Annotated in this window: 41 protein-coding genes and 1 pseudogene (1 of these 42 running past the window's edge); 19 read left to right on the top strand and 23 right to left on the bottom strand. The window is 41.1% G+C overall.

What is annotated here, in order from left to right; all coding sequences use genetic code 11:
* Positions 1-2,292 carry the 5' portion of an NB-ARC domain-containing protein gene (locus HWQ44_RS29930; protein ID WP_292725578.1) on the bottom strand. 1,323 nt of this gene lie to the left of the window's left edge, so only the first 2,292 of its 3,615 coding nucleotides appear in the window; its start codon is at positions 2,290-2,292; its stop codon lies off the left edge, out of view.
* An 820-nt stretch (positions 2,293-3,112) separates the two neighbouring features.
* On the opposite strand from HWQ44_RS29930, the gene HWQ44_RS29925 reads away from it, so the two are divergent.
* Complete coding sequence (locus HWQ44_RS29925) at positions 3,113-5,659, top strand: hypothetical protein (protein ID WP_292725577.1); 2,547 nt, start codon at positions 3,113-3,115, stop codon at positions 5,657-5,659.
* Here the strand turns inward: HWQ44_RS29925 and HWQ44_RS29920 are convergent.
* Positions 5,627-5,755 (bottom strand): hypothetical protein, encoded by a 129-nt coding sequence (locus HWQ44_RS29920; RefSeq protein WP_292725576.1) that lies wholly within the window; start codon positions 5,753-5,755, stop codon positions 5,627-5,629. The two genes, HWQ44_RS29925 and HWQ44_RS29920, sit on opposite strands and share 33 nt — an antisense overlap.
* A gap of 31 nt (positions 5,756-5,786) precedes the next feature.
* Between HWQ44_RS29920 and HWQ44_RS29915 the strand changes: the two genes are divergently transcribed.
* Positions 5,787-8,027 (top strand): hypothetical protein, encoded by a 2,241-nt coding sequence (locus HWQ44_RS29915; protein ID WP_292725575.1) that lies wholly within the window; start codon positions 5,787-5,789, stop codon positions 8,025-8,027.
* 228 nt (positions 8,028-8,255) lie between these two features.
* On the opposite strand, the gene HWQ44_RS29910 is transcribed toward HWQ44_RS29915, so the two are convergent.
* The 4 genes from HWQ44_RS29910 to HWQ44_RS29895 form a co-directional block, all read right to left on the bottom strand.
* Positions 8,256-8,594: a hypothetical protein gene (locus HWQ44_RS29910; protein WP_292725574.1), complete on the bottom strand. Its 339-nt coding sequence runs from the start codon at positions 8,592-8,594 to the stop codon at positions 8,256-8,258.
* 172 nt (positions 8,595-8,766) lie between these two features.
* On the bottom strand, positions 8,767-10,125 hold the full coding sequence (locus HWQ44_RS29905; RefSeq protein ID WP_292725573.1) for a Rieske 2Fe-2S domain-containing protein: 1,359 nt from the start codon (positions 10,123-10,125) through the stop codon (positions 8,767-8,769).
* Between the two features lie 532 nt (positions 10,126-10,657).
* On the bottom strand, positions 10,658-11,023 hold the full coding sequence (locus HWQ44_RS29900; protein WP_292725572.1) for a Lin0512 family protein: 366 nt from the start codon (positions 11,021-11,023) through the stop codon (positions 10,658-10,660).
* Between the two features lie 189 nt (positions 11,024-11,212).
* A complete protein-coding gene (locus HWQ44_RS29895) occupies positions 11,213-11,581 on the bottom strand; it encodes a Crp/Fnr family transcriptional regulator (protein WP_292725571.1) in 369 nt (122 codons plus the stop codon).
* Positions 11,582-11,761: 180 nt separating this feature from the next.
* Here HWQ44_RS29895 and HWQ44_RS29890 point away from each other — a divergent pair, with 180 nt between their 5' ends.
* The 3 genes from HWQ44_RS29890 to HWQ44_RS29880 all read left to right on the top strand — a co-directional run bounded on the left by HWQ44_RS29890 (position 11,762) and on the right by HWQ44_RS29880 (position 16,891).
* On the top strand, positions 11,762-12,088 hold the full coding sequence (locus HWQ44_RS29890; protein ID WP_292725570.1) for a hypothetical protein: 327 nt from the start codon (positions 11,762-11,764) through the stop codon (positions 12,086-12,088).
* Positions 12,089-12,126: 38 nt separating this feature from the next.
* Positions 12,127-15,012, top strand: coding sequence for an isoleucine--tRNA ligase (gene ileS, locus HWQ44_RS29885; RefSeq protein WP_292725569.1), 2,886 nt, complete (start codon positions 12,127-12,129; stop codon positions 15,010-15,012).
* Between the two features lie 727 nt (positions 15,013-15,739).
* The gene (locus tag HWQ44_RS29880; protein ID WP_292725568.1) at positions 15,740-16,891 is read left to right on the top strand and encodes a histidine decarboxylase; all 1,152 of its coding nucleotides are present in this window, start codon (positions 15,740-15,742) and stop codon (positions 16,889-16,891) included.
* A gap of 73 nt (positions 16,892-16,964) precedes the next feature.
* Here the strand turns inward: HWQ44_RS29880 and HWQ44_RS29875 are convergent, their stop codons facing one another.
* On the bottom strand, positions 16,965-20,348 hold the full coding sequence (locus tag HWQ44_RS29875) for an amino acid permease (protein ID WP_292725567.1): 3,384 nt from the start codon (positions 20,346-20,348) through the stop codon (positions 16,965-16,967).
* Between the two features lie 326 nt (positions 20,349-20,674).
* Positions 20,675-21,559, bottom strand: coding sequence for a ParA family protein (locus tag HWQ44_RS29870; RefSeq protein ID WP_292725566.1), 885 nt, complete (start codon positions 21,557-21,559; stop codon positions 20,675-20,677).
* A gap of 526 nt (positions 21,560-22,085) precedes the next feature.
* Between HWQ44_RS29870 and HWQ44_RS29865 the strand changes: the two genes are divergently transcribed.
* From HWQ44_RS29865 to HWQ44_RS29855, 3 genes are all read left to right on the top strand, one after another.
* Positions 22,086-22,496, top strand: coding sequence for a 2TM domain-containing protein (locus HWQ44_RS29865; protein WP_292725565.1), 411 nt, complete (start codon positions 22,086-22,088; stop codon positions 22,494-22,496).
* A gap of 343 nt (positions 22,497-22,839) precedes the next feature.
* Positions 22,840-23,163 (top strand): phasin family protein, encoded by a 324-nt coding sequence (locus HWQ44_RS29860; RefSeq protein WP_292725564.1) that lies wholly within the window; start codon positions 22,840-22,842, stop codon positions 23,161-23,163.
* A gap of 78 nt (positions 23,164-23,241) precedes the next feature.
* The gene (locus HWQ44_RS29855) at positions 23,242-23,763 is read left to right on the top strand and encodes an FKBP-type peptidyl-prolyl cis-trans isomerase (protein WP_292725563.1); all 522 of its coding nucleotides are present in this window, start codon (positions 23,242-23,244) and stop codon (positions 23,761-23,763) included.
* Between the two features lie 96 nt (positions 23,764-23,859).
* On the opposite strand, the gene dnaB is transcribed toward HWQ44_RS29855, so the two are convergent.
* The 3 genes from dnaB to gloB all read right to left on the bottom strand — a co-directional run bounded on the left by dnaB (position 23,860) and on the right by gloB (position 28,399).
* Entirely contained in the window at positions 23,860-26,709 is a 2,850-nt protein-coding gene (gene dnaB, locus HWQ44_RS29850) for a replicative DNA helicase (protein ID WP_292725562.1), read from the bottom strand.
* A 148-nt stretch (positions 26,710-26,857) separates the two neighbouring features.
* Positions 26,858-27,316: a 50S ribosomal protein L9 gene (gene rplI, locus HWQ44_RS29845; RefSeq protein ID WP_094352304.1), complete on the bottom strand. Its 459-nt coding sequence runs from the start codon at positions 27,314-27,316 to the stop codon at positions 26,858-26,860.
* Between the two features lie 309 nt (positions 27,317-27,625).
* The gene (gene gloB, locus HWQ44_RS29840; protein WP_292725561.1) at positions 27,626-28,399 is read right to left on the bottom strand and encodes a hydroxyacylglutathione hydrolase; all 774 of its coding nucleotides are present in this window, start codon (positions 28,397-28,399) and stop codon (positions 27,626-27,628) included.
* Between the two features lie 406 nt (positions 28,400-28,805).
* Here gloB and HWQ44_RS29835 point away from each other — a divergent pair, with 406 nt between their 5' ends.
* The 8 genes from HWQ44_RS29835 to HWQ44_RS29800 all read left to right on the top strand — a co-directional run bounded on the left by HWQ44_RS29835 (position 28,806) and on the right by HWQ44_RS29800 (position 38,398).
* On the top strand, positions 28,806-29,648 hold the full coding sequence (locus HWQ44_RS29835; protein WP_292725560.1) for a putative nucleotide-diphospho-sugar transferase: 843 nt from the start codon (positions 28,806-28,808) through the stop codon (positions 29,646-29,648).
* A gap of 17 nt (positions 29,649-29,665) precedes the next feature.
* A complete protein-coding gene (locus tag HWQ44_RS29830; RefSeq protein WP_292725559.1) occupies positions 29,666-30,829 on the top strand; it encodes a glycosyltransferase family 4 protein in 1,164 nt (387 codons plus the stop codon).
* Between the two features lie 172 nt (positions 30,830-31,001).
* Positions 31,002-33,251 (top strand): ATP-binding cassette domain-containing protein, encoded by a 2,250-nt coding sequence (locus HWQ44_RS29825; protein ID WP_292725558.1) that lies wholly within the window; start codon positions 31,002-31,004, stop codon positions 33,249-33,251.
* Positions 33,252-33,255: 4 nt separating this feature from the next.
* Complete coding sequence (locus HWQ44_RS29820) at positions 33,256-34,467, top strand: glycosyltransferase (protein WP_292725557.1); 1,212 nt, start codon at positions 33,256-33,258, stop codon at positions 34,465-34,467.
* A gap of 42 nt (positions 34,468-34,509) precedes the next feature.
* Positions 34,510-35,469 carry a glycosyltransferase family 10 gene (locus HWQ44_RS29815; RefSeq protein WP_292725556.1) on the top strand — a complete coding sequence of 320 codons (960 nt, stop codon included), beginning with the start codon at positions 34,510-34,512 and terminating at the stop codon, positions 35,467-35,469.
* Between the two features lie 3 nt (positions 35,470-35,472).
* Positions 35,473-36,453: an Npun_R2821/Npun_R2822 family protein gene (locus HWQ44_RS29810; RefSeq protein ID WP_292725555.1), complete on the top strand. Its 981-nt coding sequence runs from the start codon at positions 35,473-35,475 to the stop codon at positions 36,451-36,453.
* Positions 36,454-36,456: 3 nt separating this feature from the next.
* Positions 36,457-37,347 (top strand): Npun_R2821/Npun_R2822 family protein, encoded by an 891-nt coding sequence (locus HWQ44_RS29805; protein ID WP_292725554.1) that lies wholly within the window; start codon positions 36,457-36,459, stop codon positions 37,345-37,347.
* Between the two features lie 16 nt (positions 37,348-37,363).
* Positions 37,364-38,398, top strand: coding sequence for an Npun_R2821/Npun_R2822 family protein (locus HWQ44_RS29800; protein WP_292725553.1), 1,035 nt, complete (start codon positions 37,364-37,366; stop codon positions 38,396-38,398).
* Between the two features lie 311 nt (positions 38,399-38,709).
* Here the strand turns inward: HWQ44_RS29800 and HWQ44_RS29795 are convergent, their stop codons facing one another.
* The 4 genes from HWQ44_RS29795 to HWQ44_RS29780 all read right to left on the bottom strand — a co-directional run bounded on the left by HWQ44_RS29795 (position 38,710) and on the right by HWQ44_RS29780 (position 45,155).
* Positions 38,710-39,594 carry a hypothetical protein gene (locus tag HWQ44_RS29795; RefSeq protein WP_292725552.1) on the bottom strand — a complete coding sequence of 295 codons (885 nt, stop codon included), beginning with the start codon at positions 39,592-39,594 and terminating at the stop codon, positions 38,710-38,712.
* A 234-nt stretch (positions 39,595-39,828) separates the two neighbouring features.
* Positions 39,829-40,203: a hypothetical protein gene (locus tag HWQ44_RS29790; protein ID WP_292725551.1), complete on the bottom strand. Its 375-nt coding sequence runs from the start codon at positions 40,201-40,203 to the stop codon at positions 39,829-39,831.
* 29 nt (positions 40,204-40,232) lie between these two features.
* Complete coding sequence (locus HWQ44_RS29785) at positions 40,233-41,957, bottom strand: AarF/ABC1/UbiB kinase family protein (protein WP_292725550.1); 1,725 nt, start codon at positions 41,955-41,957, stop codon at positions 40,233-40,235.
* Between the two features lie 576 nt (positions 41,958-42,533).
* Positions 42,534-45,155 (bottom strand): M1 family metallopeptidase, encoded by a 2,622-nt coding sequence (locus HWQ44_RS29780; protein ID WP_292725549.1) that lies wholly within the window; start codon positions 45,153-45,155, stop codon positions 42,534-42,536.
* 550 nt (positions 45,156-45,705) lie between these two features.
* On the opposite strand from HWQ44_RS29780, the gene HWQ44_RS29775 reads away from it, so the two are divergent.
* On the top strand, positions 45,706-47,385 hold the full coding sequence (locus HWQ44_RS29775; RefSeq protein ID WP_292725548.1) for a DUF3352 domain-containing protein: 1,680 nt from the start codon (positions 45,706-45,708) through the stop codon (positions 47,383-47,385).
* A gap of 170 nt (positions 47,386-47,555) precedes the next feature.
* On the opposite strand, the gene mscL is transcribed toward HWQ44_RS29775, so the two are convergent.
* Positions 47,556-47,987 carry a large conductance mechanosensitive channel protein MscL gene (mscL, locus tag HWQ44_RS29770; protein WP_292725547.1) on the bottom strand — a complete coding sequence of 144 codons (432 nt, stop codon included), beginning with the start codon at positions 47,985-47,987 and terminating at the stop codon, positions 47,556-47,558.
* Positions 47,988-48,313: 326 nt separating this feature from the next.
* Between mscL and HWQ44_RS29765 the strand changes: the two genes are divergently transcribed.
* Both HWQ44_RS29765 and HWQ44_RS29760 read left to right on the top strand, forming a co-directional pair.
* Positions 48,314-49,237 (top strand): class I SAM-dependent methyltransferase, encoded by a 924-nt coding sequence (locus HWQ44_RS29765; protein WP_292725546.1) that lies wholly within the window; start codon positions 48,314-48,316, stop codon positions 49,235-49,237.
* Positions 49,230-50,198 (top strand): PrsW family intramembrane metalloprotease, encoded by a 969-nt coding sequence (locus tag HWQ44_RS29760; RefSeq protein WP_292725545.1) that lies wholly within the window; start codon positions 49,230-49,232, stop codon positions 50,196-50,198. The genes HWQ44_RS29765 and HWQ44_RS29760 overlap by 8 nt, the downstream gene beginning before the upstream one ends.
* A gap of 191 nt (positions 50,199-50,389) precedes the next feature.
* Here the strand turns inward: HWQ44_RS29760 and HWQ44_RS29755 are convergent, their stop codons facing one another.
* The 7 genes and pseudogenes from HWQ44_RS29755 to HWQ44_RS33710 all read right to left on the bottom strand — a co-directional run.
* The gene (locus tag HWQ44_RS29755; protein WP_292725544.1) at positions 50,390-51,262 is read right to left on the bottom strand and encodes a 6-carboxytetrahydropterin synthase; all 873 of its coding nucleotides are present in this window, start codon (positions 51,260-51,262) and stop codon (positions 50,390-50,392) included.
* 135 nt (positions 51,263-51,397) lie between these two features.
* Positions 51,398-52,099, bottom strand: coding sequence for a J domain-containing protein (locus HWQ44_RS29750; RefSeq protein WP_292725543.1), 702 nt, complete (start codon positions 52,097-52,099; stop codon positions 51,398-51,400).
* Between the two features lie 15 nt (positions 52,100-52,114).
* Entirely contained in the window at positions 52,115-53,077 is a 963-nt protein-coding gene (cysK, locus tag HWQ44_RS29745; protein ID WP_292725542.1) for a cysteine synthase A, read from the bottom strand.
* Between the two features lie 92 nt (positions 53,078-53,169).
* Positions 53,170-53,607 (bottom strand): Rrf2 family transcriptional regulator, encoded by a 438-nt coding sequence (locus tag HWQ44_RS29740; protein ID WP_292725541.1) that lies wholly within the window; start codon positions 53,605-53,607, stop codon positions 53,170-53,172.
* A 408-nt stretch (positions 53,608-54,015) separates the two neighbouring features.
* Positions 54,016-55,737, bottom strand: a complete 1,722-nt coding sequence (locus tag HWQ44_RS29735; protein ID WP_292725540.1) for an iron uptake porin — start codon at positions 55,735-55,737, stop codon at positions 54,016-54,018.
* A gap of 774 nt (positions 55,738-56,511) precedes the next feature.
* Complete coding sequence (locus tag HWQ44_RS29730) at positions 56,512-56,793, bottom strand: 4a-hydroxytetrahydrobiopterin dehydratase (RefSeq protein WP_292725539.1); 282 nt, start codon at positions 56,791-56,793, stop codon at positions 56,512-56,514.
* A 792-nt stretch (positions 56,794-57,585) separates the two neighbouring features.
* Positions 57,586-57,671 (bottom strand): annotated as a pseudogene (locus HWQ44_RS33710) (photosystem II protein D2); the annotation flags it as partial.

Here is a 57,671-nt window from a genome sequence, read left to right as displayed (position 1 = left end):
CCATAACTGGATAATATAGTCATCGCCCACACTCGCAAGAGTTGTTCCATCAGGACTAAAAGCAACAGCCTGTACAAAATTACTTTGTCCTGGGAAAGTTTGGAGTAACTCACCTGTAGGTACACTCCATAACCTGATAGTGCTGTCATTGGCACTACTAACTAGCATTTGACCGTCAGGACTAAAGGCGATTGAGTAAGGTTGGGTGCTGTGTCCTGTAAAAGTTCTTAAGAGTTGACCATTATAGACATCCCATAATTTAACAGTGTATTCATCACTAACGCTGGCAAGTGTTTGGCTATCTGGACTGAAGACTACATCAAATACCCAACTTGTATGTCCTTGAATTGTTTTCAGGCAAATGCCTGTGTTAGCATCCCATAGCTTTACACTTTGATCGTCGCTACCAGTAGCTATTATTTGACCATTGGGACTAAAAGCCAGTGAAATAATCCAAGGGGAATGTGCTTTCCATCTCGAAAGTGGTTTTCCGTCAACTACTTGCCATAATTGCACCTCACCCGCAGCGCCACCAGTAGCTAAAATTTTTCCATCTGGACTAAATGCCAGTGCCAAAATACTGTCAAAGGTTTCGGTAAAGACCGACTTTGATAAATCAGCGTTTTGGAAGTTAATCCGATTGAAATTAATATTTTTCAGATATGCCTGCCAAACAGTAAGGTTGGAAAAATCGGCATTTTTTAAATTTGCTGAGATATGGCAGAGTATATTTAAAAGATTTCCGCCAGCATACCCAGGTTGAATTGAGGGGTGATTTTGTAAATTCGGAATAAATTGATAAAGATAATTTTCTAGTTTCTTTTTATTTCCAAAATGCGCCACTAATTTATCAATTAATGGCTTTAATAACAAACAAAATTGTGAGTCTCGAACATAATCTTTAGCAGTAGCTTTAATTAGGGCATAAGAATTAAAAATCGAAATTATCCCTGTGGTAATTTCATTAAATACCACCGTAACTAATTTTTCTGTCATGTATTCCATGACAACAGGTTGTTGGGTAAAATTTACGTTATGGTTAATAAAATGATGACTAGTTTCAATTAGTGACCTTCTTTTTAAAGACTCTAGTGATTCAATGAGTTCTCGTGTCGAAATATGTGGTACGATGTCTTCTTGTAATTCAGCTAGAGAAACTGCTTCTCGATTAATTGCTAACCAGCACATAACCTGCTTTTCTAAAATAGATAAACGTTGACATTGCTGGTCTAAAAGTTCCCAAATATCGCCAAAAACAGCGGTATCACAGTCTAAAAATTGCCGCAACTTTCCAGCAAACAATTCTTGGGTTGTATTTGCAACTATCTTTAAAGCTAATGGATTACCGCTATAACGTGCGGTTAGTAATTGCTCCTGTTCTGGCGAAGCCGAAAAACCTTTATCTATAAAAATTTTGTGGATTTCTAATTCGCTTAAGCCTGTAACTTGTAGAGAACGAATGGGTAAATTTTCCCCTTCTTGCAATCCTAAACCTTTCGGTTTCTCGCGGCTAGTTAGTAATAAGCAGCTTTGATGGGATATTTCGGCAATACACCGAAATAGCTGTCCGTAACTTTCATATCCTTCTCGATAATTTCCAGCAGTTACACCACCAACAAGAATTGTTTCAACGTTATCCAAAATCAGCAAACACCGCGACGAACTTAAATATTTCATTAATAACGCTAGTTGTGCTTCATTGGTGTTGAGGAAATTTGTTTCCTGCTGATTAGATAAAAATTTAATTAGGTCTAATAATAAATTCTGTATAGGCGGTGCATTGCGTAGAGAACGCCAAAAAATATATTCAAATGCATCTTGGTTATTTTCTGCAACCTTAACTGCAAGTGCGGTTTTACCAATACCACCCATTCCTTGTAAGGTGATTAGACGAGTGCGATCGCCTACAATCCATTGGCTCAAGGTTTCTAATTCAGTGGTACGTCCATAAAAACGGGAAACGTCGATCGCTTCTCCCCAATCGATGCGATCGGTGAAGGGTTTGAGGTTTAATCTTGGGGAGATGTTTACGCCATTCTGCTGCTGTGTGGCTCGCTTCAGGACTCCGTGCAGATTATTCTTGGTAACTTTTTCATTTAAAGCTTGAGAGAGCGATCGCCATAGTTGCGAACCAACGTCTTTGATGTGTCCGTGATCGTATCTGACTTCTCGCGCCATTTCTAGGTAAGTTTTCCCTTCCCAGGCGTAGCGAAATACCATCTTTTGCACTTTTGTTAAGCTTCCTCGCTCCAATAATTGCTCAACGAGTGCGATCGCTTCTTCAACCGTCATTTATTTACGTAGTAATACAGGTTAACTACAATATTCCCACTATAAACTTGATGTTTTTCATAAAGTTTACCTAAATCTGCCAAAAAGAGCGATCGCTATAGTCTCGGTGATTTTGGCAAATAAGTCCGAAGCTGATTGCTAAAAATCAAAATTGCGATCGCACTACTACCATCAAGCGATCGTTTCACTGCTGACTAGTTTTTCAGTGTGTTGGCACACCATATTTCGATGGAGAAGCAAGCTAGACGTAGCAGATTCACCAGAAGGTATCGCTTTTTCAACCATCAATGTATTTACGTAGTAATACCAGGTTAACTAGGATATTCGCACCATAAACTTGATTTTTTCCAGAAGGTTTACGTAAATTTACCAAAAAATCCGACATTTTCCCGACCTTTTCTCACCATAAAATTTTATACAAGATTGTAGAGTATTGATGTGATTCAGTTGTAGTACTGGAATCTGCCCAATGATTAAACACAGGTAAAGTGTTTATCCCAATACTGAAAATTTTCGAGTGAGATAAATTTTTCATCTAGTTGAGCCATAGCAGTTGTGAGCGACGATGCTGATTCGTTCGCTGTCTTTTTCTGACTAATGGTTTGAAATTTGGATGCGATGCGATCGCACTTAAGTTATCGGGGTTTGGGAGGGGTGCGATCTGTAGATCAAGAAAGTACAGAAAAGTTGCGATCGCAGTTGTGTAGCTTGGAGCAATTTTGCAAAAAAGCTATAAGCAATACATTGTTAGCCCTTTTCTAGTAGATACCCTTCAAACGTAAAAGTCATCTAGATAAAATAATTAGGAGTAAGAGAAAACATGGCAACTCAAGCGACCGTAGTTACAGAGATTCTCAAAGAACTACAGCAATTAAGGGAACCGCTCGGCATTACCACAACAAAAACGACTGATGCAGCCGGGAACATCTTGTTTTCCATAAGTCTAGATCTCAACAACTTCTACAATAATTTCCTCGAAAAGAATCTTAGCTCAATTCAATCGGTGTTTAAGCAGTTAGATCCTGTTATCAAGCTTCTAACAACAGAAATTCCTATACTTTCTGACATCCCACAAGCTGTCAATGCGAAAATTGGTAATCTTTCTCTAGACCAAGACTCAGATCACAGTTCGATCAGTGTTCTCGATTTAATTGCATTCGCTGGAAAATATAGTGGAAACCCCGTTAACATTGGAGTAATTGATGACATTAGTAAAATTACCCAGTTCCTTAATCAAATCCATTCTGATGGGGACATCGATCTTGGCCAATTTAAAATAACTCCTCAGGGTGTATTTGATCCTCTGCCCCTTTCTAAGGATATTCCTAATCCTCATATTCCTGTTTCAGGACTCCCTAATACATTTAGTAGTCCTCTGCTTGACAATCCAAGAGACACTGTGTTTGCAATTTTGCAGAGTGATAAACCACTGGATTTATTCACCTATACACCACCTGAGCTAGAGCTAAATTCTGACCTACCTCCTATTGATGTTCCTATTGTTGGGCCATTAGGAATAACTGCTGATTTAGGTTTTAGCGTAGGCATTAAAACCGGATTTGGTTTTGATACATTCGCGCTAGAAAATGGCGGATCTTTTTCCGATGGCTTCTTCATTATTCCTGACACTCAAACTAGACTTTCTGGTGATATTACAGTCGGTCCTGCTATTACTATATCTGTTGCAACTATTGCTTCAACATTGACTGTTACGCCAGGGCTTACATTTAACCTTAACGATCCAAAAAAGGATGGTTTACGATTAAGTGAAATCAATGGTTTCGATCACATCTTTGAAAGGCCTGATTTAAGTATCGGTGCAAGTTTAGCAGGTGAGGTTAGGGTTTTAGGTGTTAATCTTACAGAAGATCTAAGATTTAACTTACCCAAACTTGAATTAGGGGAGTTTCCCCCACCAGAAGTTGACAAACTGATCGGGTATATTAAGCAAAGCTTATCCCTAAATGATGGATTGGTTGCGGCAATTCTGAATGAGGCCGGAGATTTAATAAGAGGAGTTGGAAAAGCAGTAAGGGAAACATTTAACAGTGCTGGCGATTTTATTAGAGAAGAGTTTAAAGATGGGGTACGTATTGCTAAAGAAATATTCAACAGTGCTGGTGATTTTACTCGAGAGCAATTTAATGATTTAGGGAGAACTACCCGACGGATCACAAAGCTTGCTGGTTCAGCAGCGCAAGAAGTTACTGATGAACTGTTTGATGCAGCGGGTAAAGTACTGTCTACCAATATCTTCCGCGCAGGGGAGTTCTTCGCAATCCGCAATGCAGAGGGGCTTTTTAATGCAGGGGGTGCTCTCATTAACGATGGTGGAGAGATTCTTAAGAGTGCGGCACAAGTTTTAAAAGAGAGAAAGGAACGACTCGCTCAAGGTGACCTTTCAGCTCTGAATCCCTTTGCCCTAACCGATGGAGGTACTCCTAGTCAACCATCAATTCCTAATAGGCCTAGTAGCCCCATTTTTCGCGATCCTCTTACTGGAGCCATATCGGTACAAACAGGTGCCGGAGCAGATGTGCTAGAGGGTACTGACGCAGGCGATGACATTCGGGCGGGGGCTGGGGACGATTTCGTTTCTGGAAACGGAGGTAGAGATTTTCTCTACGGCGAAGGCGGTAATGACGTTCTCAAAGGTGGTACAGGGAATGACACTCTCGAAGGCGGTACAGGGAATGACAAACTCTTCAGTGAAGACGGGAATGATCTCCTCAAAGGTGATGCTGGCGATGACGAACTAAGAGGTGGTGCTGGCATTGACCAACTCTACGGGGGTACAGACAATGACACTCTCAATGGCGATGCAGGGAATGACAAACTCTTCGGTGAAGCTGGGAATGACCTCCTCAAAGGTGATGCTGGCGATGACGAACTAAGAGGTGGCGATGATACTGACACTCTATACGGAGGTATAGACAATGACACTCTCAATGGCGATGAGGGGAATGACAAACTCTTCGGTGAAACTGGGAATGACCTCCTCAAAGGTGATGCTGGCGATGACGAACTAAGAGGTGGCGATGATACTGACACTCTATACGGAGGTATAGACAATGACACTCTCAATGGCGATGAGGGGAATGACAAACTCTTCGGCGAAGACGGGAATGACATCCTCAAAGGTGATGCTGGCAATGATGAGCTAGAAGGTGGTGACAACAGCGATCGCCTCTACGGAGGTATAGACAATGACCGTCTTTATGGCGGTGCAGGGAATGATAACCTCTTCGGTGAAAGCGGGAGTGACATTCTTAATGGTAATGCTGGCGATGACGAGCTAGTGGGCGGGGCTGAGGCTGATAGTCTATACGGCCTCCTATTTCACCTCTGCGACGCGTGTATCTGTTAGTCTGACAACGGGTACTGGTTGGGCTGGAGATGCCAAAGGCGATCGCCTCGAAGCCATCGAAAATCTAGAAGGTTCAGAATTTGAAGATTTACTCATCGGTGACGCTGGCAACAATATCATCAGCGGCTTGGGTGGCAATGACCTAATCTACGGTGAAGCAGGCAACGATTTGCTTGATGGCGGCACAGGAAGCGATCGCCTTTACGGTGGAGACGGTAACGACAACCTATATGGTCAAGCTGATGAAGACCTCCTCAAAGGTGAAGCTGGCAATGACAACCTGAATGGAGGAGACGGCAACGATCAACTCTACGGTCAAGACGGCAGCGACACCTTAAATGGCGATGCTGGTAATGACTATCTCGAAGGTGGCACAGGCGATGACCAACTTTATGGCAGCGATGGCAACGACCAACTTTATGGTCAGGAAGGCGATGACTACCTCCAAGGTGGCACAGGCGATGACCTCCTTGATGGTGGCATCGGCGAGGACTACCTTACTGGAGGAGACGGAGATGATCAACTTTATGGTCAGGCCGATAAAGACACCCTAAATGGCGGGTTGGGTAATGACCTGCTGGATGGGGGTGAAGGTAATGACCAACTCAATGGTGACGACGGTAACGATCGCCTCTACGGTCAAGTCGGTGAAGACACCTTAAGTGGCGGGTTAGGTAATGACCTCGTAGATGGGGGTGACAATAACGACCTACTTTATGGCAACGACGGTAATGATCAACTTTACGGTCAAGCTGGTGATGACAACCTCGAAGGTGGAGCGGGAAATGACGCTCTCTACGGAGGTACTGGTATAGATACCCTTTTAGGGCAAGCGGGTGATGACTACCTCGATGGTGGATTGGGCGATGACCTACTCAATGGCAACGAAAGTAGCGATCGCCTTTACGGTCAACAAGGTGATGACTTACTTAACGGCAATACTGGCGATGACTACCTTGATGGCGGGTTAGACAATGACGAACTCAACGGCAACGAAGGTAACGATCGCCTCTACGGTCAGCAAGGCTACGATATCCTAGATGGTGGCATTGGCGCTGACTTCCTGGATGGCGGCTCAGAGGATGACTATCTCTACGGTAGAGATGGTAGCGATCGCCTTTACGGTCAAGCAGGTCAGGACTATCTTGATGGCGGCAATGATGATGACCGTCTTGAAGGGGGAACGGGTGATGACCAACTCCTCGGACAGCAAGGGCGTGACTACCTCGATGGCGGCATCGGCGAGGACTTTCTCTATGGGGGCGATGATGCTGATAAGCTCCTAGGGCAGGCTGGCAATGACTACTTAGATGGTGGCTCTGGCGCTGATCAATTAGATGGTGGCGACGGCAATGACCAACTATATGGTCGGGACGGTGATGACACCCTTGATGGCAGTATTGGCAATGATTATCTTGAAAGTGGAAACGGCAATGACCAACTGACCGGAGGCAACGGTAATGATTTCCTCTACGGTCAAGACGGTAGCGACACCCTCAATGGCGGTACTGATAATGACAACTTATATGGTGGAGTCGGAGATGACAATCTCTTGGGAGGCGATGGCAACGATCTACTCTCTGCTCAAGAAGGAAACGACGTTCTTGATGCAGGTACTGGCGATGACTACCTAGATGGTGGGTTAGGCAATGACCAACTTCTAGCTGGATTAGGCAACGACCAACTCTATGGCGGTGGCGGTAACGACAGTCTTGATGGTGGCGCTGATAATGACTACCTAGAGGGTGGATTGGGTGATGACCAACTCATAGGCGGCGACGGTGACGACCAACTCTTTGGTCAAGAAGGTAATGACACTCTTACTGGAGGCAGTGGTAATGACAATCTTCAGGGTGGCGACGATGCCGATATCCTGAAAGGGCAGGACGGAGATGATTATCTTTTTGGTAATGACGGTGACGACCAGCTCTACGGTGGTGCTGGTAACAACTCACTAGAGGGTGGTGCTGGCAACGATCTGCTTTACGCCGATATCCCGCAGCAAGACGGAGATAATTATCTCTTGGAGCCAATCTACAACAGGGGTGGTAACGACTATCTTACAGGTGGCGGGGACAACATCCTGAATGGTGGAACAGGTGAAGATACATTATACGGCGGCAGCGGTCGTGATCTGTTTGTGCTGGCAAGCGAGTCTGGAAGTGACACAATTTTCAACTTTACAGTCGGTAGCGATTATCTGGGATTATTGAATGGTCTGACCTTTGAACAGATCACCATTACTCAAGGCATTGGTACTAATACCAGTGATACTCTAATCAGAAAACAGGATGGTGAAGTCTTAGCTACACTCATTGGAGTAGAAGCCAATACCCTTGGTCTGTGGGATTTCACTAATCTAGGATGACAATTACTCGTTCACTTGCTTGCAAGGTGTGGGAGGGAATTGTAACGATTATTATTTGAATCAGTTACACAGGTATGGGCGCACAGCTAGCTGTGCGCCCATATTCCATCTAAACCTCCGGGGTACTCCCCACAAAGCCAAGCGTATTGGCTTATAGAAAGAGGATAGGGGTACAACTGCCGTTGTACCCCTACAAATAATTAGTATTCTTTTCAATGGTTCAGCCGTTTAATCTTCGTCAAGGGCTGGGAAAGCTTCTTCAAGCTGCCACAACCTATCTTTATTTTCAACGAACCAAATACGAGTTTCTGGAGTTAATTTACTCCAAATGTCTTCAACAGGGATGTGAGGAGATGCATATTGGTACTGCTGACCAAGTAATTTGAGATTGTCCGCCACATCACGGGGAATTCCGAATTGTTCCCAGTCAACTGTGATACTTCTTCCCGAAACTCCGGCTGTGGGATCGAAAACCAATTGTGCTGATCTGACTAAATCAGCAAAGTGTTTCGGTTTGAGTTTGGTGATTTCCTGAATTTGGAGTGATTCGTTATGCTCTTGAGACATGATCGCCGCAGTGGTAAAGATTAGTGGTCTATTGAACTTACTGCCAGAGATTTTTATCCCAATATTTTTAGTTTAGCGCAGAGTTGATAACTTCATCATGACTAAGATTTGGGATTAGGGATTAAGTATTGGGAAGAATTCCGATTCCAGTCCTCAATCCCCAGTCCCTATTTTAGTGACGAGTGTAGGAATGCTCAAAGCGAGTTTTAAGTGTATGAGCCATAACAGACATGACAATTGCTGCTATGAAAACTGATATTGCTGCTATTCTGATTCTAGAATCATCTGCAAGTATCGCTACAGCAGCTAGAGCGATCGCTACCCCGATACAACCTTGCTTGACCCTATTTGTCACTTGATAAGCCTGATTGCAAGAATTGCAAATAAGTGTGTGTCGCGAAAATCTGTCTAGCAAAACTGGCTTTGAATTCAACTCGCCATTATCAACATTTTTCCATGTGGAATAACCTTGATAAAAAGGCAAAGATGACCCAAATTTATCTAGCCACTTGCGGTACTCAATTACTAATGTGTCAGATGTTTTCAGCGGCAAATATAATTCTTTGAGACTTCTTCCCAAGCGCTCAATTTCTGCCTGTTGTCCCGCAATCAGAGGCAAATCCTGCTCTAATATTTTGTTCGTATTTAAGTGATCGAGCCAGCGCGGCCTCAGCTTGACTCCCCAAGTCATGAAATTACGATAACCTCTAGCTAAAAGACGGCATCGCCCTTTACCTAAAGGAATTGAATACAAAGCTAGTCCAAATGTCCAATCTTTTTTTTCAATATAAGCAGTGTTCAGTACAAGACTTGGAGCAACAAAATCAACATACTTCCAGGCTTCATTTGAATTGTTAGCTCCCCGCCACCTGCCTTTAACCCCCTGAACCGAATTCTCTAGCACTTCCATTTCTAGCGGTTGGGCATTTTTCCGATTACCACCCCCTCTAGTGCCATTATGGCTAATAGCAACATGAGCAGGATCGATAACATTTTCGACTAGATATGTTTGGTCATAAGGCAGATCCAATATAAAGTCTGCACACACAAATCCTGACTTATCTAAATCTGGCAAAATTGGAATAATTTCATGAACAGCAGTTTCTTTTTCGCCAGCCCATACCCAAATCATGCCTTGACGTTCCACAACTTTAAAGGATGGCACGCAAGCATTGACTGGAATTTTTGCATCTGTTGGTAATTGGGGAATGTGCAGACATTGGCCATCACTGCCAAACTGCCAACCGTGATATAAGCACTCAATTTTGCCGTCAATAATTTGTCCTTCAGAAAGTTTGGCTGTACGGTGAGGACAACGATCTGCTAAACAGATAAATTGTCCATCTTTGTTTTTGAACAAAACCAAAGGTTCATCGTACAAGGAAAAGCTATGAAGGCGGTTAGCAGGCAAGTCTTGTACAAAGGTGACGGGATACCAGCATTGCCTCCAGTTAAATTCTTGCTTATCCTCAAGTTTCTCAAAAGTAGAAGTTGGTGGTGTCGCCTGTAGTGTTTCTGTTTCTAATGACATATTTTTCTCCAGGTTTCTATTATTTTATACTTTTGGATTAGCAAATCCTTAGTCCCAGAGATAGAAAATTTCTAGGGTAAAACTTCAAAAATCACCAAAGTAGAGCGGTGTAAATAATTCAAGATTTGTAGTGTTCGCGAAGCGTCTCACAGAGAGGGTTGAAGCCCTCTTATGAGGATTAAAGTCCTCACTACGAACTAATCTCAATATTTTTTATATTACTTAATCTAGTTTGATTTCTTCTCATCGACTTACTAATGAGCAAGAATTTTGAATAAGTCAAAGGTCATTTTGCTTGCGGAAAACACAAAAATCAGAAAGCAAATACAGCTTTTGAGTAAGTCAAACGTCATTTTGAGAAAGTAAACGGGTATTTTTATAAAACAATGACGCTTTTTGATGAAGTAATCAACAAATATACTTAACAATTCAAAATAGCGCCTGCACAAATAAAGTAGGCGCTCAAATGACTTAATAACTTTTCTATAACTTTCAATTAGTGATTTGTTTATAGAGGAAGGAATTGCCTCAGCTACTCATCTTCGATGAAAACTGTAACAGCAGCGATCGCAATCAACATTTCGTCATTTTTGTCATTGAGTTCGGGAATCGCTCGCCCTTGAACTATCATCCCCCCAGATTCTACGATGAGAGTTTTTTGCCCAAATGGTAGTACAGCTAGTACCTCTTCTTCTCTAACTTGTTCTGGGTATGGCACTGCTACCTGAACCTCTATAATCATTTGATTGGGATGACTCAAACCTGCAACTTCCCAAACACCAGGTAAGGCATTGTGAGCGATCGCATTCCGTACTGCCCTAGATGCTGCTACTGTCGGTTCTTGTCCATGCTGATCTATTCCCATTCCCATCTCGATAATCAATCGTTTACGCGCCATTAGCTACCTCCGGTAAATTTTGCACCTTTCACTTTATATAAATCACGAGTCAAAAGCCAGCATCTAGAATTCTCTGAATACTGACTTCTAACTCCCCAAGCGAGAGAATATATCTATGGCCTTCTAAAAAGGAGGCAAAATTAGTGGCAGATTCTGATTAGTTTTGGAACTTATGCCGACTGAGGTGATTTAGACCATCCGCTGCAAGCGACTCAAACGCTCTGAGTAACTTTTCATCACCTGTATCGCAAACATAGGTGTTTCCTGAACAGCAAAGAGAAACCCCTCTTCATCAAGGAAACCTAGTTTAGTATCCACTTTAGCAATAGCTGTGTAATTTCTATTTTTTACCCCTACAAGTATCCCAGCACCAAAAACTTCGCCCGTTTCAATGGTTTCTACAACCTTGCCATTGACTACTATATCGACCTCTCCTTCCAGAATGCCGTACATACTATCACCAGACTGTCCTTCTTCAAAGATGACTTCACCTGTTGAGAATCCTTTAGGATCGGGTTGTTTTTGAAAGATACTGACTGTTATTACAGGACTTAGCATTAGAGCAACCCCAAAATTTTTGGTTTTCAGACGAAACTTGTTGATAGCTTTAGGCGAACCCAAAAAAGTATACTACTTTATGTCGATTAACTCTCAATCTCCGCAAAATTTCTGATTAATCGTCTATAAACCTCTCCCTGGTTTTACAATGCAAAACCGTCCCTTTTCGAGTTGGCTACGGTGTACGCACAAGTCTTGCCGCAGCCCCATATCCATATCTTGATGAAAAACTCCACGCCACTTGCAGGATGGAGTTTTTGGGCATGGGGCATTGGTAACTTCTTCCCCATGCCCAATGACCCCAAGCGACGGGGCGACTATCCCTCTACAGACACCTGGGGATGGAGTTTCCCGTCACTTTCGATGAATCTCACACTGACAAAAATATGCGTAGAGGATTTGTTGCTCCCAATCGGAGAGAAATTTGAACGAAAATTCAAGGCAGGGAGAGGTTTATCGAACTCACGTTCAAATAGGGAATTTTGGTTTTCAGGCTATCTTCTATAATTAATAAAACCTATACACCTAATTCTAGGCATGAGACTGTGACCGAATCAGGAAGTTACAAAGATACTGTAAACCTACCCAAAACTAACTTTGATATGCGGGCAAACGCCATCAAGCGTGAGCCTGAAATCCAAAAATTTTGGGAAGAAAATAAAATTTACGATCGCCTCTTTGAAAATAACCCCGGCGAATTATTTATACTGCACGATGGGCCTCCCTACGCTAATGGCTCACTCCATATTGGTCATGCTTTAAATAAAATTCTCAAAGATATTATTAACCGCTACCAAATGTTACAAGGGCGTAAAGTTCGCTACGTTCCTGGTTGGGATTGTCACGGATTGCCAATTGAGTTAAAAGTTTTGCAGAACATGAAGTCAGCAGAACGGCAAAATTTAACATCTTTACAACTGCGGCAGAAAGCAAAAGAATTTGGTCTAGCTACGGTCAACGACCAGCGCAATAATTTTAAACGCTACGGTATTTGGGGTGATTGGGAAAACCCTTATCTAACTCTGAAGCCGGAATATGAAGCGGCTCAAATTGGCGTGTTTGGTCAGATGTTCTTAAAAGGCTACATCTATCGCGGTTTGAAACCGGTTCACTGGAGTCCCAGTTCTAAAACCGCTTTGGCTGAAGCTGAGTTGGAATATCCTGAAGGTCACGTTTCCCGCAGTATCTATGCAGCTTTTGCAATCATAAGTTTGGCTGAAACTGTAAAACCACTGTTGGCAGAATATCAGTCAGATTTGGGCGTGGCTATCTGGACGACTACACCTTGGACAATTCCAGGGAATTTGGCTGTGGCGGTAAATGCAGATTTGAATTATGCGGTGGTGGAAGTTTCACGCCCAGAAGCAGAGGCGCAGAGTAATTTCAAATACCTAATCGTTGCTGCTGATTTAGTGGAACGTTTATCTTCAACCTTGGGACTTGAGTTAACTGTAAAAGCCACGTTCAAGGGGAATGATTTAGAACATACTACTTATCGTCATCCTTTATTTGACCGCGAAAGTCCGATTGTTGTGGGCGGTGATTACATCACTACTGAATCGGGTACTGGGTTGGTACATACTGCTCCCGGTCATGGTCAAGAAGACTACATTGTTGGTCAACGTTACGGTTTGCCCATCCTTGCACCAGTAGATGACAATGGCAATTTTACCGAAGAAGCGGGACAATTTGCTGGGTTGAATGTGCTGGGTGATGGGAATCAGGCGGTGATTGATGCATTAGCTGCGGCTGGTTCTTTGTTGAAGGAAGAAGCATATCCCCACAAGTATCCTTATGATTGGCGGACGAAAAAACCAACGATTTTCCGCGCTACGGAACAATGGTTTGCTTCCGTGGAAGGATTTAGAGAAGAAGCACTTCATGCGATCGCCACGGTAAAATGGATTCCAGCCCAAGGTGAAAATCGCATCACGCCAATGGTGGCGGAACGTTCCGATTGGTGTATCTCTCGTCAACGCGCTTGGGGTGTACCCATTCCCGTTTTCTATGATGAAGCTACGGGAGAACCACTGCTGAATGAGGAAACTATCAACCATGTCCAAGGAATCATCGCTGAAAAAGGTTCCGATGCTTGGTGGGAATTATCAGTTGAGGAATTATTACCCGAATCCTATCGTAATAATGGCAAGTCTTACCGCCGGGGTACAGACACAATGGATGTATGGTTTGATTCTGGCTCATCTTGGGCAGCTGTCGTCCAACAGCGTCCAGAGTTACGCTACCCTGCTGACATATATTTGGAAGGTTCCGACCAACATCGCGGTTGGTTTCAATCCAGCTTGCTCACCAGTGTAGCGGTAAATGATATTGCGCCTTACAAAACTGTGCTAACTCACGGCTTCGCTTTGGACGAACAAGGCCGAAAGATGAGTAAGTCAGAAGGAAATGTGGTCGATCCAAATACAATCATTGAAGGCGGAAAAAATCAAAAAGTAGAACCGCCTTACGGTGCAGATGTATTGCGATTGTGGGTATCATCGGTTGACTACTCCGGTGATGTTCGCATTGGCAAAAACATCATTAAGCAAATGAATGATGTTAGAGGTAAAATTCGCAATACGGCGCGGTTTTTGTTGGGTAGCTTGGATGATTTTGACCCGGAAAAAGATGCAGTCCCCTTTGAGGAATTGCCAGAACTTGACCGTTATATGCTGCACCGCATCACTGAGGTATTTGAGGAAGTAACGGAAGCCTTTGAGAGTTTCCAATTCTTCCACTTTTTCCAAACAGTGCAGAATTTCTGCGTGGTGGATTTATCCAACTTTTATTTGGATGTGGCCAAAGATAGGCTGTACATCAGTGCAAAAGATGCTTTCCGCCGTCGCAGTTGTCAAACAGTGCTGAAGATAGCTTTAGATAATTTAGCACGAGCGATCGCACCAGTGTTATCTCACACTGCCGAAGATATCTGGCAATATCTCCCTTACAAAACACCTTACAAATCGGTGTTTGAAGCTGGTTGGGTGCAGGTAGAGGAAAAATGGCGTAATCCAGAATTAGCAGAATTTTGGACAGAGTTACGGAAAATTCGTGATAAGGTCAACAAAACTCTAGAAATATATCGATTGCAAAAGACAATCGGATCTTCTTTAGAAGCAAAAGTTGTGATGCATGTCTTTGATGAGAGATTGCGTCAACGTTTACAAGCTTTCAATCCCCATACTCACGGTTCATCTGAAAAAAGTAATGGTGTAGATGAGTTACGTTATCTATTTTTAACTTCTCAAGTAGAAGTGCCATTTGAACCCATTTCTAAGGAAGGAGAAGATGCTGACATATATTTTGAGGTTCACAAAGCAGATGGGCAAAAATGCGATCGCTGTTGGAACTACTCTACTCATGTGGGAGAATCAGCAGAACATCCCTTAATTTGCGATCGCTGTGTTGCAGCTTTAGCTGGAGAGTTCTAAAAGCAAAAATCCCACGGCGCTAGCAGACTAGAAGTCACTAACTCACCAAGCTAAATGCACTTTTAGCTTGGTGAATTCGGTTTACGCGGACTTCATATCATGTCCGCCTAATTAGTTATAATTTCCGCATCTGTGCAAAAACCAGGAAACCCTCTTTCCCCCTGCCCCCTGCTCCCCTGCCGTCTTAATGATAAGTCTTGAACCGGACACGATATCACCTGTGTAGCTGAGTTAGTGCGTTGAGTGGATTCCCCGACTTGTAGCCTTATTTTTAGGGACTTCTAACAAATAAATTATCCAATCTTGCAGAGTGGGCTGGAAAGCCCGCATTTGTCTACGGGCGGGCGAGACGCCAACTCCACAAGAAGTAATTGAGTATTTTTTATTTGGAAGTCCCTTACGTACTTTTTAAGTAATTTGAACTACATTACTCCCGACTCGGCACTCTTCCTCTGTGTAAATCAGGTTGCAGTCGGCGACTGAAATAGATATTTTGCGTAATACACATTCTGGTCATTTCGTACAGTGCGTAAGTCCTAAGTAGAATATACTTTTTAATAAAAAATTGGGTACTATTACTGAATTTTTTTAAGTATTTTCACTCTCCACTATTGAACAATAGCACCAATAAAATATATTATTAAGAAAATCTAAAGGTATGGATTAATACGTATAATGTAGATTAAAACATCCATTAAATCAATCAAAATTTAAGAGATACAGAGATATGTCAAATAAAGTTGCTAAAGAGTTGACAGATTTTTTGCTGCAAATAGAACAGCGATCGCAGTTTCATGCAGGCTATCCATATAATTTAAGTTGTGATTACAGTGCGATCGCCAAATTTTTCAACTTTATGTTAAATAATGCTGGAGATCCATATATTGAGCCAGATTTTGGTCTTCATTCTCGTAAATTTGAGCAAGAAGTATTATCTTTTTTCGCTCACCTCTATAAGATTCCAGAAAATCAGTTTTGGGGTTATGTTACTGCTGGCGGAACTGAAGGTAATTTATATGGAATATTCTTAGCAAGGGAAATTTACCCTAATGGGATTCTTTACTCATCACAAGACTCTCATTACTCCATACCCAAAGCAGCCAAATTATTCCGTATCCAACATAATGTTGTTAATTCGCAAATTCATGGAGAGATAAATTACGAGCATTTTGAACAACTAATTAGTGAAAATCGTAATTATCCAGCGATCATAAATTTAAATATTGGCACTACTGTCAAAGGTGCGATTGATAACTTAGACAAAGTTCTAGAAATTTTAGAGCGCAATCAGATTCAAGATTACTATATCCATTGTGATGCCGCCCTTTCAGGATTAATATTACCGTTTTTAGATGGCGCTCCACAAGTTAACTTTCAAAAACCCATAGATAGTATAGCTATTTCTGCTAAATTCATTGGTTCTCCCTTACCTTGTGGTGTTATTTTAACTAAGAAAAAATGGGTAGAAAAAGTTGAAACAGCAATTGAATATATTGGTTCGACAGATACAACAATTCTAGGTTCTAGAAACGGTCATACCCCTCTGATTCTCTGGTATGCAATCCAAACAAGAGGTTATAATGGATTAGCTAGAGAAGCAAAGACCTGTATTGATAATGCTCAATATCTTTTTCAACAACTGAAAATCAGAGAATATCCATGTATGCTCAATAATTTTTCCAATACCGTAGTCTTTCAAAAACCTTCTCAAAGGCTAATTAAAAAATGGCAGTTAGCGATTTTTGAAACCTGGGTACACATTGTAGTTATGCAAAATATTAATCGAGAGAAAATCGATGTTTTTGTTAATGAACTTTTGTTAGAAGAAGGGTTACTTAATAATGTAGAAGATTTCCATCTACAGCCAGTACGATACTAATATAGATTATCAAGTCAAGTTAATCGCTCAATTTAACAAGGTGTTTCTCTAAATAGAATTTAATTCCCTGATTTTATCTCTTTAAAAAATTTTTACGGCATAAGTTAGCCGCAAGTAATCTTTCTACTTCTGTACGTTCCATCGGTGGTAAGAAAAAATACCCTTGTCCATAATCACATTGTAGAGCCTTCAATTGTGCTAGTTGCTCTACAGTTTCTATCCCTTCTGCTGTTACAGACATATTTAAATTATGAGCCAATGTCACAATCGCTCGAATAATTTCTAAATTTTCTCCTCGACTACCTATAGTAGTGACAAAAGAGCGGTCAATCTTAAGTGTTTTAATTGGTAGGCGATGCAGATAACTCAAAGATGAATAACCAGTACCAAAATCATCCATGTGCATCTCGACATTCAGCGCTGTTAACTGAGAAAGCACAGTGGTAGCCAATTCAAAATTATCCATCAACAAGGTTTCAGTAATCTCCAATTTCAAATAGCATGGTTCCAGTCCAGTTTGCTGCAAAATATGTTTAACCTCTTTAAACACATCGGGTTGCGTGATTTGTTTACCAGAAAAATTTACGCTAATTGTCAGAGGTATTGAGGTAGGAAATTGTTTATGCCATGCGTGCATTTGGTGACAGGCTTCATAAAGCACCCATTGTCCGATAGTAACAATCATTCCAGTTTCCTCAGCTAGGGGAATAAAATCTTGAGGGGAAATAAGTCCTCGTTCTGGATGATACCAACGTAACAGTGCCTCAAATCCAATAATTTTGCCAGTTGTCAGTGAAACAATTGGCTGGTAATCAAGGCGAAATTCTTCTTGCTTGAGCAGCGCATGTCGCAGAGCAGTTTCTAACTCTAAGAGCAAAGCTGCACCCTCGTGCATCTTTGGATCAAAAACCTCATAACGTGCCTTACCAAGTGCTTTGGCACAATACATCGCCACATCAGCATCACGTAGAATTTGCGCTGCTTGCTCATAATCTGCTCTACTTAAAGCGATGCCAATACTAACATTAGTAAACACCCGATGCTCATTTAATTGAAATGGCAAAGCTAGAACCTTTTTAATTCGATCGGCGACCTGTATAGCAGTGCTAATATCCTCAATTTCCTCAATTAAGATTGTGAACTCATCTCCGCCAAAACGAGCAACTATGTTTCCGACTCGCAGAACTGACTTTAGTCGATGAGAAATTGCAATCAAAAGTTGATTTCCTAGTAGATGTCCAAGGCTATCATTAACAACTTTAAAGCGGTCTAGGTCTAAGAAGAGTACGGCAAATAAATAATTATTTTGCTGTTTAGTCTGTTCTATTGCTTGCTGCACCCGCTCCATAAATAATCGTTGGTTCGGTAATCCAGTTAGCTCGTCATGAAGACTATTGTGCAGTAATTGCTCTTGTACTTCTTGACGCTTGATAATGTCTTGTTGAAGTTGTTGATTAACTCTAATAAGTTCAATAGTACGTTCTAGTACCAACTGCTCAAGTTGATAACGGTACTGGACTAATTCTTCCTCTGCTAGCTTCCGCCTAGTGATGTCACGGACAATAACAACATACTCTCGTAGCTGCGAATTAAATGGCTGTGAAATAGTCGATTCAACAATTCGTAAACCTTGGTTAATTTTTAAAGTTTGCTCACTTCTAATAGACCATTGCTCCGGTTTGCCACGATAGCATATTAGGATTTGATTCAATTTCTGCCCAATTAACTGATGAACACTTATTTGAAATAATTCTTCAGCAGCAGCATTTATCTGAGAAATTGTCCCATTTTCATCTAAGACTAAAACAGTATCTGGAACGGTATCGAGAGTAGTGATAAATAAGTTTCTTGCTTGTTTGCGTGCCTCATCAATAGCAATAATTTGTGGTAAGGTTGTCCAGCAAGCGATCGCTACCCCGGCAAAAGAAAGAGTTACTAATAGAATAGCCAATAAAGAGTTTTGAGGATTATTAGAAAATCGATCTAAAAAATCGCGAATCACCCAACTGATTGTGGCAGTAATACAAATTAATGATACTAAAACAGTTACTTGTAGTACCACAAAGTCTGGATTGTTTCTACTAGAGCTAGTGTCGTAACGCTGTGTCCACCAGTTTGGGTGTAATGGCGCAAATCTGAAACGATGTAGCGATACATCTCCTATTATTAGAAGAATAGGCAATAATAATCCCACTAAAAAATCTCTCCAATTCCAAGCTAAACCTCCCACTATTAGAACTACCGCTTCTACCAAGAAAAAACCAAGTGACCACCAAGGCCATAACACATACGGTTTGCCCCGACACAGCCATAATCCCAGATGTAGTCCCATAATGGACATGAGATAACAAGTACCTGCTACTGTGACAAGTTGTGATACATTTCCCAAATTTAGACAAAGTAAACTGAGTAAAAAGGTAACTAAAATAGCTGGCCCAAGGACACCTTGACGAGAAACTAATGCAAATATGGGAGAAAGCTGTCTGTCTAAGGCAAGCTGGTATAATATGCGAGGAGAGTTGGAAACTGCCGTAGCAGAACTGAGAAGGCAAGATATAGTAATCAAAAGTGTTACTAGAAAGGAGGCAGACTCACCCCAAAAAGGCTTAGAAGCCGCTACCAGATTTAAGTACGCATCGTCACCTATTGTTGAATTTGGAGTCGAACACATTAATACCCAAGAACCACCTAGAAACACCGGAGGAATTAACCAAGCCGCTACCGTTAAGAACCTTAAAGTTTTATATGGGTGACGGCTATCAGCAACAAAAGAAGAAGTGGTTTCACAAGCATAAATTGAATAGCTAGCTAGAAAAAACCACTTTGCCCATTCTTCAAAGCTCAGGCTATTTGTACTAGTTGAGATAAATTTAAAACTAGGAGTTGAGAAGGCTAACCATAGTACGCCTTGAATACAAAACAATAACAGTAATAAAATCGCTGGGAATACAAAAAATAAATGTAGAAGTGCTAAAGCACGAGTGCCACTGAACGCTAAAATGAAAGGAATTGCTGTAAATACAACTTTTAAGAAAGTTTCTGGACAAGAAATACCTAATGTTTCAAAATTGACTTTAATTAGGTTGGTGAGAATAATCGCATACAGTGCTGGTGCTGCTGCCCAGCTAAAAAAGTATCCTAAGGCTACGTAACGACCTAAGCCAGGAAAATTCTTTAATAGCCTTGTAGTATAGTTTGGTGTTCCTCCAGCCACATCTGACCAATGTCTACCTAGCTTTTGTACCTGCAAGTTAAGCAAAAAGGAAATGATTGTGCCAAAAAACCAAACTAAGATAGCTTTAGACCCTAACGCTGCATGAATGATGGGGGCAGTACCAATCCATCCAACATGACCTGTTAACCCAAAGCCCCAGGTTTCGAGATAACTCAGAGTCCGTGGTAGGCGCATTAGCAAGTGCTGATTTTTATCTGCCGGTGCAGAATCTTTACTAACCATTGTTTCTTAGTGAAATTTACTGGCCTTTTCACTCAATAGCTGAATTTCGCTGCTTATAGCTTCCGTATAACTGCTGAACTTTAGGAAAGAATAACTTAGTTGTTACTGAATTTTGGATTTTAGATTTTAGATTTTAGATTAACCCCATGTCTGAGGTTTTTTCCTTGAATAAATAATTTTATCTTTGAGATTTTTTCCACATACCTTGCTTTTTACGGAGCAAGTATAAGTTATTTTTATTCAAACTTTGATAAGATCAAAAAATTCAGATTTCCGACTTATTAAATAAGTCGGAAATCGTATTATTCATGGATGATTAAGTAGGGCTATAGCTTTTGCAGCAACTCTTGAGTTAACTGAAAGAAAGCTTTTGAACCTGCTGATTGGGGAGCATTTAAAACAGCTGGCATAAAACTATCAACAGCCTTAGCAACATTGACATCAACTGGTATTTGTACTTTACAAATTTTTTCTACACCAAAATCTTCGACAACGCGGTGCATTACTTGTTTATAGTATCTACCAGTGAGCAGGTTAGCGCTGGACATACTAAATACAATTCCCAGCATTTTTATATCTATCTTGGTTTCATGTCCGTGACTGTCTTTTAATTGGGCAATCCGTCTTTCTAGCAGTTGAATACCCACTACAGATAATGGTTCGGGTTTAGCAGGAAGTATGTAGAAATCACTAGCAGCTAAAGCGCTACGAGTCAATAGATTATATCCTGGGGCACAATCGAGAAGAATAAAATCATATTCTTGGCGTACTGGTTTTAAGATGTTATTAATTAAGACCCTTTCAAAACGATTCCAGATTGTTTCAAAGTCTTGTTCACCCAAAGCAGTTGCTTGTTGATGCAACATTTCTGAAACCACAAATTCATCATACAAATCGATATCTCCCGGTAATAAATCCAGTCCTGGCAGATTACAAACCTGGGATTGAACAATATCCTGAATTGTGAGTTTTGCTTGTGGGTCTGGATTAATAACTTCGTCTATCAGATACCTAAATGTCTTGTTTTGTTTACGACGCTTGGCAAAATCTAAAGGCGACATCAAACTGAGTGTGGCACTAATTTGGCTGTCTAAATCAAGGACAAGCACCCGCTTGCCATGATTTTTAGCTAAACAGGTAGCTAAGTTGACGGTGAGGGTGGTTTTCCCAACGCCACCTTTCATATTTGCAGTAGCAATTACATATCCCATTGATTGAATCCTCTATTGACGCATTCCCATCTACTGGTTTGTTAAGAAAGAATTGAGGGGTGCGGATTGTTCGTAGTTAGCGCTAAAGCACAAACTACGAACCTATCAAATCAAACTTGACAGACTACTAGGTAGCGTACACCCCTCCCGATATCTTAAATCTTCCATTAAATTTAATATTTTCGGAAATTAAAAAGAGTGATTTCAGCAATATTGACTCGATTAAGGCAGCAACATGTAGTTGAATCTTTACCTGAAATCGGTCTCCCAGCATCTTTTACCCCATAATGCAAAATAGTTTAACAGCGTCTCATCAAAGCAATTATAGAGGTATTGACAAATACAGTAGTCCTAAATGAATTATGAGAAAATAATAGTGTTGTGAATATCACTAAGTATTGGGTGCAAAATGTGGATGCGTTCGCGTAGCGTGCCGGAGGCATTCGCTAACTGAATTGAACGAAGCCAAGCGATAATTTCGTGAAATCAAAGGCGCCTTTACACACAAACTTATAAGGTAATTAAAATGACTTACGATTCAGAAGATGTCCAACAAATCCTGCAAATAGCACTCACTCGTAAACAGGAAGGTGAATTTTCACGAGAACAGCTTTTAGAAATGGCATCTGAGTTAGGTATTTCTTCTAATATTTTGGAAACAACTGAACAAAAGTGGTTGGCTCAACAAGAAGAGGAAGGTTCGCGACACACATTTAATACTTTCCGACGCAGAGCCTTTTGGACACACTTTGTTTCCTTCCTAGCAGTGAATTTATTCCTCATTATCTTGAATTTAATCACTAGTCCTAGTTATTTTTGGGCTATTTTCCCAGTATTAGGATGGGGGTTAGGACTATTTTTTCATTGGTGGAGTGTTTATCACAGTAAATCAGAGGATTACGAAATAGCCTTTCAGAAATGGCGGACACAAATTTAACTTCCCTTTGCCGAGAAATCCTGGATATTCAGCGATCGCTTCGCTGTTGTCCAAATTTGTGCGTCCTTCTAGATAAAATCTTTCCGTGAACTACTCACACTCACCCTTTGAAGTGAGTGTGAGCTTCGCAATTTATAGGAAATAGTCTCTAAAACATCGCGAAAATAGGTAAATTTGGGGCAACCTTAAACTTGAGGAGTTCTATAACCACCTCCTTTGATCCTTGTGCTTGCCAATTTGCCAAAATAGAGCTGTAGGCTAGAATAACTACGCTTTCAGCATAGTTTGATTGCCTACACTTAGGAGCAAGGGTCGGCTGGTTAACAAGTAAGAGGAAGGGAGTATGGACAACAACAACTGGTTGCAACAGCTAATGATGGTGGGTCTTGGCACAACGTCTTTAGTAGCAGAAAAACTGCGGCAAGTCAGCGATGATTTAGTTAAAGACGGTAAGCTCAATCCTGAGCAAGCCAAGGCGGTAATAGATGATATTGCCCAGCAGTTAAAGTCGGAACAGGGAAACTTAGATGTTCAAGTGCAACGGCAAATGCGAAATATGATGCAGGATTTGGGGGTGGCTCGCCAGTCAGAAGTGGACGAACTGAGGGGTAGAATTGACCGTTTAGAGCGTCAAGTGCGCGATTTAGAAAATAAGCTTTGGCGTTAGAATGCCCTTTCTGATTTAAACTAAATGTGTCCTGTTGGTAATCTTTTTGCCAGGATACTTAAGTAAGGAGAACTGATTTTGAAACCAATTTTCCTCAGCGTGGCGTTCATGCTGGTGTGTGTTGTGCTTTTGGTTGTGGGGCAAGTAGGCAGTAAACAGAATACTGCCATTGCTGCCGAGTTAACCCAAACGCCGCCAGCGTCCACAACTGTAACTGAAAACAATATCTTAATTGCGAGTAATACTATGTCTGATGCTAATGCCGTAACCACTCCCTCTGGATTAAAGTATGTCGAGTTAAAAGAGGGGACTGGGGCGACTCCTAAACCTGGACAAACGGTTGAAGTTCACTATGTCGGCACTCTAGAAGATGGCACTCAGTTTGATAGTTCACGCGATCGCGGCCAACCCTTCAGCTTTAAAATCGGCATTGGACAGGTGATCAAAGGTTGGGATGAAGGAGTTAGCACAATTAAAGTAGGCGGTCGTCGTCAGTTAATTATCCCCCCAGAGTTAGGCTATGGCGCTCGTGGTGCTGGTGGTGTGATTCCACCCAACGCAACTCTGCTGTTTGATGTAGAATTGCTGGGAGTTAAATAGGGACAGGGACATAGAGCATGGGGCATCGGGCATTGGGCATTGGCTTCTCCCAGTCTCCAGTCGCCAATCCCCAGTACCCAATCCCCAATTCAATGGCTAAATTTTTAAATTTTGAAACTTCGTAAACTGTGGATTGAATAAAAGTTTCGCAGTCCCTGTAGGCCCGTTGCGGTGTTTAGCTATAATCACTTCTGCAATGCCGCGATCGGGAGTATCGGGAGAGTAATATTCGTCGCGGTACAACATTATTACTAAATCCGCGTCTTGTTCGATCGAACCGGATTCTCTCAAATCTGACAACATCGGGCGTTTGTTAGTACGTGCTTCCACACCTCGACTCAACTGAGATAAGGCAATAACTGGAACAGATAATTCACGCGCTAAACCTTTGAGTTGACGCGTAATTTTTGATAATTCTTGTACGCGATTATCACCTGCTCCTTCCATCAATTGCAAGTAATCTATTACAATTAATCCTAATTCAGTTCCAATTTCAGCTTGCAGTCTTCTTGACTGACTACGCATTTGTGTAACTGTAATATTCGGCGTGTCATCAATATAAATTGGCATTTCAGAGAGAATACCAATAGCACGGCTTAAAGGTTCCCACTGTGTTTGACTGAGGCGACCAGTTCGCAGATAACTACTTTCAATCTGGGCTTCGCTTGCTAATAGACGTTGCGTCAGTTGCTCTTTGGACATTTCCAAGCTAAAAAAAGCAACTGGTAATTTATAAGAAGCGGCGATATTATGAGCAAGGTTTAAGCAAAATGCTGTATTGTGTACACAAATATCATTAGCAACAAAATTGTGTGTTTCTGGAATTGTTAAGTCATAAACTTGCTTGTTCCCCACCGACTCAATCGCAACTATTTCATCCCAATAAATATCACTGGTTGCTAACTGTTGAAGTGGTAAATTATCTAAAGCTGTAGCTAGTACCCAAAGTCTTTCCCGCCTTAAAGCACGTTTACCAACATGCATATTTGTATAGCCTTGAATACCAGCCCGTCTGGCTAAACTACTCCAAGTTTCATTGCCTTTTGCTACTGCTATTTGTTCCCAAATCTCTACAGGTATCAAGTCACGATTAGTTTGATATCTTTTTTGAGATATTGCGGCTGCAACTTTTGCTATTGTTTCTTCTTTACTAAAGATACCTATTTCTGCGATAAAATTTTTGATAGATAAGGCATCAGTAATATCTAATTGCCACGCTGGTCTGCGGGTGTTTTTATACTTGACAGACCGTTTTTTAAGTGATGCAATAATGCCAAATCTTAATAAAAGATGTTGAATTTGTCTTGCTAGTTTCTCGCTGACTGTTGCATAGCCTAACTGTGATTGACCGCTAGTAAGTAGTGCAGCCCATCCATCAGTAGCAAAGAGACGATTAAGGAATAAGGCTATTTGCGATCGCTCTAATTTAAAAACGATATTTGGGATAGTTTTAGAATGAGCATTTTTGCCCCATAAACCTAATTCTTCTAACCAAAGTGTTAGCGAATTCTTCCGAGATTTGCTCATGCAAGCAAATCCATGAGATACAAACTCTTCTGACTCTAATTGTAAAATTTCGCATAATAGCTCAAAAGTTTCTAAATTTGGTACACACTCTCCTTGCTTCCAAGCGCAAAGTAAAGTAGGACTGACTCCAACTAATTTACTTATTTCTTTTCCTGTCAATGACTGCGATTGAATCGCTAGTTTAAAACTTTCAGCAAAAATCTGTCTTTGAATAGTAATAAACTCCAAATCTCCACGTACACAAAGTGATGGTGTGCGTGTACTTTGAGAATCTTGCCAGCGAATTTTTAAACCAACAAAATCAGCAACTGCTTGAGAAAATTCTGCTTGCAATAACGGATTACTATTTGTAAATCGTGGAGTGCAGTTAGTTAAGTCACCATCGCCAATTAAGTATGCTAATAACTTTACTTCGCACTCACGGATTGTTTCTGTACCAAATATATTTATTTTTCGCGGAACAGCAATCTGATCGCCAACTGTCAGATTTCCTAATTTTTGCCAGCCTTTAATAGTCAAATATGGGTGAGTGATTGTAGTTTCAATAGACCTACCTAAGCGAGTTGTTACCCGAAAAACTGGTTTGATACCATCATCTACAAATGCACAGGGTTGAGTAAAGGTAAATTTCCAGTCGTTGTTTAGCGTCAATAATGAGCCATGACGTTGTTTATATAATTCTTCAATTGTGGTAATTGTTCCATCTGCCAAAACTATTTCTGAATCATGGCTGAGGCATTTCCCCATTGATGGGCGGCCCGCGATAATAATCAAATCTGAACGCTGAAAACCGCTAGTCATAGCATCTAAATCGTAAAATCCACAGGGAATCCCAGGTAAGGCAATACCTTGATTTCTATCTTCAATATCCTGGAAATTATTAATTAGAGTATCAGAAATGTGAACTAAACCCGATTGGGGACGTTCTTGAGTAACGCCGAAAACTTTCTGTTCTGCCTGATCTAAAACCTGTGGTAACTCGGTTTCTGTTTCGTAACCAAGATGTACAATTTCATTACCAGCTTTAATTAAGCGCCGCCGCAGGTATTTGTCCATCACTAACCCTGCTAAGGCGTCGATGTTCACGGCTGAAACTGTGCGGTCTACCAGAGTTGCTAATTTATTTCTGCCACCAATGCGGGCTAGCATTTCATGGTCTGTCAGCCAACTTGTGACTGAGAGCAAGTCTGTGGCTTTACCTTGGGCGTGGAGCCTCACAGCTGCTTGATAAATATCTTTGTGAGCGCTAATGTAAAAAGCTTCGGGTAGGAGGCGATCGCTAACTCGACTAATCGCTTCTGGATCTAGCAAAATACCCCCCAAAATCGCTTCTTCCGCCTCAATATTTTGTGGTGGGAGGCGTAGCTTACCGCCATAGGCATCGCTACCATCGCCTTGAAAACTCAATTCTTCAGCCATAAACGATTTTAGTTTTGAGATTTTGCTAGAGACGCGATTAATCGCGTCTGTGTAGGATTAGAGACGCGATTAATCGCGTCTGTACAAGAGTTAGGAGTTATTCACTTTTACTTCCCTTGCTCCCTCATCCCTGCGTGTCTCCCCTGAGTTAACTAGCGACTACTTGAATATCGACTTGTGCCGCTACTTCCGAATGCAGCTTAATTTCAGCTTGATAAGTACCAAGGTGGTTAATATCGGGGATGGTAATGCCACGCCGATCGATTTCTTGACCAGTGGCTGCCTTAATTGCATCTACAACATCTTGGGTGGTGATAGTACCGAAAATCGCTTCGTTTTCACCAACTGGCTTGGCAATTGTCAAGCTGCCAACTTTTTCTAAAGATTCTTTTTGCTCAAGAGCTTGTTGTCTGAGTTCTAATTGCCGTTGACGCTCTTGTTCACGACGGCGTTCTACTTGCTTAAGAATACCAGGAGTGGCATTGGTTGCCAATTTCTGGGGAATAAGATAGTTACGAGCGTAGCCAGGAGCTACTTCTACTAAGTCGCCAGATTTTCCCAGCTTGCTGATATCCTGATTTAAAACTAACTGCACACGTTTCGCCATCGTTTTTCGTTTTTCCTGTAAAATCTGATTAATTTGGGTTTGGGTAAGATAGCTCATAATGTCAGTGCTGTATTCCAAGCTTCTTGCCCTAATACCCTAAAGCTTACAGATCGTAGCGAAAGGAAGGGTGCGATCGCAACTATTCGCCCTAGAAAGTTGGAGGATTAGGGACTGGGGACTGGGGACTGGGGACTGGGGAAGAAGCAAGGGAGCAGGGAGCAAGGAAGCAGGGAGCAAGGGAGAAGGGTTTTCCCCTCCGCCCCCTGCACCCCGCCCCTCTGCCTCTTTTCAATGCCCAATGCCCAATGACTAAAAGTTATTTTTCATTTCTCGTATCCGCGCAAAGGTTTGCACTCCATCGCTACTCTTAACGGTTGATTGTAATGATGGCTGATCCCAACGTAAAAAGGGATTGCTTCGCTTCTCCACTCCCAGTAGCGAGGGTATGGTAGCTTCTCCTCTACTACGGTAAGCCTTGACTTCATTAAAGCGCTTTTGTAAGTCGGCGTTGTCGCCATCTACTGTTAGGGCAAATTGCAGATTTTTTAAGGTGTATTCGTGGGCACACCAGACGTGTGTATCATCAGGTAGAGAGCGCAGTTTGCTTAAAGAGTCTACCATTTGAGTTGGTGTTCCTTCAAACAAGCGACCACAACCACCAGAAAATAAGGTATCGCCGCAAAATAAATCGCCTGTCTCACCAGCTTTTTCGGGGGGAAAGTAGTAAGCGATGTGAGCGCGGGTATGTCCGGGAACGAAGATAACTTCAGCTATGCGGTCTGCAAACTGGACGCGATCGCTTTGTTGCAAAAACACCTGCTGTCCCGGAATTCTACCACGATCTTCGGCTCCTCCATAAACTATTAGTTGGGGGAATTTTTCTATTAATTGCTTATTACCACCTACATGATCGTTATGGTGGTGCGTGTTGAAAATTGCTACCAACTCAGCTTTTAATTCAGCCAGTTTCTTTAAAACTGGTTGAGCCTCCGCTGGATCGACAACAGCGGCGATATTTTGTTTATAGTCGTGTAACAAGAATATGTAGTTGTCTGAGAGTGCTTCCAGACGGATTACCTGCATTACCTCTGCCTCCCTTACAACATAAATGTTTGGTATTGAGTAGCAATCCTACATTCGAGTGAATAATAGTGCTTCCTCTACAAACTATATCAAGTATTTATACTTTGTTTATTATAGCTATATCCAATATTAACTATGATATTATACAACCGTGCTTACACAGTAATTATACTTAAATAAAGTTAATTTCAGATGAAATTATCAGTGAAATTTCTCTGGGAATAGCTACAAATACAAAGTTAAATTTAATTGATTATTCTTAAGTCAAAAAATAATCAATTGTCAAGTTCATATTTTGCTTATCTCTACTCTATCGAATTTGGGTATAACTAAAACTAGAGGAAGATTTTTTGAGAATAAATACATATTTAATTTTCAAACTAAACAACAATTGTTACTTTAATTTATGTCAACACAAACTAGAGGCTTTATTACAATTTTAACTGGACTTTACCCTTTTCAAGATTGTATTCATTTTTTGGCGGCAATTAGAAAGTTTCATCAAGAGCCGATCATTATTCTAATTGACCAAGTTCCAACAGGACTCTACCCTTTTCTGAAGGCTTTCAAAAATGTAATTTTAAAGCCTGCTCCTGCAAATGAAAATACTGTTTTAGCATCACGGCAAGCAAAACTGGCTCTATATGCAGCCTCTGAGTTTGATAAGACGATTTACTTAGATTCAGATATTTGTTTACTTTCCGATATCAACGACGTATTTGACTATTTAGATGAATATGATTTGCTATTAACTGAAGATGTGCAACCTTCTATTGTTAAAGCCACAAATTTATTGCGTGGAAAGCAAGAAGAAGTTTTGCCAAATGTCTTGCCAATATTGCAATCTATCGGGTTTCCGTTGCAAGCAGATAGTGTGCAATATAATAGCGGGTTGATAGCTTTTAGAAAAACAGAAGTCACTAAGGTATTTTTTGACGAATTTAAACGTTTTTTTGAAATTGTCAAAAATAACCAAGATCAATTACTTTTAAAAGATCAAGGAGCTTTTGCATCTGCGATCGCATCGGTACATCCTCACATGAAAATCCTACCACCCACCTATAATTATCTCAGCAAGTGGCAGGATGCTTATAATATTCAGGATCAAATTAAAGTTCTTCACTGTACTTATCCTTATCGACCTCAATATGCTAAAAATATTAGTCGATCATTATATACAAGGGTTTTTGACAGATTCGCTAAACTATTTTTACCGAATCAAGTTACAAATCCTTGGCGCACTAAATAAAAATAAGTATAAAAATAGTGAAAAAACTTTCCAAGATATCTCTGTTGGTTTCAGATTTATCAAGTGCAGCTATTTTGCGTGCATATTTGATAGCAACAGCCCTAAAAAATTTAGAATATGAAGTTGAAATTATGGGGTTTTTGTTTGGAAATAACTTGTATCGTAATTTACCATCAGAATTAAATGTTTATAATTTACCAGGGAAAAATTTTCCCGATTTTTTTGGAGAAATACAGAAAATCTTACCAAAAATTAATGGAGATATAATTTATGCTATAAAACCACAAATAGCGAGTTTTGGAGTTGCCCTACTCAAGAAAATATTTAGCCGAAAACCCTTAATTTTAGACATAGATGATTGGGAACTCAGTTGGTACGGTGGCGATGACTGGCATTATCATCCCACACCTAAACAATTAGCTAGGGAATTGTTGAAACCAGACGGTGCACTCAGGAATCCTTATCATCCTTTGTACGTCAAATGGATGGAAGGGTTGGTAAATAGTGCTGATGCTGTCACAGTGCATACTAAATTTTTACAGCAGCGTTTTGGCGGTACATTTGTTCCTAATGGCAAAGATACTTCTTTATTTGATCCCGCTCGCTATGATGCAGAGTCCAGCAGAAATCGTTATGGTTTATCTGAATATCGTATTTTAATGTTTCCTGGTGCGCCAAGACCCTATAAAGGTCTAGAAGATGTTCTTATAGCACTCGATAAAATTGATCAGCCAGACTTAAGACTAGTGATTGTAGGTGGCAGTCCTTATGATAATTACGATCAGCAACTTCAACAAAAGTGGGGACGCTGGATTATCAAATTACCAAAGTATCCAGCTGATGTTATGCCTGATTTGGTAGCAGCGGCTCACATTGTAGTCGTTCCCCAGCGAGATACCCCAGAAACTCGTGCTCAATTTCCCCTGAAGTTGACAGATGGAATGGCAATGGCTAAACCTGTATTATCAACGCGCGTTGGAGATATTCCCCAAATTTTAGGTAATACTGGTTATTTAGTCGAGCCTGCTTGTCCTGAACAGATTGCGGAAAAAATTCAATTGATTTTTCAGAATTTAGAGTCAGCAAATCAGCAAGGTATCAAGGCAAGAGAAAGATGTGTGGAACACTATAGTATAGAGGCTATGGCTTCTACTCTCAAGTCAGTAATTGCTCGATTATGAATCTTGATTGAGCAGAGAGCATCGAACTGGGGATTGGCAACCCAAGAAATCTTAATCATATTTTCTTCCCCAGTAGCCAGTCCCGGAGTGCCCTATTTATTTGATGATTAGCTTTCTTTGGCAAGTAATTGGTGAATAATATTAATAAGTGAAAGTTGCATAAAAATACCCAATGTCTACCAGAAAACTACTACTAAGATTCGCTAAACCCTATCCAGGTTTAATTCTGCTGACAATATTGTTAGGATTTTCTGGAGCTTTATTTAATGGGATTAGCACAGCTTTAATTGTGCCAGTGGTTTTAAAAATTGTGGGGCAAGAAGTAGATTTAAGCACTGCTCCTCCCATTCTTAAAAGATTGATGTCTCCCTTTGATAATACTCCAGAAACTTACCGGATAGGAGTAATGGCAGGGGCGATTATATTCACAATTCTTTTAAAAAACTTAGCTACTTATGCCAGTTCCTTAGCATCGAGTTCCTTAACCCGAAAGCTAACATCGGATATGCGGGAAACTGGATTAAGGCTATTACTAGAAATTGATATAGATTATTATGCAAAAACGAAAGTTGGTGATTTAATCAACCGTCTTGGTGGAGAAATTGGCCGGGCTGCAAGTTCTATAGGTAGTACAGTCAAGATAGTTATCCTGGGAATCACAATTTTAGTTTTTGTTGGTTTATTGCTATCAATTTCTTGGCAGTTGACAATTGTTGCTACACTTTTGCTGTCGTTGGTGACGTTAGTAAATCAGTATGCTATTTCTCGATCTAAAAATTTTGGGAGGCAGCTTAGTGAGATGTCTAAAGCATACTCCATCTCTGTACTGGAGACTCTGAACGGAATTCGGCTGGTAAAGGCAACGGGAAATGAAGAAAAAGAATATCAACGGATTAAAAAATTAATTCGCGATCGCGAGTTAGCAGATTTTGAATCTCAGGTTAATTCGGAAGCGATTACACCCCTGAGTGAGGTGATGGGGATCACAGCTTTGCTGCTGATTGTAGTTTTGAGTAAAACCTTCTTTGCTAACCAGGTTTCTTCTCTTTCCACCGTACTCCTGACATATTTATTAGTGCTGCTGCGAGTGCTGCCATTGATTTCTCAGCTAAATACTATTCGCAGTAACTTTGCCAGTACCGCCACCAGTGTGGATGTGACCAATGAGTTTTTAAGCCTGCATGATAAGCCGTTCATGAGCAAAGGTAAACTTCCCTACACCAAAGTAGAAGAGGGAGTGTCTTTTAATTCTCTTTGCTTTGCCTACCCTGGTCATGAGAAGCTGGTACTCAAAGATGTAAGTTTATATTTACCGCGTGGCACGACCTTAGCATTAGTAGGTGGTTCTGGTGCTGGTAAATCTACTTTGGCAGACCTTTTACCCAGATTCTATGACCCGATCGCTGGCAGTATTACCATTGACGGCATCGATTTGCGGGAGTTCGATGTGATATCCCTGCGAAAGCGGATGGGAATTGTCAGTCAAGATACCTTTCTTTTCAATGACTCGGTGCAGAATAACATTGCCTATGGGCGATCAGAGGCTACTGAAGATGAAATTCTGACAGCAGCCAAGCGGGCAAATGCTTATGAATTTATTAGCAAATTACCTCAGGGATTTGACACCTTAATTGGCGATCGCGGCGTCATGTTGTCTGGTGGCCAAAGGCAAAGATTAGCGATCGCCCGCGCCCTCCTCCAAAATCCCGAAATTTTGATTTTAGATGAAGCCACCAGCGCTTTAGATACCGTTTCTGAACGCTTAGTACAAGCTGCACTTGATGACTTGAGTCGCGATCGCACCACCTTAGTAATTGCTCACCGCCTTTCCACAGTTCAAAAAGCTAATCAAATAGCCGTATTAGATCAAGGACAAGTAGTAGAGATAGGAACCCATGAAGAACTTTTACAAAAGGGTGGTTACTACTCACGTTTGTACTCAATGCAATTTGCAGAACGTCCTGAAACTGCCACCAAACACAATCAAAGCTTGCTCCGCATCTCTCACGAAATTCGGACACAGATGAACTCGATGATTGGGTTACTACGCTTATTACTTGATGATTTAGTAGATGATTCTCAAGAACGGCACGAATTAATTGAAGATTCTTATAAATCAGCCTTGAGAATTCTCAACACTATTGATGTTTTTGAGGATGTTATTAACTTGCAAATTCGGGGGCAAATCCTCTCAATTTCTGATCATAATCAAAATATTATCAGTAACCATTATCAAATTTTTAATCAAATCTCCATTGAGTTTCGGACTTCTCTTAACCTCATACTTAGCTCTCTCCGCTCTCTAGCTGATAATTTGACATCCACCACAGAAGAACAAAATGGATTAATTACTGAAAGTTATGAATCTGCTATATATCTACTTGATGATTTAGGAAAGTTTGAAAATAGTATTAATGTCTAAAATTATGAAAAATCCTACTTTAAAAAAACACTACATTTTTTTCATTGGTGAAGAGTTACCGCAGCCAGAGGCTCACCTAGTGCAGTCTACAAATGCAGCTAACGCCGCTGCCAACTTGGGATATTCAACAGTTTTGGTATACCCTGACAAAGGAGCAAAAGCGATTAATCCAGTTAATTTAGCTCGTCCTTTTCAACCGAGACAAACACCAACGGAACTTGTTAAATATTACAACCTCCATGACAAACTAAAAGTTGCTCCCTTACCGATGCCTTGGCCAATTGACCATTTTCGGAGCAAATTTACTGACTCTAACACTATTGCCAGCAAGTATTATTTACCATTTCACATCCTTCCAACTACTAAACTTGTCCACAGCCGCAACTGGAATTTTGTCAAAGCTGCGATTAAAAATGGTGTTCCGGCAATTTACGAACATCACCACCATGAAGATAAGCCATTTGAGCCAGAAATTGTGACAAATCCGTTGTTGCAGATTGCTGTCACCGTTGTAGACACCATCCGCGAAAGTATGATTAAAAATGGGATGCCACCAGAAAAGGTGATTAAGCTGCACAATGGTTTTAATCGCTTATTCATGCAGAGACAACCAGAAAAAGCCACAGAATGGCGTCAAAAACTATTGGCAGACGAAAGCCAAAAGTTGGTAGTTTATGCGGGAGCGCTACAGCAATTTAAAGGTATTGATGTACTAATTGATGTGGCTCATGAAATGCCTAATGTGCAATTTGCCTGTGCCGGTGGTAAGCCAACAGAAGTCGAATCCTATCAACAATTAGTCAAAGAAAAACAGATTCATAATATTAAATTTTTGGGCTATGTCTTGCATAATGAGTTAGCATCTTTGCTACAAGCAGCCGATGTTTTAGCTCACCCTCATTGTTCGGGAAAAGCGGCAACTTTCACATCTCCCTTAAAGCTGTTTGACTACTTCGCCTCTGGAACTCCCATTGTCTCCACGAAAATTCCTTCATTAGTTGAATTTCAAGATACTCAGTCTATTACTGCTTGGTGTGAGCCAGATAACCCCAGCAAATTTGCCGAAAGTCTGAAACGGGTTTTAGAAACTCATCCCAGAAAAGTAGAGGGTTATCCAGATAGTATCGAGTTTGTCAAGCAGTTTTCCTGGGAAAATCGAGCAGCAAAAATTCTTAGTTATGTTGATGAATCTCTGCTGCCTCAACTGATTGTGTAAGGGAAAAAACTCATGAAAAATAATAAATGATTAATAACTAAAATGACTATTACAACTGTAGGTATGATTAGCAGCTATCGAGGTTTAGAAACTAGAGCCGATTGGCTGTGGCAACAAACCCCACATCAATTTGGAACTTGGGGCAATATACAAATGCAGGCACTGGCAGAAAAACCAGATTTTCTGCTAATGTATCAATTTGATTTTCCCCAAGCATCGCCACAAAAATCTTGGTTAGATAGTTTTCGCAAACATCAGCAAAAATCAGTAGTCAATGTTGATTCTCTACTGCGTGGTGTCAACAAAGAGCGGATTATTTATTTACTAAGAGAACCGCCTTTAGATGAAATTATCGAAATAACTAATCATAATTATCAACACGCCCAGAAGTATTCCAGCTACATTTCTGGCCCCGATGATTTTGCTCCCATCCCTGACTATATGCCTGCTATTTGGTATCACTCAAATTCATTTCAAGATTTAAATGAAATGCCACCGCCTCAAAAGGTTGCACCATGTAGTTGGATTACTTCAGGAATTAGCCGTACAGTTAATCATCGCCAGCGTTTAGACTTTTTACAGTCGTTACAATCTAGTGGCATTAAGTTTGATTTGTATGGACGTAACTTACCAGAATGGACGAAAAAGTCGGGAGAATTAGGTAACAAATGGTATGGCATGGCACCATACTATTACAATCTGGCAATTGAAAATTATGCTGATAATAATTGGTATGTGAGTGAGAAACTTTGGGATAGTTTGCTTGCTTGGTGTCTACCAATTTACTATGGTGGCCCGGCTGCTGATAAATTATTACCACCAGGTAGTTTTTTGCGGTTGCCCAGTCTAGATGAAAAAGGCATTGCCTACATCCAAGAAGTGACATCTACACCTGATGCTTGGTATCAGGCTAAGGATGCGATCGCAGAAGCACGTCAAATCATCTTACATAAACTAAACCTGCTTAACTGGTTGTCAAACTTTGTTGATCAACACTCATAAATTATGAATGGTATTTGTACCCTTGGCAATGATTATGTTTTCGATCAACTGGTGGCTTTGCTCAACAGTATTGATGTTATCTTGGGGCCAGAAACTCCTGTTTGTATCTATCCTTTCGACGATCAAACACAGCGTATTAGTGACGAAATAGCTAAACGCCCGAATGTATTCCTTTACGATAACCAAGAATCAATCAACCGTTGGGATCAATTTATGCTGGCAGCAGCGCCAGAACGATTGAATCGTAGTAAATCTCGTCTTTATGGCGCTCACCGTCGTTTTTGTGCTTTTGATGGGCCATTCGATAAATTTATCTATTTAGATGCAGATACCTTGGTGATGAACTCACTAGCGACAGTGTTTGAAAAGCTAGATAGTTATGATTTTGTTGTCTACGATTTCCAATTTAAAGACGTTAGTAAAATATATAATGTTAATTCTCCCAAATTACTAAAAACTTTCGAGCAAACGCGCATAGATTCCGAAATATTTTGCTCAGGTTTTTATGGTAGCAAACGGGGAATATTTAACTCAGAACAAATAGATTTGCTGATATCCTATTTACAAAATGGTGAAGCGGAAATTTTGTATGACGGTGCTGGTGAGCAACCACTGATCAACTATATGGTCATGAGGTCTAATCTTTCTATTTATAACTTTGCCCGTCAATTGCCAGATAATGAAAAAACAGGGTGTTCTGCTACATCTAAGCACTTTCAGGAGCGAGAACATCTTCTTTATGACAAAGGTAATCGCTTAACTTACCTTCATTACATTGGTATTCCTCCTAATATCAATCAAGCCGTTTGTGCTGGAGAAAATATTGATTTTCCCTATCGAGATTTATTTCTCTATTATCGTTACCTACATGAACCAGAAAAGCGTCCAGTCTTTAATAATCCCCCGAAAAATTATAATGACGCTCCAGTACCAAATTTCATCTCAAGAGCTTTACGAAAACTTAAGTTAATTAAACAAGGATGATTTATGAGTAGGGGCATTTATATAGTTGCCAATGACCGCGTTATCGATAATGCGATCGCTTTACTAAATAGCATTCGTTACTATGACCAAGAAGTAACCGTTTATCTCATCCCTTTTAATGACAATTATCACAAGGTAGCAGAGCAGCTTGCAACCTTACATAACGTCCAAATTTTTCCAGATTTAGAACTTATTGATAAATTTACCAAACGCATCGGAGAAATTTTTGATCGAGATTTCCTTGCCTTACCCAACAAAATGCGTAAACTGGTGGCGTGGTTTGGCCCTTTAGATGAATTTATTTATATTGATACGGATATTGTCGTTTTTGAAAAAATCGCCGACAATTTAGACAAACTTTCAGAAGTTGATTTCTTCTGTTGTGATTATCATCATGCCAATGACAAGCTGCGAAATATCTTTTCTCCATTTGTGAAAGAGCAGCAAATTTTTTCCGATGCTCAACTCCAAGATGTTTTCAATAGTGGTTTTTGGGCTTCGAGAAAAGGAGTTATTACCGAACAACAAATGGATGATGCTTTGCGCGAGTGTGCGGTACACCGCGAATATTTCGATTTTTCTGAAGGAGTTACAGACCAACCAATTTTAAATTATCTTGTACTCAAGCTAATTGCCAAGCGTGGCAATCTCGTCAAAATTCCTGGGGGAGGGCCTGGTAGTTGGGCGGGTTCGCAAAATTTTCAACAGCAAGACTATGCCCTCTATGACCGAGGACAACGATTAAAATATCTCCACTGGGCTGGTACACGGATGAAAGCTGGTAGTCCTTATTGGCAATTGTGGAAACACTATCGCTATCTTCATGAGGGTAAATTCGCTTTCATCCCCAAACTGACTCGCCGTTTATTTCCCTTTGTTGCTGCCCGTACTTAATATTAGGAGTATCCCAATGATTGATGGTATTTACATCCTAGCGAATGATGTTGTCTATGACCAATTAGTTGCCTTGCTCAACAGTATAGAAGCTAATGCTGGTAGGAAAATTCCTATTTGTATACTTCCATACAATGATCGGTTAGACAAAGTAAAGGCAGAGATTGCATCTAGAGAGAATGTCAGCTTATTTGAAGATTCTGATTCCATAGCTTACTGGGATAACTTTGCTACTCAGATATGGAAAAATTACCCTAGAGCACAAAAAACTTGGCGAGAGTGGGGCTTCCCAGAACTTTATGAGTTGCCAATGCACCGCAAATTTTGTGCTATAGATGGCCCCTTTGATAGATTTATTTATTTTGATGCAGATACCTTATTAATGGGGTCCGTAGATTATGTATATGAAAAATTAGATACTTATGATTGGGTAGTGAATGATTTTCAGTATAAGTCTGATTTAAAATTTATTTTTGATGGTTCACCAAAGCAGATGCAGCAAATTTTCAACTCAGAAAACTTGCAGTCTCAAGTATTTTGTGCAGGTTGGTTTGCTACTAAAAAAAATATTTTTTCTCCAGCGATAAGAGCCGACTTAATTGACAAGTTAACCTCAGGTGAGGCAGATGTAATGGCTTTTTTAGCGCCTGACCAATCTTTATTTAACTACATGGTATTGAGAAGTGGAATTTCCTATTATAACTTTGCCTGCCATGATTGCGAACAGGCAACTGGTAATCACTGGAGTTCTCAATTTGATGTGGTAAATAATATCCTCTACGACCAAGGACGGAGGTTGACGTATTTACATTATATGAGTATATCTTCTTCAGCTTTTGTGCGGCTTTGTGGAGGCGAAGATGTTGATATTCCTTACCGCGATCTTTTCTTATATTATCGCTATTTAAAATCACCTGAAAAACGTCCTCAAAGCTTTACACGTCCAAGCCAGCTAACGCTTTTGCAAAAGTCTACTAGTAGTTTTATTCAGCAAAGAGTCAACAATATTAAGCTAAAATATCGCAATTTAAAGGATAGAATTACTAGATAAAATCAATAAATTGGCTGATTTATTAGCTTTTGTATAGTTGAAAATTTTACACGTTTTTTATTGAGCCAACAAGCGACATCAAAATACTTTAGTTGCTCCATTCGCCACATAATTTTTAACAAATATAATTCCTTAAAACTTATACCAATTTCCGAAAATAAAGCTACAGGTGCGTAAGCTGGATTGAACGTAGTCAAACCCAACAAAATTCTGGTTTCTCACGTTGGGTTTCGTTCTTCAACCCAACCTACATCTGTCGCAATTATTTTTTAAATTGGTATTAGTTTTGTAGTGGCGATGTCTTAAGTACTTTATCTGTAATAAAAATCAAAATTACTCAAGGTTGCAAGTCTTAGACGCAATGAACGATAGTAATAGCCGATAGTTCTATCTAGTCTAAGTGCTACCTTTTTCACAATTGAACGCTTCGGATATTCAATTGCATCATGCTGTTGAAAATATATCAAGCTTTCTTCTGGATTTGCTTGCCCTTTTTTAATTTTTTCTCGTTCTACCCAATCTTTAAAATAAACAATATCCTCCATCGCATCCCATCTAACTGATAATCCTGCTTTAGCAGCAGCTAATCCTATTGCATAACCAATAGCACAAGTAAAACCGTTTAACTCACAATATAATGCAATGGTTTCCCATTGCTTGAGAAATTCAATTTCACGCCCATCTTGCCTTGTAACTGCAAACAAAACTTCCATCACAAACTGGGTATTATTATCCTCTAAATTCAAATCCAGTTTTTGGGCTATCTTGTTAACAATTTCCACATCCCTAATTCTCTTCGGTTTGTGCAAATCATTTACTGAACTAATGTAAATTTTATTATGTCTGACCATACTGGTACAACTTCTTGCTGTAACTCCAGGAAGATATTTTAGATTTGGTGCTACTTTATCCAAAATTCGCATATCTACATCAACAAAAATGCAGGTGTTAAAGAGTGATAGTGCTTGGGCAATAACAAATCTTTTATCGTGGTAACAACCAATGCTTTGTTGTTGATGTGGAAAGCTTAAAACATGAGAATAATCACTAAACTCCTGTGGCTTATCTGTTAAAATTACAAATTTGGTTCCAGGTGAATGTTTTTCAATATCTTGAGCTAATAGCAAGGCATGAGAGCGATATCTTTCACCTAAGGCTAAGGTGCAAAAGCAGAATTCTCTTTCTTCTTGACTCATAGTTTATAAAACTCCTTTGTAAAAGATAAAAATAAAAATTTGCACAAAAAATTCGGGCAAAACTGAGTATTCCTAACTATCGTTTTAGCAGAGATACTATAGATACCTACGTAATTCTAACGTGATTAGATATTTAATGTGAAATTTAAGTAAAAATAAGTATTAACCGCCAGCAAATAAGTTGCTGGCGGCAAAGATTTAGGTTGATTTGAATGTTCCTGGAGTGCCCTAAATCTAAGAAAAAGAATCTAAATCTAGAGATTGCATTCCTTCACGTTCTATAAAGGTCATCATACTTCCTAACTGCAACCAAACTAGCAAACAAGTAAACAGACTAATTGGTAGACCCACTCCTAAAGCCAAGGATGAAGGAAAGCCAAATATCTCTAACCCTGAAGACAGAAATAGACAAGTACCGCCAGTTATGCCGACAAATGGTACAAGTAGTTGTTTCAGTGAGGAACGCGGTTTAGTATTTTCTGTGCGATCGCTTGGCCAGTTCTGCACAATTACTTTCAAAGTGCCAGATAATGCCAAACCAGATGTTAATGCTGTCAAAAAGCCAACAAGTAAGAGGAAATAGGGCGGTTGCAGAGGAAAATAGTACATCAAAACTCCTAATTGATATTAAAGATTTTTTAGTTTTTATTGGTTGACTGGTTCTCAGCAAAAGACCCAAGTAATGTAGCTTTTGGGAGGATGGCAGCTGCGCCTTCTCTGGATAACTCTGTTAAAATGCCGATCGCTACATTTAATAAACGATCCGGTTTTAAGTCATCTTTAACCAGGTTCCACAGCCGTTGGACATCTTCGGTGTGGAGGCGGTCATCTTCGGTGAGAGCAAGCACCAGTTGTCGCCGCAGAAATTTCCCTTCTTCGGACATTAAATATTGGAACCCCATCTGGGCTGTGGGCAATACATCAAAGTTGCTATCAGTACGAGCGATCGCAATTAAATTCTCTAACCGCTGCCACTGAAATTTACCATCTTTGAATAACACATTCAATAATCGTCGCCGTAATTCCGGCGATTCCCCCGTCAACAACCGCCGCGCTATATAGGGATAACCCACTTCCACAATTTTGAAATTCGGGTTGAGGCTAAGAGCAATACCTTCCTGTGTCACTAGGGAACGAATAATCAAAGCAAACTTTGCCGGGACTCGGAAAGGATATTCGTACATCAATTCTGAGAATTCATCGGTAATAGTTTTGAAGTTAAAATCCTTGACATTTTTGCCAATAGCGTTTCCTAGTACCGCTTCTAATGCTGGCACTATCGGACAAATATTGGTGTCTGGAGTCAGAAATCCTAATTTTACAAAGTCTTCGGCTAAGTCGGTGTAATCTTTATTTACCAAATGCACTAGCGCATCCACTAGCGTTTCTTTAGTACTTTCTTCCAACTGATCCATCATGCCGAAGTCGATGTAAGCCATACGACCATCGGTCACAGCAAACAAATTACCAGGATGAGGGTCAGCATGGAAAAAGCCGTTTTCTAAAAGCTGTTGCAATCCTGAAGTAACGCCAATTTGGATGATCGCTTCTGGGTCTAAACCTGCTTCACGGATGCGTTGAGTATCTGTCAGCTTGAAGCCGTTAATCCATTCCAGGGTTAAAACGTGGGTATTCGTGTAACGCCAGTAAATACCTGGAACTTTTACTTGCGGGTCGTTGCGGAAATCGTGAGCAAATTTTTCGGCGTTGCGCCCTTCATTGATATAGTCAATTTCTTCAAATAACTTCGTGCCAAACTCGTCCACAATTAAAGTTAGGTCGTGACCAAGATTTAAAGGCAACCAAGGAGCTAGCCAACCTGCTGCCCAACGCATCAGATATAGGTCGCGTGTGATTACTGGGTGTAAGTTGGGGCGTTGCACCTTCACTGCGACTTCTTCGCCACTGACCAGACGACCCCGGTATACTTGACCCAAGCTAGCAGCAGCAACTGGGTGAGGTGACAGTTCGCTAAAACTTTCGTGGATTGGACGGTCTAGTTCAGTTTCGATAATCTGGTAAGCGATCGCATTATCGAAAGGTGGTAACTGGTCTTGTAACTTGATCAGTTCTTCTAAGAAATCTTTGCGTATCAGGTCAGGCCTGGTGGAGAGGGCTTGACCAACTTTAATAAAAGTCGGGCCGAGGCGGGTGAGCAGTTCTCGCAACTGGATAGCTCGTTTACCCTTGTTCTGCTCAACTTTATCTTGCCATTCGTCCCACTTCAGACTGAGTATAAATCCTGCAAATGAGGAGATAATTCTCAGCAGTCGCCCCCAGGCTAGCCAGGGACGGTAACTATAGTAGCGAGCGATCGCATCTGGATTATAGAGTTTTAGTTGAGCAGGTTGATACTGACCCACGCCTTTTTTTGCCTCTTCAACTGAAAAATTTACAACGGTTTTTTCTCCTGACCCACAAGTTAGTTGCAAGTTCAAGATAGCGAGTAGTATTTTATCTAAAACAACTAGAACCTTACCCTTTAGGGATAGTGTTCGAGGCGATTTTAGCCTATTGCTACTGCCTAGATATGTTTATCTTTTTCTTAATTATACTTTATAAAACTACAACTACTTTTCCACGTTTTGGATGATTTTATCTTTTCTTAACTTTACTTGATATAAATATAAATATTTACCTATACAAGATCCCCGACTTCTCACGGAAGTCGGGGATCTTGGTGTTATTTTTATTTATACCCTGCGATTTAAGTGAAAAATAAAATATTCTATGTGTCCACAAAAAAATTACACTGTCAATTAAAATCTTGCTAATTGGTATAGCAATCCCATCTGATCTGTGAGAATTTACGAAGAGAAAAATCCTAATTTTGCAAGCATTACAGGCTTTATTCTTTCTCACATATCATTTAGGATTACTATAGTGGTTTTGTCACAATGACTAATTACCAATTAGCCACTTTTAATTACTATGTAGTGCTATTTAGATTTGGCCTCCAAGTTTTCTAAACGGCTTCTCAATTCCTGATTTTGTTGTTTTAGTTGGTCAAAATCTTCACGCAATTGACGCAGGGTTTTTTCTGAACCAATGTTCTTTTGCACCTTGGAAATTTCTTCTTCAGCAGAGCGACGTACACGCCCATCGGCTGTTTGGTCAATTAGCGATCGCAAAATCCCCACTGCTTTGGGTGTTTCCATTTGCCCTAATGCTGCTGCTACCGACACTTGCGTTAAAAAGAAGCTTTCTTTGGCTAGTTCTGTTAATTTTTCTAAAATCCGTTCCAAATTAACCGGACTTTGACCTACAGAAATCTTTCCTAAAGCGCGAATTGTGGCTAAACGTAGAGGTTGTGGTACACCAAGCTTGGTGTATTCGATGAGCAGATTTAAAGCTGCTTCCGAGGTTTTGAATTCAGCTAAACCAGCAACTGCCCCACTCCGCACGATTTCATTCCAACCCGCCTTCTCTTCTAAAACGGATTTCAGCAGCTTTAATACCTTGTCTTCCTTGGGTTTTTCTTCCAAGTTTGCCGATGCGATCGCCCCGATCGTCCGAGAAGCTGCTGCTTCAACGTAGTAGCTGGGATCGCCTTTTTGTAACAGCCCTCTCACAAGTTTATAGCTTTCAGCAGTTTTGATTTGAGCAAGTGCTTCCACTACAGATCGTCGCACGTAAGCATTTTTATCTTTTAACCCAAGAACTAAGCCATCAAAGGCTTGATCTAAATTGATTTGGGCTAGTTGTTTCGCCGCTTCCACACGCACACCCCACAATGGGTCATTTTTTAGTGAAGTAGAAAGCGCAATGGTAGCTTCTAACCCGCCTTTTTTCGCCAAAGCTGTTCCTGCATGAATACGCGAAATCGGGTCAGGATCAAATTCTAACTGTGCTTTTAACTCCGCTATTGGATACTCCAAAGCTACTGTTTTTAGGTAATTATTTCCAACATCAAAGCTGATAAATTGTGGCTTATTTTCTAGGGGAAAGTAGAAGCTTTGTTCACGTTCATTCACCCGCACTGTGAAAGTTTTGAGTGCTGAGTCCTGAGTCCTGAGTTTGCCATTACTCTTCACTTCTTCTTGTTGTGTATAGCCAAAACCAATAGGTATTTTTAAATCAAATAAATCCTTACTGCCATTTTTACCTTCAGCAGCTTGGGTTTGAGTTACTGTCATTTTTGCTAACTTAGCATCCCCATCCCAAGAGTAAGCTACTTTAAAATCGGGATGACCACCACGATAAACGTATTGGTCAAAGAGGAACAAAAGATTACGTCCGGTAGCTTTTTCAATCGCCCTGAGTAAGTCTACTGTCTCTACGGTTTTGTGGGCATTATCTTGGGTAAATGTTTGGATAGCCTGCCAAAATAATTCATCTCCCAATTGGGCCCGAATCATGTGATAAACACAAGACCCTTTTTCGTAGATGTGGCGATCGTAAAGTTCAATAGCTTCTCGGTAAATGTGCGTTACCATCGGTCGGCGATAACGGCTGCTATCTTCACTTAGGTAACGACGAGCTTCCAATAAACGATAGTAAGCTGCTTCTTCTAAACTGTATTCCTGTTCTGTCCACATCACCTCAGAGTAAGAAGCCATCCCTTCTTTAATCCAAGCATGAGACCAATGCTTAATCACCACCAAATCACCAAACCACTGGTGCGCGAGTTCGTGGACGACTAAACTTTCGGTGTTGCGGTTATCTAAGGCGGCACGTTCATCCAGCAAACATCTATCTGTTAACAGAGTTGTGGAGGTGTTTTCCATGCCGCCAAAGATGAAGTCATCGACGCAAACTTGGGCATATTTGGGAAAAGGGTATGGATAACCATACTTTTGGCTCAAAAACTCGATCATCCGGGGAGTTTTGCCCATGCTGCGTTTAGCATCTTCCTCCCGTCCCTTTTCTACGTAGTAGGTGACTGGTTTTCCCTTCCACTCATCCTGAATTTCCGCAAAATCACCTACTGCCAAGGTCATCAAGTAGGTAGGATGAACTTGTTGCTGTGACCAATGGTAGATTTTGTAATCACCATCTTCTGTGGTGTCAATTAATTCGCCGTTGGAAATAGCCACGAGAGGGTTGGGAACACGAACGCGAATTTCCGAAGTAGATAGTTGTCCTGGATAGTCAAAGCAGGGGAACCAAAAGCGAGAGTCTTCGTCTTCTCCCTGAGTCCAAACTTGAGTGGGCTTGTTTGGGTAGTGCTTGTCTGGTTGGATAAAATATATACCGCGTTGCGGTTTTGCCAGTGAGTAGGTGATCGCAATCAGCAAGCGTTTACCAATCTGGGTCGTCTCAGAAAGTTGAATGGAAAGCTGTTCCCCGTCATAGTCAAAATCTTGTGGCACCTCGTCCACCTGCACAGACTCGATATTCAGGTTGACAGCATCCAAAGTCAAACGGTCAATGCCATTACGGATTGGTAAGAGGCGAATGCTACAACTGCCCTGATAGCTTTGCTTGGGAATATCCAAGCTGAGAACGAGAAAAATATGCTCTACCTGTCCGGGGCGATCGGGGTTGTACTGTGGTCTTGCTCCCGGTAACTCAAAAGGTTTGTGTCCGTTATTATCTGTATCAAAATAAGACTTCGACATTGATCCTTACTGACCTTGTAATCCTGAAAAGTCTGGCTTGGCTGGATGTTGTTAAGCAAAATAGCGGTGTCTGTATTTCCCAAATTAATAGGGCATTATAGAGGTGATAACTCCCCTTTGGGATTGGGGGATTGAAATTAATCTCACCCGAACTTCCGAAGATCGGCTGCCGATCCTTGGACTTTTTTCCATATCCCTACCGCATTTACTTTTCCTGATGTTTTGCACTTTTTTGTCATTGAGTCAAGAGTCTCTTGCACCTCGATAGATTCTCATTAAGTACAAATACTCCTAATTATTCTTATAACTTAGGATAGCTTGCTGCTGCTGATCAGGCTATTTTGTTTGAGATGAACAGCATATCATTTGCGGATTTGCTCATCATCCCTTTGAAGTATTTTTGAGAGTAATTTTAGACTGCTAACTTATAGGACTACTAATTTTATCAGTAAATACCGATCAATGAGCAGAAATTATTAATAAATCCGAAAACTCTACAATGACACTTGTATAAATCTCGGTGACAATCTGAGCAAAAGAGGATAACAAAATGCCTGAAAGTAAATCAAAATTTTTCATTCCTGCTGTTGGGGCTGCTGTAGTTGTTGTAGCAGGAAGTATAGCAGCTTATACCTATTTTAAAGGCTCATCAGCAGGTAGTTTAGACGCTCTAGGGAGTGCGAAAGTAGTACCTTCAACAGCATTGATGGCAACTTATATTACTACTGACTCTGGAGCTTGGGCAAAATTACAACAGTTTGGCACTCCAGAAGCACAAAAGTTAGTGGCAAAAAATCTGGAAGATTTCAATAAGCAAATGTTCCGTGACGCTAACGTTTCTTATGAAAAAGACATAAAGCCTTGGGCTGGTGGTGTAATGATTGCTGTACTGCCAGCAAATCCGGTGAAACCGGCACAGTTCAACGTACCCTCTGGGGCACCTAATATACCAACAAATTTACAGCAGGAACCGAATATCCTGATAGTAGTGGGAATCAAGGACAAACTCAGTGCGTTGAATTTTGCTAACAAATTGAAGTCACAAAAAGGGGTGAAATTACAGGAATCTGACTATCAAGGTCAAAAAATTATCGAAACTACAGAAAATGGCAAGCCGACATATAGCGTAGTTTTAAATAATAGTCACTTGGTATTAGCCCCTCAAAAGCAAGCTGTAGAAAAAGCAATTGACACGTTTAAAGGACAGTCTTCTTTTGCCAGTAAAGAAGGTGCCAGCAGCATTCTGAAAGGAGTAGATGTCAAAAACAGCCTCGCCCAAATTTATGTACCAGACTATGCCGGGATGGTACAGCAATTAGCAGCCGGAAGTCCGCAGGTAAAGCAGTTACCCCCACAAACTCTCGCACAATTGAAGCAGATAAAATCTGTGGTAGCGGGTGTTGGTGTCGATGATGCGGGAGTGCGGGTAAAAGCGATCGCTAATTTAGATCCACAACTAAATAAATTTCAGTATCAATCAAGCCCTGGAAATATAGTCGGGCAATTTCCTGCTGATACCTTTGCTCTGGTTAGCGGAAATGGCATCAGCCGTGGTTGGGAAGTGCTAGTAGAACAGTCAAAAGATTATCCAGAAATGAAGCAAGCTCTGGAACAAGCACGAGGACAACTGAAATTTGCCAATCTAGACCTAGATAAAGATATTTTTGGCTGGATGAATGGGGAATTCGCCTTTGGTGCGATTCCATCAAATCAAGGAGTATTAGCGAGTGTTGGTTTTGGAGGTGCTTTACTCTTTGATACTAGCGATCGCAAAACTGCCGAAGCTACCTTAACAAAGTTGGATACTCTTGCAAAAACCCAACAAATCAACGTCGCCAACAGAAATATCGGTGGTAAAGACGTAACTGAATGGCAAATTCCCCGACAAGGAGCTTTATTGGCACATGGTTGGCTGGATCAAGATACTGTATTTGTAGCTCTTGGTGGCCCCATTGCTGACGCAGTTAGCGATGGCAAGAATCAATCTCTCGACACTAGCGATGCCTTCAAAGCCGTTACAGGTTCTTTGCAAAAGCCCAATGGCGGCTATTTCTATCTGGATATGGACAAAACTAAAACTGTGCCTTTAATCAATAGTTTTATCTCGTCTAACGCCGATACCATCACCATCCTCAGTTCCATTCGTGGTATTGGTTTTACTGCTACTAGCCCTGATAAATCTACTAGTGAATTGGAGATGTTGTTAGCTCTCAAGCCTACTGCAAAATAGGGTATGGGGCAAAACAGTTCTGAGTGCTGAGTAGGAAATCTCACTTCTTTACTCAGAACTCAGCACTGATTACGGGCTAAACCCTAGCTATCCGCTAACAGCACGAGGGGCATTGATTATTAATTCTCTCCTCTGCTCCTCATTCCTCTACTCCCCATTCCCACCCCTACTCACAAAACTTGATTATTTCGAGATTCCAAGGTTTGGTTCAGCCTATCTAAGGCACCAGTCAATCTTTCCTGAGCTATAAGGTTAGGGTCTGGCAGGGGTTCATCGGCTACTTCTTCTTGTCTCTTGAATTTTTGTAAGGCTCGAATTGCCACAAATAAAACTAAGGCAATGATTGCAAAGTCAACTATTGCGCCAAGAAACTCACCAATCTTGATTCCCGGAATAATGGTGATTGTTCTCCAGTCTTTGCCAGTAAAACTAACCAAGGGATTAATCAATGGCATGATCACGTCTTCAACAAAGGAAGTGATAATCTTGCCAAAAGCAGTACCAATGATGACGGCGATCGCTAAGTCAACTACATTGCCTTTAAGGGCAAATTCTTGAAAATCTTTTAAAAAGCCACTTGATCTTCTTCTTGCTCTGACCATACTTGATTCTAAATAAGCTTAAATTACTGTAATTTTCTTTATAAATGGCACTCAGCTTTTTGCCATCCCTGTTGAGATAGATATTGCTAAAGAGCAAAATTTTACCAGTCCTGAATAAAATTCTCTGACTAAATATAAATTGGAACCCCGCATAATTCACAGCTTCTCAGAACTTTGCTGTTCTCCAAATGTCAACTTTCTATAATATTTGTCGCTTGCGGCAAGCCAAAGGAGGAAGACTGCTGTTATACAATTCAATTCATTTCTAGACTGCCGTCCAGCAAGTATGTCATAAGTAGAAAAGGCTGTAAAATGCAAACTGATTTATGACCCCTGCTGTAAACACTAATCCTGGTTTAGCTTCCCGCTTGGTGAATGGCATACTGGCAATCCAGCCTTTAGCTAACCTAGCCAAGCATCAAGCTAGACAAATGATGATTAAACGTGCCGAGAGAATTGGTGTGCCTTGGACGCAAGAAGTCGAAACACTACAAGCGCGTGATTGGAAAAACGATCTTGCTCAAGTACAAAATCCTCAGCTTTCCTACCCCGATTACTACGTCACCTCATTCCATGCCTACGAAACCGGAAATCTCAGTTGGCAAGCTGCTTTTGAGGTAGAACCTGCTGCTTATGCTGTCCACGCTAAGATTTGGCAGAGTGCTGAAGAAGCGCAAGGCGATCCGATGCTGCGCCAAAGCTACCACAATATCCTGAAAAGTCAAATTCCTAATCAGCCGCAAGACATCCTGGATGTAGGATGTAGTGTTGGCTTGAGTAGTTTTGCCCTACAAGAAATTTATCCTCATGCCAAAATTACAGGCTTGGACTTGTCTCCCTACTTTTTAGCTGTTGCCAATTACCGCGCTGGGCAACGTCAAGCTAAAATTAACTGGCTTCATGCCCAAGCTGAATCTACCGGGCTACCTGATGCCTCGTTTGATTTAGTTTCCATTTTCCTGATGTGCCACGAATTACCCCAATCAGCAACCCGACAGATTTTAGCTGAAATGCGGCGCGTGTTGCGTCCGGGTGGCTACTTGGCAATCATGGATATGAATCCCAAATCTGAAGTTTACAAGAAAATGCCAGCCTACATTTTGACTTTGCTCAAAAGTACTGAACCATATTTAGATGAATATTTTGCTTTGGACATTGAGCAAGCTATTGTTGAAGCGGGCTTCCAAACCCCTACGATCACCAACAATACCCACCGTCACCGTACAGCGATCGCTCAGGTGAGTGGTTGATTTATCTCTACTGTTGTGGGCAGCAATACCACCCTTGCTGCTCCTAGGCTACTACTGCTGTCGGGTGCCATTTGCCCCACCTCTGTTAAAGTTACTGATGTTCTTTATCATTGGGGCAATATCTGGTCTTTTAGCCCTTAGACTCGAATGGGATTTTGAAACTTTAGCGAACTCTTTTGTCGACTGGCAACAGATCAAACGTTCGCTTCCTGGTATAGCCTTGCGGCAGCTTGTGGAAGTAGGCCCAATTGAAGAAGGCTGTAAGTTGACTGCGGTTCTTGTCCCAATCTACTATCTGCAACGCAAGTATCGATTACTTCACTCTAGCGTTTTCCTCTTCACGATCGCTGTTGCCCTTGGATTCACTGCCGAAGAGAACTGGATTTACTTTTTCCACGGTACAGCATCAATTTTTGACCGGACTATCGGCACACCAGTCCATGCGATGTTTTCTGCACCTTGGGGATATGCTTTAGGAATCTATATTTCCTCTAAAAATCGCTTAAATCGAGATAAAAAATTTATTTTTAGGGCTTGGCTAAATTCTGTAATCTGTCATGCCCTAGTTAATATCCTATCTAGTGCTTGGGGTTACTCATTACCCCTACGCTTCCTAAGTTACGGTTTATTTCCGTTTTTGTTGTGGATGTTTTGGCGGCTGGAACAATTACTGCGAAAAGTGCAAGGTAAACCTGTAATTACCCTGATTTGGTACCGTACAATCCAGCGCCGTTACTGGCAGAGGAGTTTAGTGCTGTTTGCCCTCATGCTGGGTGGAAATGCTATTTTTGGGCTGTTTCTCTTAGTCAGCAAAATTAGTCCTTTGAGTCCATCAAAGCTTTTTGACACTTATATCTTGTGGTTTATATTTAGTCGTTTTTTACTAAATCTCTTTTTTGGAGTTTTAGCGTGGAGCATTTATCGCTATTTACGACATTCCGCTCGTCGTCGGTATTTTTAAAAGTTGAAGTTAATGGTCGTGAACAGGCTACATTAAAGTTAGCAGCTACTTTATTTAGTTATGATAAATTGACAAGTCGTTTGCGACCTGGCTTCAACTGTTTAGTTAGTAAACTTTTCTAGCTGGGTATGGGGCATTGGGCATGGGGATGATATAAATTCCCTATGTCCTATGCCTAGATTTTAAATTAGCTAAACTCGTGCTAATACTGGCTGATTCACGGATGCACTGACTGAATCTGATTCAGACTCCGTGCAGTAGATTTCACAGGAGTTATTAGGACTTTCAATCAGTTTCACTTTATAAAGTTTAGCTCCCAATTCCTGAATGGGCGATCGCAGTAAATTACTAATGTAAAGTGCGATATTCTCAGCAGTGGGCACAACTTCGGCAAAGTAAGAAATGTCTTTGTTTAAAAAGGTGTGATCGAATGGCTCCACCACATAATCTTCTACCACTTGATTTAGAGCACCTAAATCAATAATCATGCCAGTCCGTGGGTCAATTTTCCCTTTGACAGTGACTTCTAGATGATAATTGTGTCCGTGACCGTGGGGACGAGCGCACTTACCATAAACAAGCGTGTTTTCTTCGTTACTGAGGTTAGGATGAGCTAGCCGATGGGCGGCGCTAAAGTGAGTACTGATGGTGAGGTAGGCTTCCATTGCGTTTCCCATATAATCTGCCCAAAGTTCAGGATGTTCAAATAACTGTACACGGACAAGAGGCAAGTGGGGTGCTAACCGCTGCCAGATAATCCGTGCAATATTCTCAGTGGTGGGCAGAGTTTGTTGAAATTCTGCCCACACATCGTTGAGATAAGAGAAGTCCAATTGACTGGTAACTTCTCGTTTAATTACGTGTTTCACATCAGACAAGTTCAGCACCATGCCATATTCATCCAATTCCCCAGCTAGGGAGATGAATAAGACATAGTTATGGCCGTGTCCCGGAAATCTAGAGCCAGCACTAAACTTATCAATATTCTCGGCTTCACTCAGTTCTGGCAACCAATAGCGATGACTTGCCGAAAACTGAGCACGGCGATTAACAATGCATTGCATGAGTCCACTATGAGCAGAATTTAAAATTTCTTAATCTTTTTCTGTTTCCAGCATAAACTAATTTCTTAGTCATTAGTCATTAGTCATCTAGCGAGATTTACCCATGCCCAATGCCCAATGCCCTATTCCCAATAACTATGTAACAGATGCTTGTGCCTCACAGTGTAATCCCGTAGCTATGCGGAATAGTTCTTGACCTGTGTGTAAATAACGCTCATCATAGTTCAAAGGAAAGTAACCTAATTCTTCGAGTCCATCTGCTACTTGATCGAGGCTGTAGTAGAGGTGAGCCGCTGTTCTTGCTAGACTAGGGGGATTCGGTAGGGAGCGAAAAGTAGTTTGTGCCTGCTTGAGGTCATCTCGACAGGTTTTTAAATATTCCTGGAATTCGTCTAACAACTCATCATCAAAGGGATCAGCGGCTAATTGCTCCATTTGTTCTTCTAATGAATAAAGAATGGTACAAAGCAAGCGATTTACTGGTTGGTAAACTTGGCGCAGCCATTCTTCAACTTGTTCGTCAACATCGCGTCCAGTTTTTCGTCTTGTCTGGTAATGCTTTTGCGCTGATGCTGTACGCTGTTGGCGATCGCTATTTAATTTTTGCGGTTCATATTGCAGTTGTTGGTCATAATTACGGCGATTTTGGTTGTCGCCTAAGACCTCATAGGCTGCATTGATGCGGATAATCTGCTCATGATCGGCTGTTTCCTGATTACTGTCAGGATGAAACAACTTAACCAAGCGACGATAAGCTTGCTTAATCTCCGCAAGGCTTGCACTTGGACTAACTTTGAGAGTTTCGTAATGGTTAGAAACGTGCTTATAATTGACCATTAATTCAATGTATCGTTAACTAACGCTAGCCGCTAGCCTTGCCTCCAGGTCTTGGAACAACGGTGTACTCAAATACCTCTCACCAAAACTGGGCTGAATCATCACAATTAAACGCCCTTTGTTTTCTTGACGTTGGGCAACGCGAATTGCTGCACATAAAGCGGCTCCACTGGAAATACCAGATAGTAGCCCTTCTTCTTTTGCCAAACGCCGACTGTAGGCGATCGCTTCTTCATCGGTGACTGTAATCACTTCATCAATCAATTTTATCTTTAAAACTTGGGGAATAAACCCAGCACCAATTCCCTGGATTTTGTGGGCCCCTGGTCGTCCCCCAGATAAAACTGGGCTATTGGCTGGTTCAACTGCGATCGCCTTGGAACTAGGCTTGCGTGCTTTAATCACTTCTGCTACACCACTGATCGTACCACCTGTACCCACTCCTGCCACAATCATATCTACTTGTCCATCGGTATCTTCCCAGATTTCCAGCGCTGTAGTTTCCCGATGCACTTTTGCATTGGCTGGATTGCGGAACTGCTGCAACATATAGGTATTTGGCGTAGTATTAACCATTTGCTGCGCCCGTTGAATTGCCCCACTCATGCCCTCCATTCCAGGTGTTAGTTCCAGTTCTGCTCCATAGGCCCGCAACATTGCTCGTCGCTCCCCACTCATCGTCTCTGGCATTGTCAAAATTAATCGATAACCCTTGGCTGCTGCTGCCATTGCTAAGGCAATTCCTGTGTTTCCAGAAGTGGGTTCTACCAATACTGTCTTCCCAGGAGTAATCAGCCCCTCCTCTTCTGCGGCGTTAATCATGCTCACCCCAATTCGGTCTTTAACTGATGCCGATGGGTTCATACTTTCCAGTTTCACCACAATTTCTGCAACACATCCTTCAGTTTGAGGAATGCGGTTTAACTGCACGAGGGGTGTACGACCAACTAGTTCTGTAATGTTACGAGCTATTCGCATAATTTAGTCCTTGGTTATTTACTTATGAGTCATTAGTCATTGGTCATTAGTCATCAACAAATGACCAATGACTAATGACTAATGACTCTTGACTAAATGTAGTACATGATATCCAATTGCCGCCGCGAATCTCGTTTTTCACAAAGATCCTGAAGCGTATATTTTTGTAACACTGAATTTGCCGAGCGACTTGCTTCTTGCCAAATCTCTTCTATAACCGAACTGTCTACCGTTTTGGAATTAACATTTTCTTCACCAGCCCGTGCCTCTAACCCTTCTAAACATTCCAAAATCTCAAAAAGGATGATTTTCCGGGGTTCTCGCGTTAACAGATAGCCACCTTTTGACCCGCGCTGACTTTTGACTATACCCCCACGCCTCAAGGTTGCTAGTAGCTGTTCCAGATAGCGATCGGGTATGTTTTGTTGGGCTGCAATTTGTCGAATTTGCAGCGGTTCGCCACTTTCGTAATGAGCGGCCATCTCTAATAAGGCCAGAATTGCGTATTCCGATTTACACGATAGTTCCACAAGCTGCAATAAGTTAGGGGTTAAGAATTAGGAGTTATGAGTTGAAAGTCATTCAATTTGAATTTTAGATTTTTCCTTTAATATAAAATCCCAAATTCGTCTTGGAAAGTCTAAAATTGGCAGAGTTACGATATTACGCAATATGTAACTTTATCCAGCCAACCTTTATTAGAAAAGCTCGCTCAGAAAAAGTTGCTGACGGCGTAAGTCAGTTTTCAAGTGGGCATTACAATGACCACCCTACTCTGGTCTATTTATATAAAACCCTCCATAACTCATAACTCCTAACTTTTCTAGTATACTCCGGTGAAATACTGGGGTTTATCCATTACTGTTACTAAAAACAAAAAGCCCCGCCTGATGGCGGGGAGAAATAGAGTTCAAAATTGTCAGTGGATAGTCAACACTCTAGAAGGTGAAAGTTGTTCTGAGCGTACCGATAATCGCATCATCGTTATTGCTGTTTTGACCAGGAGAGGTCAACCAAATTACCCCAGGGGTAACAGAGATGTTATCTGACACACGATACTTGTAGAAGCCTTCAAAGTGATAGGGTATATCATTACCAACAAAACCTGGTCGGTTAAAGGCATAGGGTTCTGCACCAGCAAAAACACCTAAAACGTTACCTTTTTTACCAAAATCAGGTAAAGCTACCCCAACACCATAGCTCCAAGCTTCATAATTATCACCTACACCGAAACCGGTCACATCATGGTAAGACACGAAGCCACTAATGGATAGTTTGTCGCTGGGTCTAAATGCAGCCGACACACCATAGGAGTTACTTGAAGATGCGTTTGTGGTACTTAAAGCGTTAGCTTGTCCAGTACCTACTAAAACCTCTCCAAAACTGTTATCTGACGTGGAACCTGAGTTGAATAATAGACCACCTGCGGCACTATATCCGTGGACATAGGTAGCAGCTAAAGCCAAGCGATCGCCAACACTAAAGTTCAATTGTCCAAGAGCTGCATAGTCGCCGTTGGTCAGACCTGAACTAAGAGCAGGACTATTGGCTTCCGATGCCAAGTAACCCGCAGTGATTGAGCTATTTCCCAGGATACCGCCACCTTTACCAAGGGGTAGATTGAGTGCTATACCAGCACCGCCACCAATCCGATAGATGGGACTTTCAGAAGCAAAGGTAGATAAAGCGCCGTTACCGCCGTCAGTGTTATCGAAAAAGTAAGGGTTATTGACAGCAGCATACTGGCTGTGTCGTCCACCACTAGCTGCGAGGTAAACTTGGGCTGGGCCTATAGGAGCTTCATAAGTCAAACGATCTATCTTGACACTGTTGTTACCAGTGCTACCGACTTCAAACGTTTGTGTACCTTCAGCAGTATTGATAGCACCACCAGCGTTATCCACTAGTGAAAAGGCTTGTGCATTACCGGCTGCTAGACGTGTGTGCAAAACGTCTCTACCAGTGAAGCTGGTTTGCAAGTCTAAACGTACCCGATCTTGGAAGACGGTATTGTTAGCGTCACCAGTATTACCGCCAAAGACATCAGTAACACCAAAAATGGCTTCACCCACTAGTTTTGTGGTAGTAGAGAACTGATTAGCTTCCAATTCAGCAGTCCGCGCTTCTAGGGAATCTACGCGACCGCGTAGAGTTGCCAATTCTGCGGAAAATTCTTCTTGCAACCGTTGCAAGGTGGCTAAATCTTGTTTGGTCACCAAGTCAGCTGTTGCTGTGGCAATCAATTCGTTAACTCGATCCAAACAGGCGTTCAAACCAGCGGCAAATTCATAACGGGTTAAAGCACGATTACCACGATAAGTAGCATTCGGGTAACCTGCGATACAACCATAGCGCTCAACCAAGGACTGCAATGCTTGAAATGCCCAGTCAGTAGGTTGTACATCGGAAAATTGAGAAACCGATGTTACTTGAGACTGAGAATTACCTTGGTTGCCTTCGTTGCTGTAGCGATTAACTTGATCTATGGTTGTTTGAGCCAATATTTCTGGCTGTTGGGCAACTTCGGTTATACCTAGTTGTTTGGCTGGTGACACTTTTGTGGTTGGGTTTGGGGCCGCCATTGCTGTTGTCGAAACTAACAATGTTGCTCCCAAAACTGCTGGGCTAACCACTAAGGATTTCCATAAGAGATTAGACATCTTTCCTTTACTCCTCACACCTTGTTTAGATAATTGGCTTCGTTGCACCTAATTCTCAAAAATGCGACATCTCATTGAAACCTGTGGATGAAGCATAGTAGCCACTACTACAATTTTAGTTTTTGCAAAGCTAATAAACGATTAACTTTGGGTTAAAAACTTATGTGATTAACTTATGCAAAAACATATCTTTATATCATAACATTATAAAACATCTGATCTAGATGGCAAGATTGCAGCGATCGCCTTAATAACTGTCACATCTACTTATCTAAATATCTAAGCAGAGAGTAGGGTCTAGGGCATTTGCTTCTATTTGGCTAAATTGCTGAAAGCTTTAGACACTTAGTAGCGCTCATTAAAAATCACTTCTTGCACTTAGCCCTAGTATAAATCGCACACCAGTTAAAACACACTGTCTTGGCTATACAAACATAGGTAAAGCCTTTTTGCAGGGTAAGTAATACAATTTTGGATTTTGGATTGGGAACACGAGTGCGTATCGTAGAGAAAAATTTATTGGTAATCGCTTTGAGTGTTCTATCTGTCGCAATCTATTGTTCAAATTGGTACAAGCAAAAATCAATCAAACTAATGTTACACAATGTAAATTTAATTAAATTGGCTCGTAGTAAGCGGCTTCAGCCTTCTTTTGAGGGCTGGAGCCGCTTATTACAATCAATCCTTTAATTGATTAATTGATTCACGCTTACCTCCTTAGTCAGTATCGCGATGACTTCGAGTCGTCTGGTGCAAGATGTTAAAAGACATGATTTAGTTGATTTGGGAAATTGCCCGCGCTACATCAAAGTCTGGTTGCGTTAACCCGCCTGCATCATGTGTTGTGAGTGTAATCTTCACTTTATTATAGGAAATCTCTATATCTGGATGATGTCCTGCTGACTCAGCCGGCTCCACCAGCTTATTGACAAACTCAATTGCTTCAATAAAATCTTTGAATGTGCGGGTAATCTGCAACTTAGAGTCTTTAACAGTCCAATCTGACAGAACCTTTGCCTGTTCTTGAATTTCCACTTCACTGAGTAGTTGTGCCATATCAAAAAATTCCTACTTGTATATTTATTTGTTACATTTTGCATCTGACAAAGGCAAACCCCTTTTGTTCTCCACACAGAAAATATGGGAGGATAAATTATAAGGCATAAGCGTGTGTCTAGATTTAAATGAGACTTGGCAGAAAGATAGAAGCTATTGCTCACATCTGTTCAAACTCCAAGGTTTAATGCAAAATATTTTTCTTTTTAAGAAAACTTAAATAGGTTGGCTTTGTCCGCGGCAGGCTATCGCTATCTAATATTTTCAAAAGTAACCATTGATAAAACAAAAGTCACCCATAAAAAACTATCCGCTCTGATTTAGATCAGATGATCTAAGTCAGAGCGGTCTAGCTGGGTCTTCAGGTTGCAACCAGACTGCCGGAAGGAACTCCGAGCTTGCCTAGCTACTTGAGCTAACTTAGTATCTCAAAGATAACTAAGGCTAACTTTTAGAGAACAGCCCCGGCACACAGCCGGCTAACTGCAACCTGATGACCCATGCGTTTACTACTTTCTATCATGGGCATCACCTCCTTATTGCCTAAGCGGTCTTAGTTTTAAAAGGGCAGAGTGTTTACTCTGGGTTAATAACCTTCACCTAATATAACACATAAATTTAGAGATATTAACCATATACAAGAAAAAATCTCCCACCTTTTGGTGGGAGATCGCTGGAAAATGGGGAATATTGACACTTTATTGGGTTATTAACAAGGAGATTATTTAAGCTTGTTGGTGTCAATTTCCGCCAACTACAACCCTAATTCAGGTCAGGGTCAAATTTGAATTCTTAGAGAGCGTTACCGCGAGGTAGAACTTCTTCAGGGAATACAAATTGTTCGTGGGGTTGATCTTGAGGAGCCATCCAAGCGCGGA

Source organism: Nostoc sp. JL34 (assembly GCF_017114945.1).
Lineage (GTDB): Bacteria > Cyanobacteriota > Cyanobacteriia > Cyanobacteriales > Nostocaceae > Nostoc.
This window is presented reverse-complemented; position numbering and strand designations above follow the sequence as displayed.

Bases quoted from the DNA above. Each gene is read 5' to 3' on its own strand.
- HWQ44_RS29920 (WP_292725576.1), bottom strand. From the start codon at position 5,755: ATGAGTAAATCTTCAAATTCTGAACCTTCTAGATTTTCGATGGCTTCG.
- HWQ44_RS29815 (WP_292725556.1), top strand. From the start codon at position 34,510: ATGACTATTACAACTGTAGGTATGATTAGCAGCTATCGAGGTTTAGAA.
- HWQ44_RS29795 (WP_292725552.1), bottom strand. From the start codon at position 39,594: ATGAGTCAAGAAGAAAGAGAATTCTGCTTTTGCACCTTAGCCTTAGGT.
- rplI (WP_094352304.1), bottom strand. From the start codon at position 27,316: ATGGCGAAACGTGTGCAGTTAGTTTTAAATCAGGATATCAGCAAGCTG.
- HWQ44_RS29925 (WP_292725577.1), top strand. From the start codon at position 3,113: ATGGCAACTCAAGCGACCGTAGTTACAGAGATTCTCAAAGAACTACAG.
- HWQ44_RS29875 (WP_292725567.1), bottom strand. From the start codon at position 20,348: ATGGTTAGTAAAGATTCTGCACCGGCAGATAAAAATCAGCACTTGCTA.
- HWQ44_RS29820 (WP_292725557.1), top strand. From the start codon at position 33,256: ATGAAAAATCCTACTTTAAAAAAACACTACATTTTTTTCATTGGTGAA.
- HWQ44_RS29905 (WP_292725573.1), bottom strand. From the start codon at position 10,125: ATGTCATTAGAAACAGAAACACTACAGGCGACACCACCAACTTCTACT.
- HWQ44_RS29895 (WP_292725571.1), bottom strand. From the start codon at position 11,581: ATGCTAAGTCCTGTAATAACAGTCAGTATCTTTCAAAAACAACCCGAT.
- mscL (WP_292725547.1), bottom strand. From the start codon at position 47,987: ATGGTCAGAGCAAGAAGAAGATCAAGTGGCTTTTTAAAAGATTTTCAA.
- HWQ44_RS29780 (WP_292725549.1), bottom strand. From the start codon at position 45,155: ATGTCGAAGTCTTATTTTGATACAGATAATAACGGACACAAACCTTTT.
- HWQ44_RS29775 (WP_292725548.1), top strand. From the start codon at position 45,706: ATGCCTGAAAGTAAATCAAAATTTTTCATTCCTGCTGTTGGGGCTGCT.
- HWQ44_RS29825 (WP_292725558.1), top strand. From the start codon at position 31,002: ATGTCTACCAGAAAACTACTACTAAGATTCGCTAAACCCTATCCAGGT.
- gloB (WP_292725561.1), bottom strand. From the start codon at position 28,399: ATGCAGGTAATCCGTCTGGAAGCACTCTCAGACAACTACATATTCTTG.
- HWQ44_RS29860 (WP_292725564.1), top strand. From the start codon at position 22,840: ATGGACAACAACAACTGGTTGCAACAGCTAATGATGGTGGGTCTTGGC.
- HWQ44_RS29790 (WP_292725551.1), bottom strand. From the start codon at position 40,203: ATGTACTATTTTCCTCTGCAACCGCCCTATTTCCTCTTACTTGTTGGC.
- HWQ44_RS29870 (WP_292725566.1), bottom strand. From the start codon at position 21,559: ATGGGATATGTAATTGCTACTGCAAATATGAAAGGTGGCGTTGGGAAA.
- HWQ44_RS29900 (WP_292725572.1), bottom strand. From the start codon at position 11,023: ATGGCGCGTAAACGATTGATTATCGAGATGGGAATGGGAATAGATCAG.
- HWQ44_RS29750 (WP_292725543.1), bottom strand. From the start codon at position 52,099: ATGGTCAATTATAAGCACGTTTCTAACCATTACGAAACTCTCAAAGTT.
- HWQ44_RS29765 (WP_292725546.1), top strand. From the start codon at position 48,314: ATGACCCCTGCTGTAAACACTAATCCTGGTTTAGCTTCCCGCTTGGTG.
- HWQ44_RS29755 (WP_292725544.1), bottom strand. From the start codon at position 51,262: ATGCAATGCATTGTTAATCGCCGTGCTCAGTTTTCGGCAAGTCATCGC.
- HWQ44_RS29810 (WP_292725555.1), top strand. From the start codon at position 35,473: ATGAATGGTATTTGTACCCTTGGCAATGATTATGTTTTCGATCAACTG.
- HWQ44_RS29805 (WP_292725554.1), top strand. From the start codon at position 36,457: ATGAGTAGGGGCATTTATATAGTTGCCAATGACCGCGTTATCGATAAT.
- HWQ44_RS29730 (WP_292725539.1), bottom strand. From the start codon at position 56,793: ATGGCACAACTACTCAGTGAAGTGGAAATTCAAGAACAGGCAAAGGTT.
- HWQ44_RS29735 (WP_292725540.1), bottom strand. From the start codon at position 55,737: ATGTCTAATCTCTTATGGAAATCCTTAGTGGTTAGCCCAGCAGTTTTG.
- HWQ44_RS29865 (WP_292725565.1), top strand. From the start codon at position 22,086: ATGACTTACGATTCAGAAGATGTCCAACAAATCCTGCAAATAGCACTC.
- dnaB (WP_292725562.1), bottom strand. From the start codon at position 26,709: ATGGCTGAAGAATTGAGTTTTCAAGGCGATGGTAGCGATGCCTATGGC.
- cysK (WP_292725542.1), bottom strand. From the start codon at position 53,077: ATGCGAATAGCTCGTAACATTACAGAACTAGTTGGTCGTACACCCCTC.
- HWQ44_RS29880 (WP_292725568.1), top strand. From the start codon at position 15,740: ATGTCAAATAAAGTTGCTAAAGAGTTGACAGATTTTTTGCTGCAAATA.
- HWQ44_RS29910 (WP_292725574.1), bottom strand. From the start codon at position 8,594: ATGTCTCAAGAGCATAACGAATCACTCCAAATTCAGGAAATCACCAAA.
- HWQ44_RS29800 (WP_292725553.1), top strand. From the start codon at position 37,364: ATGATTGATGGTATTTACATCCTAGCGAATGATGTTGTCTATGACCAA.
- HWQ44_RS29835 (WP_292725560.1), top strand. From the start codon at position 28,806: ATGTCAACACAAACTAGAGGCTTTATTACAATTTTAACTGGACTTTAC.